Genomic DNA, 45,263 nt, shown 5'->3' with positions numbered 1-45,263 from the left:
ACCCCAACCCCTAAAATTCGCGGCTCCGCCGGAATAGCTCAGTTGGTAGAGCGGCGCATTCGTAATGCGTAGGTCGTAGGTTCGATTCCTATTTCCGGCACCAGTCGTGACAAGGCCCCGCTTCGGCGGGGCTTTGTTTTTCCGGGTCTCGCCCCCGGAGACGGCGGCCCGATACAGTAGCCGCTCGACGTCCCGACAGGTTTCCCGTGGCCAAGACCTCCGCCAAGTCCCGTACCGCCTACGTCTGCACCGAGTGCGGGGCTGACCACAGCAAATGGCAGGGCCAGTGCGCCGACTGCGGCGCCTGGAACTCCCTCAGCGAGATCGTGCTGGAGACCGCCACCGGCACCCCGGCCGCCGCCCGCCGCTCCGGCTGGGCCGGCAAGGCCGAGGCACCCAGGATCACCGCCCTGAAGGACGTGCGCCACAGCGAAGAGGCGCGGGTGACCACCGGCATCGGCGAGTTCGACCGCGTGCTGGGCGGCGGCCTGGTGGAGGGGGCCGTGGTGCTGGTGGGCGGCGACCCCGGCATCGGCAAGTCCACCCTGCTGCTGCAGGCCCTGGCCCGGATGTCGGCCAGTCTGCCGGCCCTGTACGTTACCGGCGAGGAATCGCTGGCCCAGGTCGCCGGCCGCGCCGTGCGCCTGGACCTGCCGCTGGACAACCTGCAGGCCTTGGCCGAGACCGGCATCGAGACCATCCTGCAGCATGCCTCGGTGGCGCGGCCGAAGCTGATCGTCGCCGACTCCGTGCAGACCCTCTGGACCGAATCGCTGACCGCCGCGCCCGGCTCCGTCAGCCAGGTGCGCGAAAGCGCGGCGCGGCTGGTGCGCTACGCCAAGGAGACCGGCACGGCCGTGTTCCTGGTGGGTCACGTGACCAAGGAAGGCGGTATCGCCGGCCCGCGCGTGCTCGAGCACATGGTCGATGCCGTGCTGTATTTCGAAGGCGAGAGCGGCAGCCGCTTCCGCGTGTTGCGTGCGTTCAAGAACCGCTTCGGCGCGGTCAACGAACTGGGCGTGTTCGCGATGGGCGAGAAGGGCCTGAAGGAAGTGCCCAACCCGTCGGCGATCTTCCTGTCCGGCAGCGCCCAGCAGCCCGGCAGCTGCGTGATGGTCACCCGCGAAGGCACGCGTCCGCTGCTGGTGGAAGTGCAGGCGCTGGTGGACAGCTCGCCGCTGTCGAATCCCCGCCGCGTGGCGGTAGGCCTGGAACAGAATCGCCTGGCCATGCTGCTGGCCGTGCTGCACCGGCACGGCGGCGTGGTGGTGGGCGACCAGGACGTGTTCGTCAATGTGGTAGGCGGCATCCGCGTGCAGGAAACCGCGGCCGACCTGCCGGTGCTGCTGGCGGTGCTGTCCTCGCTGCGCGATCGCCCGCTGGCCGAGAAGACCGTGGCCTTCGGCGAAGTGGGCCTGTCGGGCGAGATCCGCCCCGTGCCCAACGGCGAGGAACGCCTGCGCGAAGCCGCCACGCATGGTTTCAAGCGCGCCATCGTGCCCAAGGGCAATGCGCCGAAGTCGGGCAGCTTCAAGGGGCTGGAGGTGGTGGCGGTGGAGCGGCTGTCGCAGGCGCTGGAAGCGGCGGCGGAGTAGGGCTCACGCGGCTTTTGTAGGAGCGACGTGAGTCGCGACCGCGAGATCGATTTGTCCTTGGAAAGTCGGTGCACGCGTCAGCCGTGCGGTCGCGACTGACGTCGCTCCTACAAGGAGCAGGTCGCGACGAGCATCAGAGGCGCATGCCCAGCCAGATCATCGCCTCGGTCGACGCGCGCACGACCGGTGTCAGCATCGGCGGCCAGAAGGCGCCTGCCTGCATTGCGTCGCGGCCGCGATCGTGGTGCTCCTGTTCTTCCGCGATGATGTGCGACACGGTGTCTAAAGCGTCCGGGTCGGCGGTCTCCAGCTGCCGCCGTTGTTCCAGCAGGTGCTGCAACACCACGCTTTCAACGGCGTACGTGGTCGCCGCGATGGCTGACGCGCCCAGCAGGCCGGTCACCAGCCCCAGCGTCCAGCCTCCCACCCCGCACAACACATAGCTGTGGCAGCGGCGGACACCTCGCGCCTGGAGCTGGCCCCAGAACAGCGCGCGGTGGCCAAGCTCGTGCTCCAGGAAGTGCCGGAGTACCGGCGTCATGTGCGGTGCCGTCCAGCGTGCCACCAGGATCTGCGCGCGATAGATGTTGACGGCGCCGTGCTCGCCCGCGTGATCGACCTTCAGGATCCGATCGCCCAGGCGCGTACTCAACCCCGCCTCAGCACCATCTCGTACACGAACTTGCTGCCGAAGAACGCCAGCAGCAGCAGCGCCATCGCGGTCAGGGTCCAGTGCACCGCCTTGGCGCCGCGCCAGCCGTAGCGCCAGCGGCCCATCAGCAGGCCGCCGAAGACCAGCCACGACAGCACGCTGAGCACGGTCTTGTGGGTGAGCTTCTGGACCAGGAAGTTCTCGACGAACAGCACGCCGGTCAGCAGCGTGGCGGGCAGCAGGATGAAGCCCACCGTGATCGTGCGGAACAGCAGGTCTTCCAACTCCGTCAACGGGGGCAGGGCGCGCAGCCAGAGGTGGAATTCGCGCCGGCGCAAGGCGCGTTCCTGCGCCCACAGCATCACCGCCAGCAGTGCGGCGATGGCCAGCGCAGCGTAGGCCAGGAGCGCCAGCCAGGCATGCAGCTGCAGCCGCCAGTCCAGCCCGCTTGAGGCCTGGTGGCCATACAGGTGGTAGGAGGCCAGCAGCGCGGCCGCGAGCGGGAAGGCCACTACTCCCAGCGCCGCCATCCGGCCCTGGATGGCCACCAGCAGCGTCATCGCCGCCATGCCCAGCGACACCAGTGAAAGGGCCGCGAAGAAGTGCATGTCCGGGCCCCCCGGCGTGCGCCAGGCCACCAGCAGGTGGTAGGCCGCGTGCAACGTCACGGCGCCCAGTGCTGGCCACAGCCAGGGGCGTGAGGGCTCGCCTGAATCGCCGGCGACGGACCGGACCAGCAGGCCGGCGGCGAGCAGGTAAAGGACAACCGCGATGAGAATGACTGTCATCAGGGAAGTGTCGCACAGCAGACGGCACCGGCGCAGGCGCAGGCGGACCTCATGACGCAGGGCGGCCGGGCCGGGGCCGCTATAATCGCCGTCCGTTTTCCCTTGGCCTGCCTGCTTCCATGTTCGAATCCCTGACCCAGCGCCTCTCCGGCACCATCGAGCGCCTGCGCGGCCGTGGCCGCCTGAGCGAGGAGAACATCCGCGAGGCCACCCGCGAGGTCCGCATCGCCCTGCTGGAGGCCGACGTGGCCCTGCCGGTGGTGCAGGCACTGATCGAGCGCATCAAGGTGCGCGCCGTCGGCCAGGAAGTGCTGAAGTCGCTCACCCCGGGCCAGGCGCTGATCAAGGTGGTCCGCGACGAGCTGACCGCGGTTATGGGCTCGCAGGCCAGTGACCTGAACCTCAGCGTGCCCGCGCCCGCCGTCATCCTGATGGCCGGCCTGCAGGGGGCCGGCAAGACCACCACCGTCGGCAAGCTCGCCAAGCACCTGCGCGAGAAGCGCAAGAAGAAGGTGATGGTCGTCAGCGCCGACGTCTATCGCCCGGCCGCGATCGAGCAGCTGAAGACGCTCGCCCAGCAGGTGGACGTGCTGTTCTTCCCGTCCGACGCCGGGCAGAAGCCGGAGGACATCGTCCGCGCCGCCATCGACGATGCGCGCAAGTCCTTCGTCGACGTTCTGCTGGTCGATACCGCCGGCCGCCTGGCGATCGACGAGGCCATGATGGCCGAGATCAAGGCGCTGCACGCGGCGGTCAAGCCGGTGGAGACGCTGTTCGTGGTCGACGCGATGACCGGTCAGGACGCTGCCAACACCGCCAAGGCGTTCAGCGAGGCGCTGCCGCTGACCGGTGTGGTGCTGACCAAGACCGACGGCGATGCGCGCGGCGGCGCGGCGCTCTCGGTGCGCTACATCACCGGCAAGCCGATCAAGTTCATCGGTGTTGGCGAGAAGCCCGACGGGCTGGACGTGTTCCACCCCGAGCGCGTGGCCAACCGCATCCTCGACATGGGCGACGTGCTGTCGCTGGTGGAGCAGGTCGAGCAGAACGTCGACCGCGAGAAGGCCGAGAAGCTGGCGGCCAAGGTCATCAAGGGCAAGAAGTTCGACCTCAACGACATGCGCGACCAGTTGGAGCAGATGCAGAACATGGGCGGCATCGGCGGCCTGATGGACAAGCTGCCGGGCATGGGCCAGATCCCCGAGCACGTGAAGCAGCAGGTGCAGCAGGGCAAGGAAGTGCCGCGCATGATCGCCATCATCAATTCGATGACGAAGAAGGAGCGTCGCAATCCGGCGCTGCTGAACGGTTCGCGCCGCGCCCGCATCGCCAAGGGCGCGGGCCTGACCCCGGCCGACGTCAACAAGCTGATGAAGCAGTACCAGCAGATGGAAAAGATGATGGGCAAGCTGGCCGGCGGCGGCATGAAGGGCCTGATGCGCAACATGAAGGGCATGATGGGCGGCCGCGGCGGCATGCCGTTCCGCTGAGATGTTGCCTCCTGTAGGAGCGACGTGAGTCGCGACCGCGCGCCAACAGGTTTCAGGGCGATTCCGTTTCCACGGTCGCGACTCACGTCGCTCCTACAACGAGATCAGGAGTCGCCCGCATGACCTCCGCCTTCCTCAACGGCAAACCGGCAACCGCCGAGAATTTGCGCGCGCTGGCACTGGCCAACTACGGCCACTTCACCTCGATGCAGGTGCGCAATGGCGCCGTGCAGGGGCGCGAGTTGCACGTCAAACGACTGGAAGATGCGACGCAGGCGCTGTTCGGCACCTCGCTCGATGGCGCGTCGGCACTGCAGCAGGCGGCGCATGCGCTGGCGTCGGCCGGCCTGCGTGATGCGTCTGTGCGCGTCACCGTGTTCTCCACGCAGTTCGACTACCGCGACCCGGCGCGTGCCGTGGCGCCGGATGTCCTGATCACGCTGTCGCCGCCCTCCGCGGCGGGGAAGCCGGCGCTGCGGGTGAAGACGTACCCGTTCGTGCGCCCGCTGCCGCAGTTCACGCACGTGGGCACGTTTCCGCGGTTCCACTATCGACGGCAGGCGTTGGCGGACGGGTTCGACGACGCGCTGTTCGTCGATACGACCGGGCAGGTGGTGGAGGGTTCGATCTGGAATCTGGGCCTGTGGGACGGCGACGCCGTCACCTGGCCAGAGGGGCCGGCCCTGCGGGGAACGGCCGAACGCTTGCTGCAGACTGCCTTGACCCGGGCCGGCGTGCCCCAGCGGTCGACGCCGGTCCTTCGGCATGATCTGGGGCGGTTCCGGGCTGCTTTTGCCTGCAACGCCAGTGGGGTACAGCCGGTGGTGGGCATCGATGACGTCGCATGGGGCGTTGATACGGCCCTGATGGCGCGGCTGGTGGGGGTGTTTGAGGCGGTGTCGTGGGAGCCGCTGGCCTGACCACGGGGACGGGAGAGCCCGGGTGGGGTTTCCTGAGCGGTTCAATGGCTTAGAATAGCGGGCTTACCTCGCCATTCTGGCGACTGGGCAACACTGGAAAACACCATGGTCAAGATCCGTCTCACCCGCGGCGGCGCGAAGAAGCGCCCCTTCTACCACATCATCGTCACCGACTCGCGCAGCGCGCGTGACGGCCGCAACATCGAGCGCGTGGGTTACTACAACCCGGTCGCCGCCGGCAACGAAAAGCGCGTCGAGCTCGACACCGCGCGCGTCGACCATTGGGTCGGCAACGGCGCGCAGCTGACCGAAAAGGTCCGCAACCTGTACAAGGAAGTCGCCAAGTCCGCTCCGGCGGCCTGAGCGACCCGGCCGCGCACGCCGCGCGGCCTTCCGTCCGCATGAACACCGAGCGCCCACCGACTCCGCACAAGATGATTCTGCTGGGAAGGCTACTGGGCGCTTTTGGTGTGCGCGGCCAGATCAAGATCGAATCCTGGACCGAGCCGCGCGAGGCCATCTTCCGCTACCAGCCGTGGACGCTGCGCGATGCCGCCGGCGTCGAGCGCGAGCTCAGTGGCGCGCGTGGCAAGGCGTCCGGCAAGCACCTGGTGGCGACGTTGCCGGGGGTGGAGGATCGCGACCAGGTAGAAGCGATGCGCGGGCAGGAGATCTTCGTCCCGCGCTCCGCGTTGCCGCCGCCGAGCGCCGGTGAGTTCTACTGGGTCGATCTGGAAGGCCTGCGCGTGGTCAATGTGGACGGCACCGACTTCGGCACCGTCTCGCACCTGTTCTCGACCGGTGCCAACGAAGTGCTGGTGGCGCGTGGCGACCGCGAGCGCCTGATCCCGTTCGTCGATCCCGACTACATCCGCTCGGTGGATTTCGAGGCGGGGGTGGTCACCGTGGACTGGGATCCGGAGTTCTAGTCACGTCGCCAGCGACCGCCATGGCGGTTACCCTGCGTCCTCATCGAGTTGTAGCCGATCGCCATGCGCATCGACGTCATGACCCTGTTCCCCGAGTTCATCGCCCAGGCCGCAGCCGTGGGCGTGGTGGGACGTGCGCAGGAGCGCGGACTGCTGTCGCTGCATGGCTGGAATCCGCGCGATTACGCCACCGGCGGCTACCGCCGGGTGGACGACCGGCCGTTCGGTGGCGGCCCGGGCATGGTGATGCTGCTCGAGCCCCTGCGGGCTTGTCTTGAAGCGGTCCGGGCGGCGGATCCGGTTCCGGCGCCGGTGATCTACATGAGCCCGCAGGGCGCGCCGCTCACCCAGAAGAAAGCGCGCGAACTGGCGGCGCTGCCGAGGATGATCCTGTTGTGCGGCCGCTACGAGGGCGTGGACGAGCGCTTCCTTGAGGCCGAAGTCGACGAGGAATTGTCGATCGGGGACTACGTCCTGTCCGGCGGCGAACTGGCGGCGGCCGTGGTCATCGACGCGGTCGGGCGCCTGCAGGAAGGTGCTCTGAACGATGCGGAGTCGGCCATCCAGGACAGTTTCGAGGGAGACGGCCTACTGGACTGCCCGCACTACACCCAGCCTTCGAGCCATCCGCTGGGCGACGTGCCGGCCGTCCTGCGCTCCGGCGACCACGCGGCCATCGCGCGCTGGCGCCGCCAGCAGGCGCTGGGCCGGACCTGGCTCCGTCGCCCGGACCTGCTGGACGAGGCCGGCCTGTCCAAGGCCGACCGGATCCTGCTGGACGCCTTCCGGGCCGATCTGGCGGGCCGGGACGGGGCAGGGTAGCCAGCCGCGCCGGGAATCCGGTAGAATGCGCGACCCTTGGGCGGTTCACGTCCCCGGATCCCATAAGAATATCGTGCAGCGCAATCCGGCGACTGCATCAGTTTCCGCTGTCGCAAGACACGATCACGCATACAAGCATTGGTGCCAACATGAGCAAGCTCCTCCAGGAATTCGAAGCCTCCCAGATCACGCGCGAGCTGCCCGCGTTCGGCCCCGGTGACACGGTCGTCGTCAACGTGAAGGTCAAGGAAGGCAACCGCGAGCGCGTGAGGCGTACGAAGGCGTCGTCATCGCCAAGAAGAACGCCGGCCTGAACTCCGCTTTCACCGTGCGCAAGATCTCGCACGGCTACGGCGTCGAGCGCGTGTTCCAGACCCACAGCGCCTCGATCGACTCGGTCGAAGTGAAGCGCCGCGGCAAGGTCCGCGCCGGCAAGCTGTACTACCTGCGCGACCTGGAAGGCAAGGCTGCCCGCATCAAGGAAGACCTGGCCGCCAACGCCGCCGCCAAGGCCGCGCGCCAGGCCGCTGCCGCTGCTGCCGAGTAAACGCGCGCCCCTTACCGGATGCGCAACGAAGCCCCGGCCTGTGCCGGGGCTTTTTGTTTAATGTCGCCCTCCTGCACGATGAGTCCTGATGCACGCGGATGAGGCGGTGCGCGATTGCGATCTGCATGATGGCTGCCCTGGCATGGCCGGCTGTTCTGGTCGCCGGCCAGGGGCGTCAGGACGACGTTCGCCTGGATGCGCCTTCTCCGCTCGCGGGCGCGCGTGAGATCGCGCGCCGCACGCAGACGCCCACCACCTTCGATCGCATGCAGCGGTATGTGTCCGGCTCAGGGCGCCAACTGGCCGAGCAGACGGTGGATATCGCGCAGGCCCGCTTCGACGTCTTCGTCCCGCGGAAACCGCCGCCCCCACGCGGCTATGCGCTGCTCGTCTGGATTCCACCCCAGGACGCGTACCGTGCGCCCATGGACTGGATGCCGACCCTCGAAGCGCACGGCATGATCTATGTGTCGCCCCGCGAAGCGGGAAACGAAGCGATCGTGTTCGATCGCCGCATGCCGTTGGCGCTGCATGCGGCGCACGGCATCGCCGCGCGGTATCCGGTGGACCCCGAGCGCGTGTTCGTCGGCGGGTTCTCGGGAGGTTCTCGGACGGCGTTGAGGGTCGCGCTGGCCTATCCCGACGTGTTCCGTGGTGCGCTTCTGAATGCGGGGAGCGACGCCATCGGGAGCACGCGTTTGACCGCGCCGCCCGCCGATCTGATGCGACTGTTCCAGACGACGGTGCGCCTGGCCTACGTTACCGGCGCGCACGACCTGCCCAATCGTCGTGCGGACGCGGCCAGTCAGCGCTCCATGCAGGAATTCTGCGTGCAACAGGTGCATCGCCACTCGATGGGATTGCGCGGCCACGCCACGCCGGACAGGCGGGCCTTCCAGAAGGTGCTGGCATGGTTGGATGCGCCCTTGCCGCCGTCCGACCACGCCGCCCTGGAAACATGCAGGAAAAGGCTGAGCGAGCGTGTTCACGCCGACCTGGCGCAGGTGCGGGGGCTGCTCGCGGCGGCGATCTGGTGGCGGCCGGCATGGCACTGGGCGACGCGGACCAGCGTTGGGGCGGGCTGGCGGCACCGGAGAGCGTCGAACTGGCGCGCAGGATCGCCACAGGACTGGCGGAGACCCGGTAGGGTAGGCATCAAGCTGATGCGTGAGGACGTGATGAATTTGGGATCGGATGAGCAGGGCATGGCGACCCTGAGGCTGGACATCTGGCTCTGGGTCGCCCGCTTCTACAAGACCCGCAGCCTGGCCAAGCAGGCCATCGTGACCGGCAAGGTCGACGTGGGCGGACAACGGGCCAAGTCCTCGCGCGCCGTGCGCGTGGGCGATGTCCTGGCGATCACGCGCGGTGACGACACCTACGAGATCGAAGTGCGCGGGCTCAGCGATCAGCGTGGGCCTGCCCCCGCAGCGCAGGCGCTGTATGTCGAATCCGAAGCTTCGCGTGCGCGGCGCGAAGCGGCCCTGGCGCAGCGGCGGGCCGAGCGCGCCGGCTACCAGGCGCCACAGTCCAGACCCGACAAGCGTGCGCGGCGCCTGATCCGCGCGCTGGGCGACATCGACGCGATGTAAAAAGAAGAGCGCCGAGGCGCCCTTCGTCTTGCATGATGCGGGCCGCTCAGCGTCCGCCGCCGAACATGCCGCTGCCTATCTTGAGGATGTCCCCCAGGCCCAGCTGGCCGTCGCCGTCCTGGTCGAGCACCGCACCGAGCAGTCCGCCGCCCAGGCCGCCCTGCTGCTGCACCTGGCGCTGCTCCTGGCCCAGTACTTCGGCCAGTCCCAGCGGGTTGTTCTGCGCGCCGCCCTGGCTCATGCGCTGGGCGATGAAGGCCAGCACGATGGGCGCCAGGATCTTCAGCAACTGGCCCGCGCGCTCACCCCCCAGGCCGGTGGCCTGGCCCAGGCCCAGTTCGGCCCGGTTCTGCTGGCCGCCGAAGATGTGGCCGAGGATGCCGGCGCCATTGGCCTGCGGCGACGAAGCGCCGCCCAGCACCGCGCCCAGCACGCTGCCAAGGTCGAGACCGGCGTGGTTGCGCTGCAGGGCGCCGAACAGGGCTTCCGCGCCTTGCGGCTGCGCCGTGTTGCGACCCAGCGCGCCCAATAGCAGCGGAAGCGCGGCACTTACCGCGCTGGAGGCCTGCATCTGCCCGATGCCGAGTTGTTGGGAGACCTGCTGCAGCGGGGCGCCCTGCAACTGGGCGAAGAGATCTTCGGCGAGGGATGCGTTGCTCATCGTAAGGTCGTCCTCCTGGACGGGGATGGAGAGTCGCGGATGATGCTAGCGCCAATCTGACCGGCCACCGACTCACAATTCCTGTGGACCGACCGGCGGACACGACAACGCCGCATGCCGGATCCGGCCATGCGGCGTTGCGAAGGCCTGCGGTGGAAGATCAGTGCAGGTCGAAACGGTCCAGTTCCATCACCTTCGTCCAGGCCGCTACGAAGTCCTTCACGAACTTTTCCCTGCCATCCGCGCTGGCATAGACCTCGGCCAGTGCGCGCAGCACCGAGTTCGAGCCGAACACCAGGTCGACCCGGCTCCCGGTCCACTTGTTCGCCCCCGTCTTGCGGTCATGTCCCGCGTAGCGGTTGTCGCCGGTGGCCTTCCACTCCGTGCCCATGTCGAGCCGGTTGACGAAGAAGTCGTTGCTCAGCGTGCCTGGCCTGTCGGTGAGCACGCCCGTGTCGCTGCCGTCCGCATTGGCGCCCAGTACGCGCAGGCCGCCGACCAGCACCGTCATTTCCGGTGCCGTGAGGGTCAGCAATTGCGCCTTGTCGACCAGCAGGTGTTCGGCGGGCACGACCGAGCGTCCCTTGAGGTAATTGCGGAACCCATCGGCGAAGGGCTCCAGCACGGCGAACGACGCGACATCGGTCTGGTCCTGGCGTGCATCGGTGCGGCCGGGACGGAACGGCACCGTGACGTCGACGCCGCCCGCCTTCGCTGCCTGCTCCACGCCCACACCGCCTGCCAGCACGATGAGATCTGCCAGCGACACTTTCTTGCCGCCGCTGGCCTCCAGGTTGAATTCCATCTGGATGTGTTCGAGTGCCTTCAGCACCTTCGCCAGCTGATCGGGTCGGTTGACCGCCCAGTCCTTCTGCGGCGCCAGGCGGATACGCGCGCCGTTCGCACCGCCGCGCTTGTCGCCGCCGCGGAACGTCGACGCCGACGCCCACGCCGTGGCGACCAGCTCGGACACGGACAGTCCCGAGGCCGCCACCTTGCCCTTCAACGTATCGATGTCGGCCGCATCGATGGGTGCGTAGTCGGCATTGGGCAGCGGGTCCTGCCAGATCAGTTCTTCCTTGGGCACTTCCGGACCCAGGTAGCGCGCGCGCGGGCCCATGTCGCGATGGGTCAGCTTGAACCACGCCCGCGCGAACGCATCGGCGAACGCCTGCGGATTCTCCAGAAAGCGCTTGGAGATCGGCCCGTAGATCGGATCGAAGCGCAGCGACAGGTCGGTGGTCAGCATCTTGGGGCGCTGCTTGCGGGTGGGGTCGTGCGCGAGCGGCACGTCCTCCGGCGCGTTCTTGGCGACCCATTGGTGGGCGCCGGCAGGCGACTTCTCCAGCTCCCATTCGAACCCGAACAGGTTCTCGAAGAACTTGTTGCTCCACAGCGTGGGCGTCTGCGTCCAGGTGACCTCGATGCCCGAGGTGATGGTGTCGCCGCCCTTGCCGCTGCCGAACCTGTTGTGCCAGCCCAGGCCCTGCTGTTCCAGTTCGCCCGCTTCCGGTTCGGCCCCCACGTTGTCGGCGGGGCCGGCACCATGCGTCTTGCCGAAGGTATGGCCTCCGGCGATGAGGGCGACGGTTTCCTCGTCGTCCATCGCCATGCGGGCGAAGGTGTCGCGGATGTCCTTCGCCGCGAGCAGGGGATCGGGATTGCCGTCGGGGCCTTCCGGGTTCACATAGATCAGGCCCATCTGCACGGCCGCCAGCGGGTTCTCCAGCCGGCGCGATTGCACGTTGCCGTCCGCCGTGTCGTCCGAGACGAGCACACCTTCGTCGTCGGGCTTCTCCACGCCCTCGGAGCCGTGCGCATAGCGGATGTCGCCGCCCAGCCACGTGGTCTCGCGGCCCCAGTACACGTCCTGGTCCGGTTCCCAGGTGTCCTCACGCCCACCGCCGAAGCCGAAAGTGCGGAAGCCCATCGTTTCCAGCGCGACGTTGCCGGTCAGGATCATCAGGTCGGCCCACGAGATGGCCTGCCCGTACTTCTGCTTGATCGGCCACAGCAGGCGGCGCGCCTTGTCCAGGCTGACGTTGTCGGGCCAGCTGTTGAGCGGCGCGAAGCGCTGCTGTCCGCGGCCGCCGCCGCCGCGCCCGTCGCCGATGCGGTAGGTGCCTGCGCTATGCCAGGCCATGCGGACGAAAAGGCCGCCGTAGTGGCCGAAATCGGCCGGCCACCAGTCCTGCGAATCGGTCATCAGGTCGCGCAGGTCCTTCTTCAGCGCGTGGTAGTCGACCTTCTTGAACGCCTCGGCATAGTCGAAGCCGGGGTCGAGCGGGTTGGAGCGCGACGAGTGCTGGTTCAGCAGGTCCAGGCGCAACTGGTTGGGCCACCAGTCGCGATTGCCGGTACCGCCACCCGCAGTCGGATGGAACGGGCACTTGGATTCAGTGGTCATGGCGGGGCTTCCTAGGGCAGTGGGGTGTTTCAGGAGGGGGCGGGAATGCGTCGGTGCAGAAAGGAAAAAGCGACGCGCGATGCGACGTGCGCTTCGTTGCGAGCGGGGGAGGAGGGTGCAGGGAGGACGGCAGGGCGGGTGTGCACACGGCTGACGTCCTCGAGGGCGTGGGCGGATGGCGACCAGACTAGGCAGTGCAGACGATCAAGGAAAATCGTTTTTTGCGAAGAGTCCGATAGCGGCATTCAATGGTGCGTTGCGCCATCTGTCGGCATCCCCCCGGCACGCGCCCACGATACTCCGCAGGCGTTACGCGGGTGTTGTAGGCGCGTGCGCGGTCGTGCCCCGCTGCGATGGTCGGGCGGGCGTGGGAGGAATGCGCAGGCATCCCGCGCCTACAGGATCAGAGCAGCGCCTTGAGACGGTACAGCGCTTCGAGCGCCTGTTTGGGCGAGAGTTCGTCGGGATCGATCGCCGCCAGCGCTTCCTGTGCGGCCGAGGGCGCCGCGGCGAACAGGCCGAACTGTTGCGGCGCATCGAGCGCCTGCGGCGCCATGTCCGATGCATGGGTTTCCCGGCCACGCTGTTCCAGCTCGGCCAGCCGACGGCGTGCCTGCTGCAGCGTGGTCCTGGGCAGGCCGGCCCGCGCGGCCACCTGCAGGCCGAAGCTCCGGTCCGCCGCCCCCTCCTTCACCGCATGCATGAAGACCAGCGTATCGCCGTGCTCCACAGCGTCCAGATGCACGTTGGCGATGCCGCTGCCGGGTTCTCCTGCGAGCGCCGTCAATTCGAAATAATGGGTGGCGAACAGCGTGTAGCAGCGGTTGGTGCCGGCCAGGTGGCGCGCCACCGCGTCCGCCAGCGCCAGGCCATCGTAGGTCGAGGTGCCGCGGCCGATCTCGTCCATCAGCACCAGCGACTGTGCAGTGGCGTGATGCAGGATGTAGCTGGTCTCCGCCATCTCCACCATGAAGGTGGACTGGCCGCGCGCCAGGTCGTCGCCGGCGCCGATGCGGGTGAGGATACGGTCGATAGGCCCGATCACCGCACGCGATGCCGGGACGAAACTGCCGATGTGGGCCAGCAGCACGATCAGCGCGTTCTGCCGCATGTAGGTCGACTTGCCGCCCATGTTCGGGCCGGTGATCACCAGCATGCGCCTGCCTTCGTCCAGCACCAGATCGTTGGGCTCGAACGGTTCCTTGCGCACCGCCTCGACCACCGGGTGCCGTCCGCGCTCGATGCGCAGGCCGGGCGCTTCGCCCAGTTCCGGTTGCGCCCAGTCCAGTTCCTGTGCACGTTCGGAGAAGGCGGCGAGCACGTCCAGTTCGCTCAGCGCGGCAGCGCAGCGCTTGAGCGGCTCAAGGCGCGCATTGAGCGTATCCAGCAGTGCGTCGTACAGCAGCTTCTCGCGGGACAGCGAACGCTCGCGTGCCGACAGCACCTTGTCCTCGAACTGCTTGAGCTCCTCTGTGATGTAGCGCTCGGCGCCGGTCAGTGTCTGCCGGCGCGTGTAGTGCACCGGCGCCTTGTCGGCCTGGCCCTTGCTGATCTCGATGTAATAGCCATGCACGCGGTTGTAGCCCACCTTGAGCGTGGCGATGCCGCTGCTCGCGCGTTCGCGGGCCTCCAGGTCGACCAGGAACTGGTCCGCGTTGGTGCTCAGCCGGCGCAGCTCGTCGAGTTCGGCATCGTAGCCGTCGGCCAGCACGCCGCCGTCGCTGAGCTTCAAGGGCGGTTGTGCGGCGATGGCAGCGATGAGCAGCGCCGCGGTGTCCGCGTGCTCGCCTAGCTCCGCCGCCAGCGCCCGAAGGCGCGGCGAATCCAGCGGTGCCAGATGCCCCTGCACCTCCGGCAGCAGCGCCAGGCCATCGCGCAGCGTGGACAGGTCGCGCGGGCGCGCCGAGCGCAGCGCCACGCGGGTGAGGATGCGTTCCAGGTCGCCCAGCCCGCGGAAGCCGGTGCGCAGATCGCGCGCGGTGTGTTCCATCAACGTGGCGACGGCATGGTGGCGCTCGCCCAGCAGGCGGCGGTCGCGCAGTGGCCGGTGCAGCCAACGCCGCAACAGACGCCCGCCCATCGGCGTGACGGTGGTGTCCAGCACGCCCAGCAAGGTGTGCCGCGTGTCGCCATCGACGCGGGTATCCAGTTCCAGGTGGCGGCGCGTGGCGGCGTTCATCGCGATCGCGTCGCTGGCCGACTCCACCGCGATCGCGGTGAGGTGCGGCAGTCGCTGCTTCTGGGTCTCTTCCACATAACCCAGCAGGGCGCCCGCGGCGGCCGTGGCCAATGCCTTGTCGTCGATGCCGAACCCCGTGAGGTCATGCACGCCGAAGAATCCCAGCAGCTGGCGGCGCCCGCTGTCGGGGTCGAACAGCCACGGCGCACGCCGGCGCGTTCCCGTGCGCTGCTGCAGGAATGCCGGCCAGCCTTCCTCATCCGGCAGCAGCAGTTCGGCCGGCTCAAGCCGCGCGAGTTCGGCCTCCAGCGCGTCGTCGTTCTCGACCTCGTTGACCAGGAAGCGGCCACCGGCCAGGTCCGCCCAGGCCAACCCGTAACCCGAGCGCCCGCGCGCGACCGCCATGAGCAGCGTGTCGCGGCGTTCGTTGAGCAGGGCCTCGTCGGTCACCGTGCCCGGCGTCACCACGCGCACCACCTTGCGTTCCACCAGGCCCTTGGCCAGGGCGGGGTCGCCGATCTGTTCGCAGATCGCCACCGACTCGCCCAGCGCCACAAGTCGGGCCAGGTAGCCCTCGCAGGCATGCACCGGCACCCCGGCCATCGGGATTGGCGCGCCCCCGGAACTGCCGCGCTGGGTCAGCGTGATGTCGAGCAACCGCGCGGCCTTGCGTGCGTCGTCGTAGAACAGTTCGTAGAAGTCCCCCATCCGGAAGAACAGCAGCAGGTCCGGGTACTCCGCCTTGGCGGCGAAGAACTGCTTCATCAGGGGCGTGTGTTCCGACTTGTCTTTGCTCACGAGGCCAGTGGGGATGAGGGGGCAAAAGGGCGTTGATTGTAGCCGCTGGCCGCGCCGCGCCCCGATGTCGACGTGCGCCCGTGCCTGCCTGCCATGACGCGGGAGGGAGGCGTTGCGGCGCGCGCGAAGCTGGTGGGCGTAACCGGAGTTCCGCACGATCGTTCGTAAAATCAGTGGCTTATCCATGCCAAAGTGATGGCCTGCGTATCGACGCAGTGCAGAATGCCGCGCTGTGAAGCCGGTGTTAATTTCGCGTTGACGCAAGGGGAGTTGCGTTCGCTTTCGGCGGTAATGCCGCCCGTACCACTACGGATTTTCTTGCACGACATCGCCAGAACATGGCCCTTGGGAGGGGACAACATGGTCACTGCATCGCACAGGCGCAAAGCGCTTTCGCTCGCCGTCTTCACAGCGCTCTGCGCAACCTCGCACGCATACGCGCAGCAGGCGGCTGCGCCGGCCGAAGAAGAGGAACCCACCACGCTGGCCACCATGACGGTGACCGCGCAGAAGCGTGAGGAGGCCATGCAGGATGTGCCGATCGCGGTCACTGCGATCTCCGAACAACTCCTGCAGGACACCGGCGTGCGCGACATCAAGGACCTGCAGGTCCTGGTGCCCGGCATGACCGTGACCAGCACGCAGAGCGAGGCCATCACCACCGCGCGCATCCGCGGCATCGGCACCGTCGGGGACAACGTGGGTCTGGAGTCTTCGGTCGGCGTGGTGATCGATGGTGTGTACCGGCCACGCAACAGCGTCGGCTTCGGCGACCTGGGCCAGCTCGAACGCATTGAAGTGCTGAAGGGCCCGCAGGGCACGGTGTTCGGCAAGAACACCTCCGCCGGCGTCATCAACGTGGTGACCCGTCGCCCCAGCTACACGCAGAGCGCCGAAGGCGAGGTCACCGTGGGCAATCATGGCGCCCTGGGCGCGTCCGGCAGTTACAACGACGCGCTGGGCGAGGTGGGCGCGTTCAACCTGTATGCCGCCAAGCGCAAGCGCGACGGCTGGATGGACGTGCGCACCGGCAATGGTCCGCGCAAGGAAACCGACGACTACGACCAGAATTTCCACACGGTGCGCGGCAAGCTGCTGCTGGAGCCCAGCGACAACCTGGACATCCTGGTGGCCGGCGACTTCACCAGCCGGGAAGAGAACTGCTGCACCGCGGTGGAGACCACGGTGGGCGCCACCGCCGCCATCCTCAATGCGCTCGTTGGCGGTCAGGCCGTCGCCGCGCCGGGCGACGATCCGTTCGACCGCGTCGCCTACAGCAACCGGCCGACCACGCAGGACATCAAGGACAGCGGCGTGTCGGTGGAGGTCAACTGGGATTCGCCGTGGTTCGGCGACGCCACGCTGACCTCCATCACCGCCCAGCGCAAGTGGGAGGCCATCAATGGCCTGGACTACGACTTCAGCACGGCGGACATCCTGTACCGCAATGCGGACGAGGACGAGTCCTTCACCGGCTTCGACACCTTCAGCCAGGAGTTCCGCCTGACCGGGGCCACCGAACGCGTGGACTGGATGGTGGGTGCGTTCTATTCGGATGAGGATCTGGACCGCACCGAGACCTACCGCGTGGGCGCGCACTACGAGCCGTATCTGTCGGTGGCGCTGCTGTCCATCATCAATCCTGCCCTGGGCCAGTCGCCGACCGCGCCGCTGTTCCTGTCGCAGGCCAGCGGACGTCCGTTCGGCACGGTCTTCGCCGGTCTCGGCGCGCTGGACACCTACAAGCAGAACGCCAAGAGCACCGCGCTGTTCACCAACAACACCTGGCACGCCACCGACGCCCTGGATATCACCGTGGGCCTGCGCTACACCCGGGAAAAGAAGAGCCTGGTCTCCAACTACAGCAACCCCAACGGTGGCGCCGGCTGCGGTGCGATGCTGGCCAATCCCGCGCAGGTCGTCGCGGCCCTGGTGGCTCGTGGCTTGACCGTGGCGCAGGCGTCGGCGGCGGCGCCCACGGTGGTCGGCTACGGCTGCCTGCCCTGGGCCAACCCGCTGCACAACGCACCCACGCGCGACACGGTGCAGCAGCGCGAAGAGAAGGAATGGTCGGGCACGCTGAAGGCGGCCTATCGCTGGAACGACAACGTGATGACCTACGGTTCGTTCGCCCGCGGCTACAAGGGCGGCGGTTTCAACCTGGATCGCGTGCAGTCGTCGAACGGACTGAGCAGCGGCAGTGCGAACGGCATCCAGCCGGTCCTCGACACCTCGTTCGGCGGCGAGTTCGTGGACAGCTACGAGCTGGGCGCCAAGACCACCTGGCTGGACGGCAACCTGCTGCTGAACGCCACCCTGTTCCACCAGAAGTACGAGGACTTCCAGCTCAACAGCTTCCTGGGCACCAGCTTCGTGGTGCGCTCGATTCCGGAAGTCACCTCGCAGGGCCTGGATGCCGAACTGATGTGGCAGCCGAAGTCGATCCGCGGTCTGATGCTGCAGAGCGGCCTGATGTATGCCGACACGAAGTACGGCGACAATATCCCGGGTTGCGATTTCGTCGGGCCGGGACAGACCTCCGCCGCATGCCCCTCGGTCGGAGCGTTGTACAAGCTGCAGGGTGCGCAGATGAGCTTCGCGCCGAAGTGGTCCGGATCGGCGGCGATCACCTACGAGTGGGACATCGGCAACCTGATGGCGCGTTTCAACATCGGCGCCAAGTACGTGTCCAAGTACAACACCGGCTCCGACCTCGACCCGGAAAAGATGCAGGACGCGTACACCGTGGCGAACGCGCGCTTCGGCATCGGTGCGCAGGACCAGCGGTGGATGCTGGAGTTCTGGGGCACCAACATCACCGATGAGGACTACGTGCAGGTCGGCTTCGACGGCCCGCTGCAGAACGTCTCGCCGGCCCCGAACAACCCGTTCAACACGTTCAACGCCTTCCTGGGTGCACCCCGGATGTACGGTGTGACGCTGCGCGTCCGCTACTGATCCCCTTCGCACGATGTGGCGAGCGGCCCGCCTTCCCCGGCGGGCCGTTTTCTTTTGTGGCCCGGCAGGGCGACAGCGCCCGGCAAATCGGCTACAACACGCACGCCCCCCTTGTCGGAACCCAGAGATGTCCGTACCCACCGATGAAGCCTTGCGCGTGCTGGCCCACCATGTCGGCGAGCGCCTGCGGCAGGGCCGCGACCATCTGGTCACGGCGGAAAGCTGTACCGGTGGCTGGATCGCCAAGTGCGTGACCGATATCGCCGGCTCCTCCGACTGGTTCGACTGCGGGATGGCGGCCTACAGCTATGAGGCCAAGCAAGCGTTGCTGGGCGTGCGGCCGCAGACCCTGGAGGTCCACGGCGCGGTCAGCCGCGAGACCGTCATCGAGATGGTGTCCGGCGCCCTGGTCAACTCCGGTGCCAGCGTCGCCGTGGCGGTGACCGGCATCGCCGGGCCCGGCGGCGGCAGTCCCGACAAGCCGGTGGGCACGGTGTGGATCGGCTGGAAGCGGCGTGGCGGCTACGCGCGCGCGGAGCTGTTCCAGTTCGCCGGCGATCGCGAAGCGGTACGGCGGCAGACGGTGGAAGCCGCACTGAAAGGGCTGGAGTCGCTGTGAGCGGCGCGCCACGGCGGGGAGCGGACGCATGATGTGGGAGACGCTGGGCACCGTGCGCGATCTGGGTCGGCTGCAGGACATCGCCTCCGTCCTGATCCGGTGGGGCTTCGGCGACGTGGTCAAGCGCATGGGCATGGCCGGGGTGCTGGAGAAGGCCGGCCGGCTGCTGCACTGGCAGGCGGTGGAGGAAGGGCGCCTGCGCATGGACGTGCCGACGCGTCTGCGTTGCACCCTGCAGGATCTGGGGCCGACGTTCGTCAAGCTCGGCCAGGTGCTTGCCACCCGCGTGGACCTGCTTCCGCCAGCCTGGATCGACGAGCTCGGCAAGCTGCAGAACGCCGTGCCCGCGCTGCCCTGGGACACGGTGCTTCCCCAACTGCGCGAGGATCTGGGAGCCGAACCCGAAGCGGTATTCGCGCGCGTCGAACATAAGCCGCTGGCGGCCGCCTCACTGGCGCAGGCCCATCGCGCCTGGCTGGCCGATGGCAGCGCCGTCGTCCTGAAGATCCGCCGCCCCGGCATCCGCGACACGGTCGAAGCCGACCTGCGGCTGCTGAAGCACTTGGCGGTGATCGTCGAGAAGAACCTGCCGGAACTGCGCCGCTACCATCCGCAGCGCATCGTCCAGCAGTTCAGCGCGTCGCTGCGCCGCGAACTCGACTTCGCCGCCGAGTGCCGCAATGCCGAGCGGATCGCGCACAACTTCGCTGGCCGCGACGATATCGTCATCCCGCGGGTGTACTGGCAATGGACCTGCGAGCGGCTCAACGTGCAGGAGTGCCTGGAGGGCGTGCCCGGGCGCGACCTCGCCGCTGTCGATGCGATGGGGCTGGACCGTGTGCGGCTGGCGCGCACGGGCGCGGGCCTGGTGCTGAAGATGGTGCTTGAGGACGGCTTCTTCCATGCCGACCCGCACCCGGGCAACATTTTCTACATGCCGGATGGCGCGATCGGCGTGATCGATTTCGGCATGGTGGGACGGGTCACCGAGCAGCGGCGGTTCCAGATCGTGCGCCTGCTGCATGGGCTGGTGGTCCACGACTCGGCCGCCGTCGCCGAGGTGCTGGCGGACTGGACCGAGGAAAACAACGATATCGATGAAGTGCGGTTGCAGGAATCGGCCGACGTCTTCGTCGATCAGTACCGCGGGGTCCCGCTCAAGGACCTGCGCATGGGAGCGATGCTCGGCGACGTCACGGCGATGCTGCGCGAGCACGGCCTCAGCCTGCCGGCCGACCTGGCGCTGATGATCAAGGCATTCCTCACCCTGGAGGGCATGGGGCGGCAGCTGGATCCGGATTTCGACATGGCCAGCGAGGCGCGACCCTACCTGGAGCGCGCGATGCTGGAGCGCTTCGCCCCGGATGTACTGGTCCGGCGCGGGCGCCGCACGCTCTCCGGCCTGGTCGACCTGCTGCGCGACATGCCGCGCGACGTCCACCGCCTGCTGCAGTCGGCCCGGCGCGGCAAGCTGCAGATGCACATCGAGGTCGATACGCTCAGGGCCTTCGGGGAACAGGTGGACCGCGCCGCCAACCGGTTGACGATGGGCATCATCACGGCGTCGCTGGTGATCGGTTCCTCGATCGTAATGAACAGCGTGGGCGGTGGGGTCTCCAACCGCTGGCTGATGTCCCTGGGGGTGCTGGGCTTCGTCGGGGCCGCGCTCTGCGGGGTCTGGATCCTGTTCTCCATCTGGCGCAGCGGGCGGCGCTAGCTGCGACCCTTGCCAGGGCGGGGCGTTAGTAGTATTACTACTAACCATGGACCTGACCGATACCCAGCTCGCCATCCTTGCCCGGATCGCCGAACGGCTGGAGGCCGAGGGCATGCCGCCTTCGCAGGCCGAAATCGCCAAGGCCTTCGGTTTCAAGGGCGTGCGGGCTGCCCAGTACCACCTCGAGGCGCTGGAACAGGCGGGCGCCATCGAACGCGTGCCCGGCCGCGCCCGCGGCATCCGCCTGCTCAAGGCCCCACCTTCGCCCCAGCCGGATCTGGCATTCCCGGCCGCGAACGAGGAGGGCCTGCGTGTGCCCGTGCTGGGACAGGTGGCGGCCGGCGCGCCGATCGGTGCGGATGCCGATCACCACGATTACGTGCTGCTGGATCGGGCCTTCTTCGCCCCGGCGCCGGATTACCTGTTGAAGGTGAGGGGCGATTCGATGCGCGACGAAGGCATCTTCGACGGCGACCTGATCGGCGTGCACCGTACCCGCGATGCCCGCTCCGGCCAGATCGTGGTGGCGCGCATCGACGACGCCATCACGGTGAAGCTGCTGAAGATCGGCAAGGACCGCATCCGGCTGCTGCCGCGCAACCCCGACTATGCGCCCATCGAGGTCGCGCCGGACCAGGATTTCGCCATCGAAGGCCTGTACTGCGGCCTGGTGAGGCCCAACCGGTGAATCCGCGCAGGGCCGCTTCCGATGCTGCCATGCGGGGTTTTCCGACACGGCCGCACGGCCTGGACCGGTCCCGCAGCGCCGCGCCGCATTTTATTTTCTCCCATGCCCGCTCCGTCGCAGCCTGTGCGATGGGCGCTCCCCACACTCACCTCACCGCATACGACCACATTGACTAGGACCACGACGATGGACGAGAACAAGAAGCGCGCCCTTTCCGCCGCCCTGACCCAGATCGAGCGCCAGTTCGGCAAGGGCTCGGTGATGCGCATGGGCGATCGGGTCATCGAACCCGTGGAAATCATCCCCACCGGCTCGCTGATGCTGGATATCGCCCTGGGCATCGGCGGCCTGCCGCGCGGCCGGGTTGTGGAAATCTATGGTCCGGAATCCTCGGGCAAGACCACGCTGACCCTGCAGGCCATCGCCCAGTGCCAGAAGCAGGGCGGCACCGCGGCCTTCATCGATGCCGAGCACGCACTCGACCCGATCTACGCCGCCAAGCTGGGCGTGAACGTGGATGACCTGCTGCTGTCCCAGCCGGACACCGGCGAGCAGGCGCTCGAAATCGCCGACATGCTGGTGCGTTCCGGTTCCATCGACATCGTGGTCATCGACTCCGTGGCGGCGCTGACGCCGAAGGCGGAAATCGAGGGCGAGATGGGCGACCAGCTGCCGGGCTTGCAGGCGCGCCTGATGAGCCAGGCCCTGCGCAAGCTCACCGGCAACATCAAGCGCTCCAATACCACCGTCATCTTCATCAACCAGTTGCGCATGAAGATCGGCGTGATGATGCCCGGCCAGAGCCCCGAAACCACCACCGGCGGCAACGCATTGAAGTTCTACGCTTCGGTCCGCCTGGACATCCGCCGCATCGGTGCCATCAAGAAGGGCGACGAGATCATCGGCAACCAGACCAAGATCAAGGTGGTCAAGAACAAGCTGGCGCCTCCGTTCAAGCAGGTGGTAACGGAGATCCTGTACGGCGAGGGCATCAGCCGCGAAGGCGAGCTGATCGACATGGGTGTGGAGGCCAAGCTGGTGGAGAAGGCTGGCGCCTGGTACAGCTATGGCAGCGAGCGCATCGGCCAGGGCAAGGACAACTCCCGCACGTTCCTGCGCGAGAACCCGGCCATTGCGGCGAAGCTGGAGGCCGAGCTGCGCGAGAAGTTCCAGCCGGCCGAAGCCCCGCGTGGCGAAGGCGCGGAAGACGACGCCGAGTAAGGGCGGGCGTGAGCGGGAACGGGAAGGGCGCGCGCGATGGCGGATGAGGACGCACGCAACGTCCGCCGTCGCAAGCCGGCCGAGCAGACGCCGCTGCAGCGTGCCCTCGGCCTGTTGACCCGGCGGGAGCATTCCCGCCGGGAACTGTCCCGGAAATTGACGTCCCGCGGTGTGGAAGCGGCCGATGTGCGATCGGCCGTGGACCGGCTGGAGGCGGAGGGCTGGCAGAGCGACACGCGCTTTGCCGAGGCGCTCGTCCGCAGCCGGGCCTCGGGTGGTTATGGTCCGCTGAGGATCAGGGCCGAGCTGTCCACCCACGGGCTGGACCGTGAGGCGATCACGGCGGCCATGGCCACCTTCGATGGCGACTGGAGCGAAACGGCGTGCGACCTCGTCCGCCGGCGTTTCGGTCCAGCCCGCCAGATCGACCCGGCTCAACGGCGCAAGATCGCGGATTTCCTGATCCGGCGGGGTTTCGATGCCGAAGCCGTGCGCGCTGCCAGCCGGCTGGAGCTGGAGGACTCGGGCGGGGCAGCCTGATAATCTAGGGCATTGGGTTGCTTCCACCCGGCCGTGCCCGCATTACGCGGACAGCGCGGCGCAAGGAAGCGCCTTCCAGCCAATGCCTGCCAGATGACCACTCCCAAGACCTTCAGCACCCGCCAGATCCGCCAGGATTTCCTCGATTTCTTCGCCGGCAAGGGCCATACCATCGTGCCGTCCGCCTCCCTGGTGCCCGGCAACGATCCCACCCTGCTGTTCACCAACTCCGGCATGGTGCAGTTCAAGGACGTGTTCCTGGGGGCGGAGAAGCGCAGCTACGTGCGTGCGGCCGATGTCCAGCGCTGCCTGCGGGCCGGCGGCAAGCACAACGACCTGGATTCGGTGGGGTATACCGCCCGCCACCACACGTTCTTCGAGATGCTGGGCAACTGGTCCTTCGGCGACTACTTCAAGAAGGAGGCCATCGCCTGGGCGTGGGAGTTGCTGACCGAGGTCTGGAAGCTTCCCAAGGAGCGCCTGCTGGTCACGGTCTACCACACTGACGACGAGGCCTACGACCTCTGGCACGACATGATCGGCCTGCCGCCGGAGCGCATCGTGCGCATCGGCGACAACAAGGGCGCGCCCTATGCATCGGACAATTTCTGGCAGATGGCCGATACCGGCCCCTGCGGTCCGTGCACCGAGATCTTCTACGACCACGGCGAGCACATCGCCGGCGGTCCCCCGGGCTCCCCGGACGAGGATGGGGACCGCTACATCGAGATCTGGAACAACGTCTTCATGCAGTTCGATCGCCAGCCGGACGGCACGCTCGTCCCGCTGCCGGCGCCGTGCGTGGACACCGGCATGGGTCTGGAACGCCTGGCCGCGGTGCTCCAGCATGTCCATACGAACTACGAGATCGATCTGTTCCAGGGCCTGATCCGCAAGGCCGCCGAGCTGACCGGTACGACCGATCTCGAGAACAAGTCGCTGCGCGTCATCGCCGACCATATCCGCGCGTGCAGTTTCCTGATCGTGGACGGTGTGCTGCCCTCCAATGAGGGGCGTGGTTACGTGTTGCGCCGGATCATCCGCCGCGCACTGCGTCACGGCTGGATGCTGGGCGTTCGCCAGCCTTTCTTCCACAAGATGGTCGGCACGCTGTCCGAGTTGATGGGCGATGCCTATCCGGAACTGCCGGCGGCGCGTGAACTGGTCGAAAAGGCCTTGAAGGCCGAGGAGGAGCGGTTCGCCGAAACGCTGGACTCGGGCATGCGCATCTTCGACGACGTCGCCTCGCGCGTGGTCGATGGCGTGATTCCCGGCGCCGACGCGTTCCGCCTATATGACACCTATGGCTTCCCCGTGGACCTGACCGCCGATATCGCGCGCGAGCGCGGTCTCTCGGTGGATATGGCGGGGTTCGAGGCGGCGGTGGAGCAGCAGCGCGAAACCGCGCGCGCGGCAGGCAAGTTCACCTCCACCACCGGCCTGCCGGCCGACCTGGTGGCGCAGCTGTCGCCCACGGTGTTCCTGGGCTATGACAAGCTCGACGCAGGCGGCCTGCAGGTGGTCGCCTTGCTGAAGGATGGCCGCCCGGTACCGGCGGTGCAGGCCGGCGACGCCGCCGTGGTCATTCTGGACAGTAGCCCGTTCTATGCGGAGTCCGGCGGCCAGGTCGGCGATACCGGCGTGCTGGCGGAGCAGGGCGTCCAATTCGATGTCGCCGATACGCTGAAGTTCGCGGGCCAGTTCCACGGCCATGTAGGTCGCGTCGCCAAGGGCGGCCTGAAGGTCGGCGACCACGTGGTGGCGTCCGTCGATGCCGCGCGTCGCGCCAGTACCATCCTCAACCACTCGGCCACCCACCTGTTGCATGCGGCCTTGCGCGAGGTGCTGGGCACGCATGTCCAGCAGAAGGGCTCGCTGGTGGCGCCGGATCGCCTGCGCTTCGACTTCTCGCACTTCCAGCCGATGACGCAGGCCGAACAGGCCGAAGTCGAGCGTCGGGTGAACGCCCAGATCCGCGCCAACAGTGCGGCCGAGGTCCACCACATGGGCATGCAGGAGGCCCTGGATTTCGGAGCGATGGCGCTGTTCGGCGAAAAGTACGGCGAGCAGGTGCGCGTCCTGAAGATGGGCGACTACTCCACCGAACTTTGTGGCGGCACCCACGTGGGCCGCACGGGCGACATCGGCCTGTTCAAGCTGGTCGGCGAAAGCGGCGTATCCGCGGGCGTGCGCCGCATCGAAGCGGTCACGGGGCAGGGTGCGCTGGATTACGTGGCGGCCGAGGAGCGCCGGTTGGCCGAAGCGGCCGACCTGCTGGGCGGCAACGCTGGCGAAGTCGTCGACAAGATCCGCGCCCTGACCGATCGGCAGAAGAAGCTGGAGCGCGAACTGGAGACCCTGAAGGCCCGTGCCGCCTCCAGTGCGACCTCCGACCTGGGCGGCGCGGCGATCGACGTGGGCGGGATTCGCGTGCTGGCTCCGCGCCTGGAGGGTTTCGATGCCAAGGCGCTGCGCGATGCGATGGACCGTCTGAAGCAGCAGTTGGGCGACGCGGTGATCGTCCTGGCCGGGACCGCCGACGGCAAGGCGGCCCTGGTAGCCGGGGTGAACGGCGCCGCAACCGGGCGGGTCAAGGCGGGGGAACTCCTGTCACATGTAGCCGGTCAGATCGGGGGCAAGGGCGGTGGCCGCCCGGATCTCGCCCAGGGTGGTGGTGAGGACGGGCCCGCCCTTGCCACGGCGCTGCAAGGGGTTCCAGAGTGGGTCCGGGAGCGGATTCGCTGACCCCTTATTGGACTAAACGGTGCTTGCGGCCCGGCCCGTCCGGCCGCTAACATGCTTTAAGTTCATGAATGTACCAGGAAGCCCCCGGCCCTTTTCACGGGCCCGGCGCGCCCCCGGCACTATCCTTTGCCGGATTACGGAGAAGAAACATGTTGATCTTGACCCGCCGTGTCGGCGAAACCCTGATGATCGGCGACTCGGTCACGGTGACCGTGCTTGGCGTCAAAGGCAACCAGGTGCGTATCGGTATCACCGCGCCCAAGGACGTGGCCGTGCATCGCGAAGAAATCTACCAGCGCATCCAGCGCGGCGAAGAGATCGGTTCGCCTGCTGCGTCGGAAAACATCACGTCCGAGTGATTTTGTTTGCCGCCTGAGCGGTGAGCCGCTATCCTAGGCGGCCGTCGCGGCTTGCCTGCGGCGTGCGACAGACCCGGAGTGATGCCCGAGTGGCCGAAGGGGCTCCCCTGCTAAGGGAGTATAGGGTCAAAAGCCTTATCGAGGGTTCGAATCCCTCTCACTCCGCCAGACATAAAAAAGCCCCGCTCTGCGGGGTTTTTTTATGTCTCGTCGCAGGTGCGTGCGTCCCGGTCACAGGCTTTCGTCGGGACGAAAAAAAACAGGCAGACCATCAGTCTGCCTGTTTCGATAATGGCGCGCCCGGAGAGATTCGAACTCCCGACCGCCTGGTTCGTAGCCAGGTACTCTATCCAGCTGAGCTACGGGCGCGTTTCGTTAGACGCGGAATTCTGCACGAACGCTTTTCACCCGTCAATAACTTGAGCGAAAGATTTTCGCGACGGCGATCTTCGCGGCCGCTGCGCCCCGTTCCCCGCGTATCACCGTCAAGGCGGATATCCGAACTGGGGCGACCGTCTCATCCGCAGTGCCCATCCGGTGCGCGGATTAGCAGGGCATTCACGCCGATGCCATGAAAATGGCAGGACAGGGGATACAACGGAACGCGAGCACTCGCGGGAGTCAATTGATGCATCTTTCCAAACCCTTGCTCGGGCTGGGGCTGCTGGCCGCCGTGCCGCTGAGCGCGGCCGCCGCCACCTACAACGTCGGCCCCGGTAGGCAGTACACCCAGCTCACCACGTTCTTCAACAGCGTCAACCTGGCGCCCGGCGACATTGTCGAGGTCGACGGCAACGCCACCTATGCCGGCAACATCGTGATGGGCGACGACGACAGCGGAACCCAGGCCAGTCCGGTGACGATCCGCTGGCGCCGCGTGGCCGGGGCGACGCGGCCGCTGCTGTCCGGCGGCACGCATACGATCAAGTTCCAGCAATCGAACCACATCGTGTTCGAGGGCTTCGAGGTCACCGGCGGCTCCAGTTCGTGCATCTTCAGCGAGGCGCACAACGCCACCGTGCGGGACGTCTACGTGCACGACTGCCCGTCGCACGGCATCCTGGGTGCGGACCAGAACTCGGGATCGTTCACGCTGGAGTACAGCGAGATCGCGCGCTCCGGCCAGGGCGATCGCCGCCATGCGATCTACATGCAGTCGGACGAAGTGGCGTATCCCGACACGGTTTTCAGGATGCGCTACAACTACGTGCACAGCGCCACCGGCGGCGTGCTGGTGCGCGTGCGCCACCAGCGCGCCGAGATCCACTACAACTGGATCGAGGGCTCGGACCTGCACGAGGTCGAACTGATCGGCCCTGATTGCGAAACCCAGAAGGCGGGCTGGACGGCGGACCTGCGTCGCGAGGATGCCGAACTGGTCGGCAACGTCATCATCCACCGTTCGACCAGCCGTTCGGGGAATGCGCTGCGCATCGGTGGCGACCTGAACGGCCGCAACCAGGGACGCACGCGGCTGGTGAACAACACCATCCTGATGGACCGTTCCGGCACGGCGAACGCGGTGCTGGTCCAGCTGGGCCAGGGGTCGCTGGAGATGCACAACAACGTCATCTACCAGCCGGCGTCCGGCAGCGCGCCGAACATCGTGCGCGAGAATCCCGCGAGCAACGTCGACACGCCTTACTGCGGGCCGCAGAGCCGGGAGCCCTGGTCCGATGGACGCAAGGTGGCCGGTTCCAACAACTGGGTGCAGGCCAGTGCCGCGCTGGTACCGGCGGAATGGACCGGCACCCTGCGCGGCAGCGACCCGATGTTCACCGACCTGGCGCAGCTGAATTTCCGTCCACGAGCTGGCAGTCCGCTGTTGAATGCGGGCAACAACGCTCCGGCCACGCCGTCGGCGTTTCCGTTCCCGACGCCCCAGGTGTTGCCGGCCTTCGATCCACCGCGCCGGACCAAACTCGCGGTGGGTGATGCCCATGCGCGCCTGATGCTGGAAGGCCGCATCGACATCGGCGCGTTCGAGCAGTTCGACATCGACCAGGTGTCCGATCCGATCCGCGTCAACGGATCGCAGCCCCTGATCCCGCCGCGACCGGTCGGAACGGCGGCTCAGCCCGTGACCGCATCGCAGCCTGCGCTGGTTGCGCCTGGCCCGAGTGCACTTCCGGCCGTCCGCGAGCGCCCGCGCTGGCGGACCGCCCCCGCCGCACGTTACCGACGGGGTGTGGTCAGGCCCTGACGCCAGGCCCACGCGCAGATGCATCGAGCCGCCCTCCGGGGCGGCTTTTTTTCGGCCACGTGTCCGGCATGGGGAGCAAGTCGCGTTGGGAGATATGTGTCGGATACGCCAGACGTGCCGGTACGTGGCGATCGTCACCCCCGGTATGGGTGGAGGCGTGGCGCGGCGATGAAGGGGCGAGCTCCGGGTCGGAATCCGGATCGCCGCAACAGCAAGGGGGCTTCGATGAAGGCAGCGCGCAAGAGCCGCAAGGACCGGGTCATCCGTTTCCTGTGGCTGGCGGAAGTGGTGGTCCTGTTCGCGGCCGTGATGGCCGCGGCGTGGCTGCGTTTCCACACCGAGCCGGAGTACCAGATCCGGTTCCTGGAGCAGACGCCATGGCGCGCCTTGCTCGTGGCGCTGGCGATCACGGGCGCGATGACCGCCTTCGGCCTGTACCAGACGCATGTCCGCCATACGCGGACGGATTTCCTTCTGCGGCTGGTGCTGTCGTTCGCCCTCGGGGGTATTGCGCTGGTGGGGGTCTACTACCTGGTGCCTCCGTCCTACCTGGGCCGCGGCGTGCTGGCGATCTCGCTGGCGATCGGCGCGGGCGGCATCCTCGTGGTGCGGCTGGCCTGGGTGCGGCTGTTCCATTCCGACGTGCTGAAGCAGCGGGTGTTGATCCTGGGCGCCGGACGCAACGCCGACCTGATCAATTCCTGCATGCGCCGTCGTTCCGACCGCCGCACCTTCACCGTGGTGGGGTTCGTGCCGGTGCCCGGCCAGCCCGTGCGGGTGCGCGAAGACCTGCTGGTGCCTGTGGGCGAGGAGGGCCTGCATGAACTCACCGACCGCCTGCAGATCGACGAACTGGTGATCGCACCGGATGAGCGGCGGGGCGGGCTTCCGATGGAGCAGATGCTGCAGTGCGTGCAGCAGGGCATCTCGGTGGTCGACCTGTCCAGCTTCTTCGAGCGCGAAGCCGGCATGGTACAGCTCAACGCGGTGGATCCGTCGTGGCTGGTGTTTTCCGGCGGTTTCGATTACTCCACGCCGCGTCGGCTGAGCAAGCGGTTCTTCGACCTGCTTGCCGCCGGTGCGCTGCTGCTGGTCAGTTGGCCGTTGATGATCGTGGTGGGCATCGCCGTGTGGATGGAGTCCGGTGGCCCGGTCTTCTACAGCCAGACGCGCGTGGGCGAGCGCGGTCGCCACTTCACCCTGACGAAGTTCCGCAGCATGCGGGTGGATGCGGAGAAGGGCGGCGTGGCGGTGTGGGCCAGCAAGGACGACGACCGCAGTACCCGGGTGGGGCGCTTCATCCGCAAGACGCGGCTGGACGAGCTGCCCCAGCTGATCGCGGTGCTGCGTGGCGACATGAGTTTCGTCGGCCCGCGCCCCGAACGCCCGCAGTTCGTCGACATGCTCAACGACGAGGTGCGCTACTACGGCGTTCGACACAGCGTGAAGCCGGGCCTCACCGGCTGGGCGCAGCTCCGCTATCCGTACGGCGCGTCGGTGCGCGATGCGGAAGAGAAGCTCAAGTTCGACCTGTTCTACGTGAAGAACCACGGCCTGGTGTTCGATCTGATGATCCTGCTGCAGACCGTCGAAGTCGTGCTGTTCGGCCGTGGCGCGCGCTGAGCGGCGCCGCACGTGACGATCGCCGGGCTAGCCGGGCATCAGGCCGCGCAGGAAGCGCTTCACGCCGAACGGAAGCAAGCCCGCGATCTCGCGGCGCTGCGCGGGGTCGCGCGACAGGCCCCAGGCGCGGCGCGCCAGCGCGGTGCCTGCGGCCCAGCGGCGGCGTATCAGCATGCCGCGCGCATTGCGCAGGTAGGTGCCGGCCAGGGCGGCGTCCAGCTCGCCGTCGTCCAGCGTGCCGCGCGCGTCGGCGACCGCCTTCTCGACCACGCGGACGTAATCGTCGTACGTGCTGCTGGTCGCCGACAGGCCTTCGTGTCCGCGCATCGCGCGTACCAGCGGCTGTTCGACCACGCCGATCGGCCAGTGGCGTGCGATGCGGAGGTGGAATTCGAGGTCCTCGGCGGTGCGCAGGGCCTCGTCGAATCCGCCCAGCTGCTCCACCACCTGCCGACGCAGCATCACCGATGCGGGAATCAGGGCCGGATTGTGCAGCAGCCAGCGCAGGGCCCATCCGTCCTCGCGGACGACGTCGCGGCGACGGAACACGTCGATGTGCCGGTAGTCGCCGTCGATGCGTTCGACGTCGCAGACCACCATGCCGAACTCCGGCCGGGCATCGAGGAAGGCGACCTGCAGCGCGGTCTTCTCCGGCATCCATTCGTCGTCGCTGTCGAGCAGGGCCAGGTAGCGCCCGCGCGCGAGCCGCATGCCGTGGTTGCGCGCCGCGGATACGCCCGCGTTGGACTGCCATACGTGACGCACGCGGTCGCCGTAGCGTTCGCGCAGCATGTCGCCGGTGTCGTCGGTAGAGCCGTCGTCGACCACGATGATCTCCTCCACGGCGCGCGTCTGCGCCAGGACGGAGTCGATGGCGCGCGGCAACAGGGTCCGGCGGTTGTACGTCGGTATAATCACTGAAACTTCGATGTCGCACGCCATGTTGAAGGACGTCTCCAGGAAGCTGCTGTACACGAGCGGATTGCTCGGTCTCTATCATCGGCTGCGCAATGCCGACAGCCTGACGGTGGTGATGTTCCATCGTACCCTGAGTCCGGACGATCCGCGCTGGGCGTCCTGCGATCCGGACTACACCTTGTCCACCGAACGGCTGGAACAGTCGCTCGCCTTCTTCCGGCGCCATTACAACGTGGTGTCGCTGGAGCAGGTGCTGGCTTCGAGGCGCACCGGTGCGGCCCTGCCGCCACGCGCATTGCTGATCACGTTCGACGATGGCTGGGCCGACAACGCGGACTACGCGCTGCCCGCGCTGCGGCGCGCCGGACTGCCCGCGCTGCTGTTCGTCGTGGCCGATGCGGTGGGTACGCGCCAGCCCTTTTTCCAGGAACGCCTCATCGCCGCGTGGCGGCGTGGCGCGTTGAGTGTGGACGAACTGGTGGCGGCGCTGCCGGAAGATCAGTTGCCGGCCGCCGGCCTCGACGAATCGATCGCGTCGCTGCGCAAGGTGATCGCGCGTCTGGAAGCGCTGGATGCCGGCACGCGCGCCCGCGTGCTGGAACCGCTCATGGCCCGCCTCGACGACGGGCATCGCCACATGGTCACCGTGGAGGAACTGCAGCGGCTGCAGGACGGCGGCGTCGCGCTCGGGCTGCATGGCAAGACCCACACGCCGATGCGGCTGGCCGAGGACCTGGATGCCGAACTGGGCGGTGCCCGCGAGGCGCTGGCCAGGCAGCTGGGTCAGCCGCGCGCACGCGCCGAATCGATGTCGTTCCCGCATGGCTCGTTCGATGCGGCGATCGCGCAGCGCGCGCGCGAGGCGGGTTACGAACTGGTGTTCACCAGCGTGCCGGTACTCAATCCGACCGGGCACGGGGTGGGTTGGCTGCTGGGACGCACCGGCTTCGAGACCGACACCGTCGTCGACGGCAACGGCAACTTCCGCGAGGACTGGCTGGCGCTGTACCTGTTCCGCCGGCAGGCGCGCCGCCTGGCGTGATGGCGGCGGGGCCTGCCCGGCGCCAGGCCGCTGGCGTTACTCGTCTTCGTCGGCGGAGGTGAGGAACAGCGGCGCCGACGCGGCGGCGTCCTGCGGCGAACTCCAGCGCAGGAACACGGGGCGGCGGCTGCGTTCGACGAAGTGCAGCGCATGCCATCCGCGCCGCTGCGCGTCCGACGCGCACATCTCCACCGATACCGCGCTGTAGCCCGCCTTCCGCGCGGCATGCACCAGTTCGCCCACGTGCATCGCCGCCATGCCGTCGGTGCCGTCGACCGACCAGAAGTCGCGCACATGCAGCGTGCCGTCGATCCGCTGCACGGCGAACCAGGCCTGCAGGGCGCGGTCATGCGCCCGCTTGACCAGCAGGTAGCGGGTTGTCGCCAACGGCGATTCGTCGAAGCGCCAGCGCAGGTGGCCGACATCGCGGATCGCGATCACGTCATCGCCCTTGGGCGAACCGGACCAGACCGCATCGATGCGCGCATCGGCCTGGTCGGCCCAGGCCGAACGCAGGTGGGGGCTGCGCAGGCGCGTCCATGCGTCGCGACAGGCGACCGCGCGGTCCGCCAGCCAGCCCGCCGCCGGCGCAAGCCAGCGCGGCACGCGTTCGCGCAAGTAGCCGGCATGGCGCAGGACGCGCGCATACCGCACCAGCTGTGCGGGTTGCGCGTAGCCGAGGCGCTTGAACACCGGCGCCGCCTTCGGATTGGGAAACCCGTACAGTACGTCCAGCGCTTCCCCCGCGGCCGCGATCAGGCCCTGTTGCAGCATCAGCGCCGGACCCAGCGAGCGGTGCTGCGGCAGTACGGCCAGGTCCACCAACACGCCGGCACGCAGTTCGCGCCCGCGCCACTCCAGCCGCCTGCGGCCTGCCGATGCGGTGCCGACGTGGGCCTGGCCGGGGACGTCGAGCAGCAACTGCATCAGCGGTTCTCCATGCGGGCAGCGCAGGTAGAACCACTCGTACTTGGCGGTCATCCGGGCATCCTGGCCCAGGTTGCCGCGCCACAGCCCCAGCACCGTTTCGCGGTCGCGCGCCGGCAGGCCGGCTTCCACGAGGTACTGCGGCGCGGTGGGCATGGCGTTCATCGCTCAGTCCAGTTCGGGAACGTCGCCGGCCAGAACCGGCGCCATGTGCAGGTATTTCGTGGTCCTGCGTTTGTTGCGGATGTCGTCGTAGACCGCCTGTGCGTGCTCCGGGGTGATGCCCAGGGCGATCGCCAGTTCGCTCGCCGGACGGCCATGGTTGAGCGCCCACAGCGCCAGGTCCATCTGCTGGTAGGGCAGGGCGAAGTAGAACTCGTCTTGGCCCTGGCTCAGGCTGTAGGTGTCCGTGGTCGGCACCGCTGCGCAGACGCGCTCTGGCAGGCCCAGGTGGCGTGCCATGCCGTACACCTGCGACTTGTAGAGATGCGCGATCGGCTTGACGTCTGCAGAGCCGTCGCCGTTCTTGACGAAGAACCCCTGGTCGTACTCGACGCGGTTCGGCGTACCGACCACGCCGTAGTTGAGGCGGTCGGCATGGAAGTACTCCAGCGTCTTGCGGATGCGCTGCTTGAAGTTGGTCGCGGCCACGATGGTGAGGTAATCGGCCAGGGCCAGGTCGCGCTCGTGCATCATGCCGTCGGGAGACTGCGCCACCAGGCGGAACCGGTTGATGCGGCCTTCGGTGCCGCCATCGATGACGATCTTGAACTTCCAGCCTTCGCCGTATTCGGGCAGCGTGTTGCGCACCGCCTCGTCGCGCGCGCGATAGCAGCCGATCGCCGCCAGCGCGGGCGCGATGTCCACGGTCTCGGCGCGCACCCCCAGGTGCTCGGCCAGGATGCGCGCGCGCGCAGCGCTGTCGTCGGAGGAGTCCTGTTCGGGCAGGATCAGCGTGAAGACGCGTTCGGGCCCCAGGGCGCGCACGGCCAGCGCGCAGCTGACGGAACTGTCGATGCCGCCGGAGATCGCGACCACCAGGCCACGGCGGTGCAGCTGGCGCGCGGTGATCTCGCGCAGGCGAGTGCAGATGCGGTCGGCTTCGCTCTGGTAGTCGATGTCGAGGACGTGGTGATCGAGCTGGCTCATGGGCTTGCGGTCTGCTCCGTCAGTTGGATGCGTCGGACCTTGCCGGACGCGGTGCGCGGCAGGGTGTCGACGAAGGTGATGTGGCGGGGAATCTTGTAGGCGGCCAGGCGTGCGCGGCAGTGCGCCTTGATGCGGTCTTCGGCACGCGGGACCGGTTCGTCGGCCACCACGAACGCCTTGATGACCTGTCCGAGCGTGGCGTCGTCGATGCCGACCACCGCGACTTCGCGGATGCCGGGAAGTTCGGCGATGACTTCCTCGACATCGGTGGGGTGCACGCGGTGCGCACCGGTCTTGATCATGTCGCTGCGGCGGCCCTGCAGGAACAGGAAGCCCTCCGCATCGAGCTGGCCCACGTCGCCGGTGCGCAGCCAGCCGTCGCGCAGCGCCTTGGCCGTGGCGTCCGCGTTGCGCCAGTAGCCCAGCATGATGCCGGGGCCGCGCACGCAGACTTCGCCGCTCTCGCCGGGGCCGGCGGAACTGCCGTCATCGCGGGCGATGTGCCATTGCGTGTCCTGTACCGGGATGCCGACCGAACCGCGTTTTTCGTCCAGGAGTTCGGGCGGCAGCCAGCTGATGCGCGAGGTCGCTTCGGTCTGTCCGTACATCAGGAACAGGCGCGCGGCCGGCAGCGCCTGGCGGACGCGGTCGGCCACGGCGGGCGGCATGGAGCCGCCGGCCTGGGTCAGGTAGCGCAGCGACGACAGGTCGTGGCCGCCGCGCTCCAGCAGGTCCAGCAGCAGGATGTAGGTCGAGGGCACGCCGGAGAAACCGGTGGCGCGGTGGCGCTGCAGCGCCTCCAGCACCTGGACCGGAAACACCAGACCCGGGCCGAGCACGACGCAGGCGCCGGTCGCCAGGTGCGTATGCAGGACCGAGGCGCCGTAGGCGTAGTAGAACGGCAGCACGCTGACGATCAGGTCGTCCTGCACCAGGCCCAGGTAGGCCACGACGGCGCGCGTGTTGGCGGCCAGGTTCGCGTGGCTGAGCATCACGCCCTTGGGGTCGCCTGTCGTGCCCGAGGTGTACAGCAGCTGCGCCAGGGTGTCGTCGGCATCGGCTTCGGGCCAGGCATCCCCGCCGTCCGCCACCGGAAGCACCCCAGCAGGTTCCAGTGCGATGGCGCAGGGCAGCGGTATGCCCGTTCCGTCCCATTGCGCGAACACCTGCTCGACATCGCGGTGTCCGCTTTCGTGCAGGACGAAGCGCGCCTCGCAGTGGCGCAGCCAGGGCAGGAAATCGCGCGCGCGTGCCTGTGCATTCAGCGGCACCGCCACGCCGCCCGCCAGCCAGATGCCGTACACCGCGACTGCGGCCTCGATCCGGTTGGGCAGGACCAGCGCCACGCGCTCACCGGCATGCAGGCCGGCCTGGCGCAGGTGGTGGGCGAAGCCGGAGGCCATCTGCCAGAAGCTGCCGTAGTCGATGCTGCGCTCGCCATCGACCATCGCGATGCAGCGGGGCGCATCACGGGCGATCCGGGCGAGCTGGGTGGTCAGGCGCTCCATGGCGTGCGCGGCGGCGGCTCAGCCGGCCAGCTTGCGCGAGACGAAGGCGTCGACGGTCTCGATGGTGTCGAAGTTGGCGGGTGTCATTTCCTCGGCCGCGATCTGCAGCTTGAACGCATCCTCCAGGAAGAAGACGAGTTCGTGGATGCCCGTGGAATCGATGATGCCACCCTGGATCAGCGAGTCCTGGTCGCCCACGGCGGCCGGGTCGTCCGAGAACAGGAAATTCTGCAGGATGAACGTCTTGATCTGTTGCTTCTGCGGCATGGTGGTCCCCTGATGTTCGCCGTTCCGTTGCTGTCTACATGAACGCGGGACCGGCCCTTCACCGGCCATCTCACATGCCGCGGACACCGGCCTGCCCGGTGCTACCATCGCGCCGGCTATCCGCACCCCGACAGGAGTCCGCCATGCGCTATTCGCTGTGCCTGCTGGTCATCGCACTGGCCGCGTGCCGCCCGTCCGAACCCGTCGCCGCACCCGCCGAGCCGCCGCGTTCGGTGCAGGATCCCGCGCCGGTGGCGTACGCATCGGAAAAGCAGGCGTTCGTGGTGGCCGAGCAGGTGGTCGGGCTGGACCATCCCTGGTCGTTCGCCTTCCTGCCCGATGGGGGCGTACTGATCACCGAGCGACCCGGACGACTGCGCCGGGTCGCGCCTGATGGAGCCGTGTCGGCGCCGATCACGGGCCTGCCCGACATCTTCGTGGACGGACAGGCCGGCCTGCTGGATGTGGCGCTGTCGCCCGATTACACGCAGGATGGCTGGGTCTACCTGGCGTTCGCCGAGCCGAACTTCCGCGGCAACAAGGCGGGCACGGCGGTGGTGCGCGGCAAGCTGCGCGGCGATGCGCTGGGCGAGTCGAGCGTGGTGGACACGCAGGAGCCCAAGCTCTCGCACGGCACGCATGTCGGGGCGCGCCTGGTATTCGACGACCAGGGCCACCTGTTCGTCACCCAGGGCGACAACCGCGTGGGCGCGGCCACCGCGCAGGAACTGGACAAGCTGTCGGGCAAGATCGTGCGCATCGACGCCGACGGCAAGGTGCCGGCAGACAATCCGTTCGGGTCGCGGGCGGGTGCGCGCGGCGAAATCTGGTCGTACGGCCACCGCAACGTGCAGGGTGCGGCCCTGCATCCGGTGACGCGCCAGCTGTGGGCGACCGAGCACGGGCCCATGGGCGGTGATGAACTGAACATCCCGAAGGCCGGTCTCAACTACGGCTGGCCGGTCATCACGCACGGCATCGACTACAGCGGTCGCCCGGTGCCGGGATCGCAGGGTACGGCGGCGCCCGGCATGGAGCAGCCGCACCACGTGTGGGCGAAATCGCCGGGCCTCAGCGGCATGGCCTTCTACACCGGCGATGCGCTGCCGGGCTGGAAGGGCAACCTGTTCCTGGGCGCGCTGGCGGCGAAGGCGTTGATAAGGCTGGAACTGGACGGCGACCGCGTGGTGCATGAAGAGCGCCTGCTGACGGACCGCAACCAGCGCATCCGCGACGTACGGCAAGGACCGGACGGTGCGCTCTATGTACTGGTCGATGCGCCTGCGCCGGACGGCAAGCTGCTGCGCATCGCGCCCGCACCGGTGCCCGAAGCGGCGCCGGCACCATCCGCACCGGCGGCCGGCGCTCCGTAGCGCACGGTCTTCAACCGGCGGTCGTCGGAGCTGGCTTGCGTGCGATGAAGTCCACGCTGGTGATGCACAGCTGTTCGGCAGGCACGTCCGCGAACTGGGGATGCACCGGCATGGTGGCCAGCTGCTTCATCCGCTCTTCGCGGGTGGTGCGGGTGTCGAGATCGATGTCGAACCCGTGCCGCCGCGCACCATCGACGAACCAGTGCGCGCGCAGGCGGTTCTGGTAGAGGAAGGCGTTGTTCCAGCGCTGCCATTCCTCGTCGGAGTAGCGCAGGTAGTTCAGCTGGTGGACGTTGCGGTCCACGTAGGCGTAGTGGTCGCCGCAGTTCACCGAATGGAACATCACCCCGCGCGGCGACAGTACGCGCATCGATTCGGCATACATCGCATCGATGACCTCCGGCGGCACGTGTTCCAGCACGCTGTTGGAGAACACCACGTCGACATCGCCGTCCGGCAGCATGCTGCGGGGGGCGTCGGCTGGGGCGCGGTAGGCGATCCCTCCGCCGGTGGCCATGCCCAGGTCGGCGCCGGTGCGCAGGCGTTCGACCGGGGCGCGGTGGCGCTTCTCGACCTCCGCCAACGGCACGCCTGCCGCGGTGGCGATGCGCGGCAGGAAACCGCCGAGGATGTCCGCGCACTGCAGGGTCAGGTCCATCCGCAGATGGGGGTTCAGGTCGTACGTGGTCACACGCGCCGCACCGGCCAGATAACAGGCGAACGGGAACGTCGGATACCAGCCCGTGCCGATCTCGAAGGCGCGTACGCCGGGCAGCACGATGCCGGCATCGCGCAGGTGGCCGACCATGATTTCCCAGTCGTCCATCTTGCTGGCCAGTTCGCCGTCGAAATCGCGCAGGCCGCCGAAGCGCCGCTGCAGGTGAAAATGCAGCGCATCCCCGCCGGGCAACGCGCCGAGAACCTTCTGGATGATGCCCTTGACCCGCCAATCCATGCCTTGATCCCTCGAAGTGCGACGCGGGCGTGCCTATGCGACCACGCCGGCCGGTTGCGCCGCCGGTGCCAGGCGCGCTTCCACCGTCTGCCGGTGCACCAGCATCGTCGACAGCACGCCCATGAAGGCCTGGTTGTCGCCGAAGCCGGTCGCGCGCCCCTGCCGGCATTTCTCCACCAGGCGCCCCACCGCAGCGGCGTCGAAGTAGCCGGCCTCGCGGATCGCGTCCGGCGACAGGAGGTCGGCCACGTAGTCCAGCGGCTTGCCGTCGAAGAAGAAACTCTGGCTGTCCGGCGCGCGATAGGGCTGCTTGGTCCGCTGCACGATGTCCGTGGGCAGCAGGCCGGCCAGCGCGCGCCGCAGCAGGTACTTCTCGGTCATGCCGCGGATCTTGAAGCTGGGCGGCAGGCGGTTGGCGAATTCGATGACGCGGTGATCCAGGTACGGGAAGCGGCCCTCGATCGAATTGGCCATCGCCACTCGGTCGCCCTGCGACGACAGCAGGTAGCCGGCCAGCAGAGACTTCGCTTCCACGTACTGGTCGCGCGCCAGGTCGCTCCAGCGCGCCATGTCCGGCGGCAGCGTCTGTTCGTAGGCATCCAGTGCATCCCAGCGGGTGGCGGTCGCACGCAGCTCCGGCGACAGGAAGGCGAGCGCGCGCTGCGACGTGGTCCAGCGCGGCACGTGCGCGAAGATCGGCCGGTGCAGGTGTTCCATGCCCTGGCCAAAGAAGGATTGGGCGAACGCCGGGTTGCTGACGGGCGAGTTCTGCAGGTAGCCGTACAGCTTTTCCAACAGGCGCGGTCGCATCCGCGAGTCCGGCTGACGCGACCAGAAGCGGCGGATCTTCGCTTCCTTGAACAGGTCGTAGCCGCCGAACACTTCGTCGGCGCCTTCGCCGGTCAGCACCACCTTGTAGCCATGCCGGCGCACGCTGCCGGCCAGCAGCATCAGCGGGATCGGACCGGTGCGCAGGACCGGCGTCTCGGTATGGCGGATCAGCCGCGGCAGCGCTTCGCCAATGTCGCGGCGCGTGCAGGTCAGCGTGGTGTGCTCGGTACCGAGGTGCCGCACCATCGCCTGCTGGTGCTCGCTCTCGTCGAATTCGCCGTCCTCGAACGCCACCGAGAACGTGCGCACCGGCGTATCGGTGAAGCCGCGGATCAGCGCGACGATGCCCGATGAGTCCAGGCCGCCGCTGAGGTAGGCGCCCACCGGCACGTCCGCGCGCAGTTGCAGGCGCACGGCATCGACCAGCAGCTCGCGCAGCGTGTCCGTGGCCTGTTCCAGTGTCTGCGGGTACCGCGCGGGCGAGGTGTCCGCCGCATCCGGAAAGGTCCAGTCCCAGTAGCGGCGCAGGTGCTGGCGGCCGTCGCGTTCCACCGACAGCACATGCCCGGGCGGCAGGCTCTGCACGCCCTGGTACAGCGTGTCCGGGTCGACCGGGGCCCAGTAGGTCAGCGTCTGCATCAGCGCCTGCGGTTCCAGGTGGGCGCACTCGGGCAGCACGGCCAGCAGCGATTTCACCTCGGAGGCGAACCACAGGCGGCCACGCTGGCGCGTGTAGTACAGCGGACGGATGCCGGCACGGTCGCGCGCCAGTACCAGGCGCTGGCGCTCGCTGTCCCACAGGGCGATGGCGAACTGGCCGTTGAGGTGCTGGACGAAATCCTCGCCGTAGCGGTCGTACAGGTGCACGATCACTTCGGTATCGGACTGCGTGTAGAACTGATGGCCCTTGGCCTCCAGCATCTGCCGCAGTTCGACGAAGTTGAAGATCTCGCCGTTGAAGACGGTCCACACCGTGCGGCGCGGGTTGTGGATGGGCTGGTCGCCGGTGGACAGGTCGATGATCGACAGTCGCGCATGCGCCAGGCCGATGCTGGGTGCGGCATGGAAGCCGAAGCCGTCCGGCCCGCGGTGCGCCAGCGGATGGATCATCCGCTCCAGCCAGGGCCGTGCCTCGGTGGAGACCACATCCGGCCCCATGAAACCCGCGATTCCGCACATGTATCGCTTCCCCTGTCCTTAGTAAGAATCGTCAGGCCGAGTCGGCCGCATACGCGGCGCGCGCCGGACCCGAGCTTTCGGCGAGGGCTTCTTCGCAGGCCCGCAGCGTGTCGCGTGCCACCTGCTCCCAGTCGCGCGAGAAGCGGCGCGCGAGTGCGGCCTCGTCCCAGTCCTTCGCCAGGGCTTTCGCCAGCGCGTCCGCCAGTGCGTCCGCGTCGCGCGGCGGGACCAGCAGGCCGCTGGCCGCATCGACCACCTCGGGGATGCCGCCGACCGGCGTGGCCACCACGGGCCGGCCGCAGGCCAGCGCTTCCACCAGCACGTTGGGATGGCCTTCGGAATAGCTGGGCAGCGTGACCAGGTCGGAGGCGACCATCCACCGCGCGACCTCGGCCGGTGCCTGGCTGCCCGCCAGCTGCAACGGCAGCGCGGGTTCGGCGGCCAGGGTCGCGGCGAGTTCGGTGTACAGGGGGCCGTCGCCGACGAACACCACCCGCGCCTGCGGCCGGGCGGCGGCCAGGCGACGCGTGGCGTGCAGCAGTTCGCGCAAGCCCTTCTCGGGCACCAGCCGGCCCACGTAGAGCACCACCTCGGCGTCCTCCGGCAGGCCCAGCGCCGCGCGCGCGGCCTGGCGGTCGCCGGGGTGGAACAGGGCGGCATCGCAGCCGTTGGGAATGGCGCGGATGCGTTCCGGGTCGGCGCCGTAGCGGTCGACAGCGACGCGTCCCAGATCCTCGCTGACCACCAGCAGGCGACGCGCGGCCTGCACCACCGGACGGGTCAGGCGACGGCTGACGGCATCGCGCACGCGCAGGTCGGAACCGCGCGCGCCGGCGACGAACGGCACGCCCGCCTCGCGCGCGGCGCGCAGGGCGCCATAGCCGTCGGGATACAGCCAGTACGCCAGCACCACGTCGGGTGCGAATGCGCGGACGGGCCTGGACAGGGCGCGCGCACACATGTGGCCATTGAAGGGACGGCTGACTGCCGGCAACGCAGGGTAGGTGACGTAGTCCGCGTCGCACCCCGGCGCCACGGCGTCCTGTTCCGCGGGCTGGTACAGATAGCTGCGTGGCCGCGCCCAGCCCGGATAGGTCGCGATGGGGCTGAGCACCTTCACGTCCGCCAAGCGCGACAGTTCGCGCACCGTCTGGTAGACCGGGCGTCCGCGATGGGGCTCCCCGGCGATCGGGAACTGGGAGGTGACGATCAGGATGCGCATGCGGGAGGAAGGGGAATGGACGGGGCGCGGGACTGTCCGCCGCGTGGCGCGGTTGGCGTTGTAAGAGCCGAAGCATGCCGAGTCAGGGGGACAGGATGGGTCACGAAACGTCTACGCCCTCGCGGATGGTGGAACTGGATGCCCTGCGCGGCATCGCCGCCGTCGCCGTGCTGGGCTACCACTTCACAACGCGGTATCAGGAACAGATCGGCCACGTGGGCGGCATGCCGGTCGACCTGCTGGCGGGGAAATACGGTGTCTATCTTTTCTTCCTGATCAGCGGGTTCGTGATCTTCATGACGCTGGAGCGCACGCGTACGGCGGCGGATTTCGTGGTGTCCCGGTTTTCCCGTCTGTTCCCGGCGTACTGGGCGGCCTTCCTGCTGACGGCGACGGTGGTGTACACGGTTGGCCTGCCGCTGCAGCAGTTGCCTGCCAGCCAGGCGTTGCTCAATCTCACGATGGTGCAGGAGATCCTGGGCGCAGAGCATCTCGATGGCTCCTACTGGACCCTGCAGATCGAATTGTTCTTCTATGTGCAGATGCTGTTCTGGTACATGCTGGGACAGCTGCGGCGCATCCACTGGATCATCGGCGGCTGGCTGGTGCTGGCGACGGTGGAGGGCCTGTGCGAGAAGTACCACTGGCATTTTTCATACTGGGTGCGGGAGCTGATGATCCTGCGCTTCATCCCGTTCTTCGCGATCGGCATCCTGTTCTACCGCCTGCACCGCTACCCCGCCGAGTGGAGACTGAACCTGACGATGCTGCTGTGCGCCCTGCTGGCCATCGCCGTCGGCGAACGCCCCATCTTCCTGCCGGTGGCGCTGGTGTGCTGTGCGATCTTCGCATTGTTCGTGCGCGGGCACCTGAGGTTCCTCGACTCGCGCTTGTTCGTGTTCCTGGGGTCGATCTCCTACGCGTTGTACCTTGTGCACCAAGCGATCGGCTTCGTGGTGATCCACTATCTGGAGCGGCACGGCGTCCCGGCGTGGCTGGCATGCGGGACCGCTGCGCTGGCCACGCTGGCGCTGGCCACGCTGCTGCACACGACGATCGAGCGGCCCGCGATGCAGCGGATACGGGATGCATGGAGGGCGTCGCGGATGCAGGCGCTGTCCCCGCGATGACATCCGTCAGCGACCCTCTCCGCCGGCACCCCCCACGGCCGGGACCCGTACAGACCGGCGCGCCCGCGTCCGCGGCGTTCGACCCGCCCACCCGTGTTTTCGTATGCGGATTCGCCACCTCATGCGGCGCGAGCGGAGCCGGCACGGCATGACGGTGGCCGGGCAGGAGGGCTCAGGCGGGCTGGGCAGGATCGTTTCTTCGGCGGCGTACGGGATCGTGGGCGGGCTGCTGGGGCGTGCCGTGGGCCTGGTCGGCACGCTGCTGATCGCCCGCCACCTGACGCCGGACATCGTGGCGGAAGTCACCGCCGCCACGGTGGTGGCATTGACGGGCAACTGGATCGCAGCGTGGGGGTGCGGGCAGTACGTCGTGGTCCGTGGCGGGGAGGGACGGGATGCGGTCTTCGCCGCGACCGTGGTCTACCTGCTGGCGGGCGTGGCGATGATCGCGCTGCTGTGGTGGGCCAGTCCCTGGCTCGCGTTGTGGATGCGGGCGCCGCGGGTCGCCGACTACTTGCCCGGTGCCCTGCTCGGCATCGGCATCCGGCGCCTGGGGGCGATCCCCGACAAGCTGCTGGCCCGCGACATGCGCTTTGGCCGGATCGCGCTGGGCACCGCGCTGGGAGATGTCGTCTACGCCGTGGTGGCGGTATCGCTGGTCAGCACCACGTCGCTGGGAGGGCAGGCGATGATCATCGCCTTCATCGCGCAATCCTGCGTGATCGCGGCATCGACCATCACGGCGGTACCCTGGCGCGCCTGGTTGTGGCCGGGGCGCGTGACGAAGGCACGACTGCGCGCCCTGTTGCGTTTCGGCGCCCCGGTGACCGGCGAGATCGTGCTGAGCGAGGGCGCCCGCTACTGGGACAAGCCGTTGATGCTGAGGCTGCTGGGCGCGCACGATGCGGGCAGCTACGGCAGGGCCTTCAATTTGGCGCAGTTGCCCGCGGTGTACGTGGGGGGGCATGTCGGCGCGGTGATGATGCCCGCCGTGGTCCGTGCGCGGCCGGACGAGCGACCGGTCCTGATGGTGCGCGCGCTGGCGTTCGCCGCGCTGTTCCTGTTCCCGATGGCCGCCGGACTCGCCGTCGGCGCGCCGACCCTGGTGGCGACCCTGTTGCCGGCCACGTGGAGTCGGGTGGCTCCGCTGTTGAGCGTGCTGGCCATCGCCTCGCTGCCGGCGGCGGGCAGCTTCATACTGTCCTCTTGCCTGGCAGCGCACGCGCGCAACCATCGCCTGATGTGGATCGAAGCGGCGACGGTGGCCTGCCTGGCGGTGATGCTGTGGGCGCTGTCGGGTGCGGGCGTGGTGATCGCTTCGGTAGCGGTGGGCGTGGCGGCGCTGCTGCAATGGGGACTGACCGTGCAGGCCTGTCGCCAGGACGGCCTGCGCCTGAAGGGGCTGGTGCGACCGCTCGTGCGCGTGGCGTCGGGATGCGGCGTGATGGTGCTCGCCGTGCTGGCGTGGCGGTACGCGATGGGCGACGGGCTCCATGCCGGTCTGCGGCTGCCCGCGGAGGTCGCGGTGGGTGTGGTTGTGTATGGTGGCGTCCTGTGGGCGGGCGCGCGCGATCTGGTCGTCGATGCGTTCGACGCCTTGGGGCTGTCGCGCTTCCTGCCGCAGCGCGCGATCAGGGAAGGGGAATGACGTGATCGGATTCGATGCCATTGCACTGTTGCGCAGGCCCGCGGCGACCGAGCGCACGCGGGTGCTGGACGAGGGCCAGCAGTTCATCGAACTGCGCAGCACCGATCTGGACCGCCTGGTGGCGGCCTACCGGGCCAACGGGATGTCGGGCCGACCGGAACGCCTGCAGCGCCGCTTCGACCATGGCATGCGGTGTTTCGGCATCGACGAGCGCGGCGAGCTGATCGCATGGTTCTGGGCGCTGCATGGCGTGCCGCGCTACTTCGACGAACTGGCCTGGCAGATCCCCTTGTCGGCCACGCAGGTCTGGCTGCGCGATGCGTTCGTCGTGCCCCGGCGGCGCGGCCGTCGTCTGCTGATCGCGATGATGGGCGCGGGCATCGATGTGGAGGCCACGCCGGCGGAATACTTCTCCGACGTCAGCGTGTCCAATCTGCCCTCGCTGCGCGCGCACCGGTCGCTGGGATTCGAGCGCTTCGCCACGGTCAGGTGCCTGCGCGTCGGCGCGCGCGGGTTCTGGCGGAGCGCACCGCCCGCGGGGCTGCCCCCGCCGACGGGGCTCCGCGCGGAGGCGAAGCGGCTCGTGCTGTCGCCGGAGGAACTGGCCTGGCATCGCGCGCAGATGGCGTAGGCGCGCGGCGTCAGTCGTCGTGGCCCAGCCGGTAGGCGAGGGGGCGCAGCGGGCGGGCGGCGAGGATCGCCGCGCCATGGAGCGCGCCCGCATGCAGGATGCCTGACACCATCGGCTGCCGATCCGGCAGCAGCTCCGCCAGGTAGGACGAGGCCTGCGCCTGGCTGTCGAACATGAGCAGTGCCGGCCAGTGGGTGTCGAGCGCCTGCAGCAGGTGCCATTCGTTGAGCTTGCCGGGACTGCAGGCGGCGAATGCGGGATCCCAGCCGGTCTTGAACCCCCCCAGCACACGACCGCACAGCAGGTTGCTGCTGCTGGCCACGACCTGGTCGCCGCACAGCGTTTCCACGAAGACCAGATGGCCGCCGGCGGCAAGGCGCGCCGTCGCCTCCAGGGCGCAGCCGCGTTCGGCGGCGGCGGCCTTGATCGA

At 68.2% G+C, this 45,263-nt stretch carries 37 protein-coding genes, 3 tRNA genes and 1 pseudogene; 25 read left to right on the top strand and 16 right to left on the bottom strand.

Features of this window, described 5'->3' with window-relative positions:
• Positions 1-27 precede the first annotated feature (27 nt).
• A tRNA-Thr gene (locus CSC76_RS12330) sits at positions 28-103 on the top strand.
• Positions 104-206: 103 nt separating this feature from the next.
• The gene (gene radA, locus CSC76_RS12325; protein ID WP_162110306.1) at positions 207-1,595 is read left to right on the top strand and encodes a DNA repair protein RadA; all 1,389 of its coding nucleotides are present in this window, start codon (positions 207-209) and stop codon (positions 1,593-1,595) included.
• Positions 1,596-1,728: 133 nt separating this feature from the next.
• On the opposite strand, the gene CSC76_RS12320 is transcribed toward radA, so the two are convergent.
• The gene (locus CSC76_RS12320) at positions 1,729-2,247 is read right to left on the bottom strand and encodes a demethoxyubiquinone hydroxylase family protein (protein WP_202923526.1); all 519 of its coding nucleotides are present in this window, start codon (positions 2,245-2,247) and stop codon (positions 1,729-1,731) included.
• On the bottom strand, positions 2,244-3,035 hold the full coding sequence (locus tag CSC76_RS12315) for a cytochrome C assembly family protein (RefSeq protein ID WP_162110305.1): 792 nt from the start codon (positions 3,033-3,035) through the stop codon (positions 2,244-2,246). Before CSC76_RS12315 ends, CSC76_RS12320 begins: the two co-directional genes overlap by 4 nt.
• Positions 3,036-3,154: 119 nt before the next feature.
• On the opposite strand from CSC76_RS12315, the gene ffh reads away from it, so the two are divergent.
• From ffh to CSC76_RS19075, 7 genes and pseudogenes are all read left to right on the top strand, one after another.
• Positions 3,155-4,525: a signal recognition particle protein gene (gene ffh / locus CSC76_RS12310; protein ID WP_162110304.1), complete on the top strand. Its 1,371-nt coding sequence runs from the start codon at positions 3,155-3,157 to the stop codon at positions 4,523-4,525.
• A gap of 119 nt (positions 4,526-4,644) precedes the next feature.
• Positions 4,645-5,445, top strand: a complete 801-nt coding sequence (locus CSC76_RS12305; RefSeq protein ID WP_162110303.1) for an aminotransferase class IV family protein — start codon at positions 4,645-4,647, stop codon at positions 5,443-5,445.
• Between the two features lie 105 nt (positions 5,446-5,550).
• Entirely contained in the window at positions 5,551-5,808 is a 258-nt protein-coding gene (gene rpsP / locus CSC76_RS12300) for a 30S ribosomal protein S16 (protein ID WP_162110302.1), read from the top strand.
• A gap of 38 nt (positions 5,809-5,846) precedes the next feature.
• Positions 5,847-6,374 carry a ribosome maturation factor RimM gene (rimM, locus tag CSC76_RS12295; protein WP_162110301.1) on the top strand — a complete coding sequence of 176 codons (528 nt, stop codon included), beginning with the start codon at positions 5,847-5,849 and terminating at the stop codon, positions 6,372-6,374.
• Positions 6,375-6,437: 63 nt separating this feature from the next.
• Entirely contained in the window at positions 6,438-7,196 is a 759-nt protein-coding gene (gene trmD / locus CSC76_RS12290) for a tRNA (guanosine(37)-N1)-methyltransferase TrmD (RefSeq protein WP_162110300.1), read from the top strand.
• 149 nt (positions 7,197-7,345) lie between these two features.
• Positions 7,346-7,743 (top strand): annotated as a pseudogene (gene rplS, locus CSC76_RS12285) (50S ribosomal protein L19).
• A 1,205-nt stretch (positions 7,744-8,948) separates the two neighbouring features.
• Positions 8,949-9,335, top strand: a complete 387-nt coding sequence (locus CSC76_RS19075; RefSeq protein WP_238394962.1) for an RNA-binding S4 domain-containing protein — start codon at positions 8,949-8,951, stop codon at positions 9,333-9,335.
• 46 nt (positions 9,336-9,381) lie between these two features.
• On the opposite strand, the gene CSC76_RS12275 is transcribed toward CSC76_RS19075, so the two are convergent.
• The 4 genes from CSC76_RS12275 to CSC76_RS19070 all read right to left on the bottom strand — a co-directional run bounded on the left by CSC76_RS12275 (position 9,382) and on the right by CSC76_RS19070 (position 15,931).
• Complete coding sequence (locus CSC76_RS12275) at positions 9,382-9,996, bottom strand: DUF937 domain-containing protein (protein ID WP_162110298.1); 615 nt, start codon at positions 9,994-9,996, stop codon at positions 9,382-9,384.
• A gap of 160 nt (positions 9,997-10,156) precedes the next feature.
• A complete protein-coding gene (gene katG, locus CSC76_RS12270) occupies positions 10,157-12,403 on the bottom strand; it encodes a catalase/peroxidase HPI (RefSeq protein ID WP_162110297.1) in 2,247 nt (748 codons plus the stop codon).
• Between the two features lie 403 nt (positions 12,404-12,806).
• Entirely contained in the window at positions 12,807-15,347 is a 2,541-nt protein-coding gene (gene mutS, locus CSC76_RS12265; protein WP_162110296.1) for a DNA mismatch repair protein MutS, read from the bottom strand.
• Between the two features lie 203 nt (positions 15,348-15,550).
• On the bottom strand, positions 15,551-15,931 hold the full coding sequence (locus CSC76_RS19070; protein ID WP_238394961.1) for a hypothetical protein: 381 nt from the start codon (positions 15,929-15,931) through the stop codon (positions 15,551-15,553).
• Here CSC76_RS19070 and CSC76_RS12255 point away from each other — a divergent pair.
• The 9 genes from CSC76_RS12255 to CSC76_RS12215 all read left to right on the top strand — a co-directional run bounded on the left by CSC76_RS12255 (position 15,906) and on the right by CSC76_RS12215 (position 26,395).
• The gene (locus CSC76_RS12255) at positions 15,906-18,338 is read left to right on the top strand and encodes a TonB-dependent receptor (RefSeq protein ID WP_238394960.1); all 2,433 of its coding nucleotides are present in this window, start codon (positions 15,906-15,908) and stop codon (positions 18,336-18,338) included. The genes CSC76_RS19070 and CSC76_RS12255 overlap by 26 nt on opposite strands.
• A gap of 127 nt (positions 18,339-18,465) precedes the next feature.
• Complete coding sequence (locus tag CSC76_RS12250) at positions 18,466-18,957, top strand: CinA family protein (protein WP_162110293.1); 492 nt, start codon at positions 18,466-18,468, stop codon at positions 18,955-18,957.
• Positions 18,958-18,988: 31 nt separating this feature from the next.
• Positions 18,989-20,674 (top strand): ABC1 kinase family protein, encoded by a 1,686-nt coding sequence (locus CSC76_RS12245; protein WP_162110307.1) that lies wholly within the window; start codon positions 18,989-18,991, stop codon positions 20,672-20,674.
• Between the two features lie 46 nt (positions 20,675-20,720).
• Positions 20,721-21,362: a transcriptional repressor LexA gene (lexA, locus tag CSC76_RS12240; protein ID WP_162110292.1), complete on the top strand. Its 642-nt coding sequence runs from the start codon at positions 20,721-20,723 to the stop codon at positions 21,360-21,362.
• A gap of 186 nt (positions 21,363-21,548) precedes the next feature.
• The gene (recA, locus tag CSC76_RS12235) at positions 21,549-22,583 is read left to right on the top strand and encodes a recombinase RecA (RefSeq protein WP_162110291.1); all 1,035 of its coding nucleotides are present in this window, start codon (positions 21,549-21,551) and stop codon (positions 22,581-22,583) included.
• A gap of 36 nt (positions 22,584-22,619) precedes the next feature.
• Positions 22,620-23,123: a recombination regulator RecX gene (gene recX / locus CSC76_RS12230; protein ID WP_162110290.1), complete on the top strand. Its 504-nt coding sequence runs from the start codon at positions 22,620-22,622 to the stop codon at positions 23,121-23,123.
• 93 nt (positions 23,124-23,216) lie between these two features.
• Positions 23,217-25,868 carry an alanine--tRNA ligase gene (alaS, locus tag CSC76_RS12225; RefSeq protein WP_162110289.1) on the top strand — a complete coding sequence of 884 codons (2,652 nt, stop codon included), beginning with the start codon at positions 23,217-23,219 and terminating at the stop codon, positions 25,866-25,868.
• Between the two features lie 149 nt (positions 25,869-26,017).
• Positions 26,018-26,227, top strand: a complete 210-nt coding sequence (gene csrA, locus CSC76_RS12220) for a carbon storage regulator CsrA (protein WP_162110288.1) — start codon at positions 26,018-26,020, stop codon at positions 26,225-26,227.
• A 75-nt stretch (positions 26,228-26,302) separates the two neighbouring features.
• Positions 26,303-26,395: transfer RNA gene (locus CSC76_RS12215), tRNA-Ser, on the top strand.
• A 124-nt stretch (positions 26,396-26,519) separates the two neighbouring features.
• Here CSC76_RS12215 and CSC76_RS12210 read toward each other — a convergent pair.
• Positions 26,520-26,596, bottom strand: a tRNA-Arg gene (locus tag CSC76_RS12210).
• A 259-nt stretch (positions 26,597-26,855) separates the two neighbouring features.
• On the opposite strand from CSC76_RS12210, the gene CSC76_RS12205 reads away from it, so the two are divergent.
• Complete coding sequence (locus tag CSC76_RS12205) at positions 26,856-28,430, top strand: right-handed parallel beta-helix repeat-containing protein (protein WP_162110287.1); 1,575 nt, start codon at positions 26,856-26,858, stop codon at positions 28,428-28,430.
• 225 nt (positions 28,431-28,655) lie between these two features.
• Positions 28,656-30,053 carry a TIGR03013 family XrtA/PEP-CTERM system glycosyltransferase gene (locus CSC76_RS12200; RefSeq protein WP_162110286.1) on the top strand — a complete coding sequence of 466 codons (1,398 nt, stop codon included), beginning with the start codon at positions 28,656-28,658 and terminating at the stop codon, positions 30,051-30,053.
• A 27-nt stretch (positions 30,054-30,080) separates the two neighbouring features.
• Here CSC76_RS12200 and CSC76_RS12195 read toward each other — a convergent pair whose 3' ends face one another.
• Positions 30,081-30,995, bottom strand: coding sequence for a glycosyltransferase (locus tag CSC76_RS12195; RefSeq protein WP_162110285.1), 915 nt, complete (start codon positions 30,993-30,995; stop codon positions 30,081-30,083).
• Here CSC76_RS12195 and CSC76_RS12190 point away from each other — a divergent pair.
• Positions 30,982-32,013, top strand: coding sequence for a polysaccharide deacetylase family protein (locus CSC76_RS12190; RefSeq protein ID WP_162110284.1), 1,032 nt, complete (start codon positions 30,982-30,984; stop codon positions 32,011-32,013). The genes CSC76_RS12195 and CSC76_RS12190 overlap by 14 nt on opposite strands.
• Before the next feature lie 36 nt (positions 32,014-32,049).
• Here the strand turns inward: CSC76_RS12190 and CSC76_RS12185 are convergent, their stop codons facing one another.
• Genes CSC76_RS12185 through CSC76_RS12170 form a run of 4 tightly spaced genes read right to left on the bottom strand, consistent with a single transcriptional unit; the run spans position 32,050 to position 35,864 of the window.
• A complete protein-coding gene (locus CSC76_RS12185) occupies positions 32,050-33,105 on the bottom strand; it encodes a GNAT family N-acetyltransferase (protein ID WP_162110283.1) in 1,056 nt (351 codons plus the stop codon).
• A gap of 3 nt (positions 33,106-33,108) precedes the next feature.
• A complete protein-coding gene (gene nadE, locus CSC76_RS12180; RefSeq protein WP_162110282.1) occupies positions 33,109-34,089 on the bottom strand; it encodes an NAD(+) synthase in 981 nt (326 codons plus the stop codon).
• Positions 34,086-35,597: a class I adenylate-forming enzyme family protein gene (locus CSC76_RS12175; protein ID WP_162110281.1), complete on the bottom strand. Its 1,512-nt coding sequence runs from the start codon at positions 35,595-35,597 to the stop codon at positions 34,086-34,088. The genes nadE and CSC76_RS12175 overlap by 4 nt, the downstream gene beginning before the upstream one ends.
• Positions 35,598-35,615: 18 nt before the next feature.
• Entirely contained in the window at positions 35,616-35,864 is a 249-nt protein-coding gene (locus CSC76_RS12170) for an acyl carrier protein (RefSeq protein ID WP_162110280.1), read from the bottom strand.
• 143 nt (positions 35,865-36,007) lie between these two features.
• Here CSC76_RS12170 and CSC76_RS12165 point away from each other — a divergent pair, with 143 nt between their 5' ends.
• Positions 36,008-37,237, top strand: coding sequence for a PQQ-dependent sugar dehydrogenase (locus CSC76_RS12165; protein ID WP_162110279.1), 1,230 nt, complete (start codon positions 36,008-36,010; stop codon positions 37,235-37,237).
• 10 nt (positions 37,238-37,247) lie between these two features.
• On the opposite strand, the gene CSC76_RS12160 is transcribed toward CSC76_RS12165, so the two are convergent.
• The 3 genes from CSC76_RS12160 to CSC76_RS12150 are packed head-to-tail and all read right to left on the bottom strand — an operon-like array spanning position 37,248 to position 41,424.
• Entirely contained in the window at positions 37,248-38,192 is a 945-nt protein-coding gene (locus CSC76_RS12160) for a class I SAM-dependent methyltransferase (protein ID WP_162110278.1), read from the bottom strand.
• Positions 38,193-38,225: 33 nt separating this feature from the next.
• The gene (gene asnB / locus CSC76_RS12155) at positions 38,226-40,202 is read right to left on the bottom strand and encodes an asparagine synthase (glutamine-hydrolyzing) (protein WP_162110277.1); all 1,977 of its coding nucleotides are present in this window, start codon (positions 40,200-40,202) and stop codon (positions 38,226-38,228) included.
• Positions 40,203-40,233: 31 nt separating this feature from the next.
• The gene (locus CSC76_RS12150) at positions 40,234-41,424 is read right to left on the bottom strand and encodes a glycosyltransferase (protein WP_162110276.1); all 1,191 of its coding nucleotides are present in this window, start codon (positions 41,422-41,424) and stop codon (positions 40,234-40,236) included.
• Positions 41,425-41,519: 95 nt separating this feature from the next.
• Here CSC76_RS12150 and CSC76_RS12145 point away from each other — a divergent pair, with 95 nt between their 5' ends.
• From CSC76_RS12145 to CSC76_RS12135, 3 genes are all read left to right on the top strand, one after another.
• Positions 41,520-42,554 (top strand): acyltransferase family protein, encoded by a 1,035-nt coding sequence (locus CSC76_RS12145; protein ID WP_162110275.1) that lies wholly within the window; start codon positions 41,520-41,522, stop codon positions 42,552-42,554.
• 121 nt (positions 42,555-42,675) lie between these two features.
• Positions 42,676-44,202: an oligosaccharide flippase family protein gene (locus CSC76_RS12140; protein WP_162110274.1), complete on the top strand. Its 1,527-nt coding sequence runs from the start codon at positions 42,676-42,678 to the stop codon at positions 44,200-44,202.
• 1 nt (position 44,203) lies between these two features.
• Complete coding sequence (locus CSC76_RS12135; RefSeq protein ID WP_162110273.1) at positions 44,204-44,833, top strand: GNAT family N-acetyltransferase; 630 nt, start codon at positions 44,204-44,206, stop codon at positions 44,831-44,833.
• Positions 44,834-44,843: 10 nt separating this feature from the next.
• Here the strand turns inward: CSC76_RS12135 and CSC76_RS12130 are convergent.
• A partial coding sequence (locus CSC76_RS12130; RefSeq protein WP_162110272.1) for a GNAT family N-acetyltransferase occupies positions 44,844-45,263 on the bottom strand: 420 nt, incomplete at its 5' end.

The organism is Pseudoxanthomonas mexicana (assembly GCF_010093385.1).
Classification (GTDB): Bacteria; Pseudomonadota; Gammaproteobacteria; order Xanthomonadales; family Xanthomonadaceae; genus Pseudoxanthomonas_A; species Pseudoxanthomonas_A mexicana.
This window is presented reverse-complemented; position numbering and strand designations above follow the sequence as displayed.

Coding starts and splice junctions, on each gene's coding strand:
- CSC76_RS12315 (WP_162110305.1), bottom strand. CDS start 3,035: ATGACAGTCATTCTCATCGCGGTTGTCCTTTACCTGCTCGCCGCCGGC.
- ffh (WP_162110304.1), top strand. CDS start 3,155: ATGTTCGAATCCCTGACCCAGCGCCTCTCCGGCACCATCGAGCGCCTG.
- CSC76_RS12305 (WP_162110303.1), top strand. CDS start 4,645: ATGACCTCCGCCTTCCTCAACGGCAAACCGGCAACCGCCGAGAATTTG.
- rpsP (WP_162110302.1), top strand. CDS start 5,551: ATGGTCAAGATCCGTCTCACCCGCGGCGGCGCGAAGAAGCGCCCCTTC.
- rimM (WP_162110301.1), top strand. CDS start 5,847: ATGAACACCGAGCGCCCACCGACTCCGCACAAGATGATTCTGCTGGGA.
- trmD (WP_162110300.1), top strand. CDS start 6,438: ATGCGCATCGACGTCATGACCCTGTTCCCCGAGTTCATCGCCCAGGCC.
- CSC76_RS19075 (WP_238394962.1), top strand. CDS start 8,949: ATGGCGACCCTGAGGCTGGACATCTGGCTCTGGGTCGCCCGCTTCTAC.
- CSC76_RS12275 (WP_162110298.1), bottom strand. CDS start 9,996: ATGAGCAACGCATCCCTCGCCGAAGATCTCTTCGCCCAGTTGCAGGGC.
- katG (WP_162110297.1), bottom strand. CDS start 12,403: ATGACCACTGAATCCAAGTGCCCGTTCCATCCGACTGCGGGTGGCGGT.
- mutS (WP_162110296.1), bottom strand. CDS start 15,347: ATGAAGCAGTTCTTCGCCGCCAAGGCGGAGTACCCGGACCTGCTGCTG.
- CSC76_RS12255 (WP_238394960.1), top strand. CDS start 15,906: ATGCAGGATGTGCCGATCGCGGTCACTGCGATCTCCGAACAACTCCTG.
- CSC76_RS12250 (WP_162110293.1), top strand. CDS start 18,466: ATGTCCGTACCCACCGATGAAGCCTTGCGCGTGCTGGCCCACCATGTC.
- CSC76_RS12245 (WP_162110307.1), top strand. CDS start 18,989: ATGTGGGAGACGCTGGGCACCGTGCGCGATCTGGGTCGGCTGCAGGAC.
- lexA (WP_162110292.1), top strand. CDS start 20,721: ATGGACCTGACCGATACCCAGCTCGCCATCCTTGCCCGGATCGCCGAA.
- recA (WP_162110291.1), top strand. CDS start 21,549: ATGGACGAGAACAAGAAGCGCGCCCTTTCCGCCGCCCTGACCCAGATC.
- recX (WP_162110290.1), top strand. CDS start 22,620: ATGGCGGATGAGGACGCACGCAACGTCCGCCGTCGCAAGCCGGCCGAG.
- alaS (WP_162110289.1), top strand. CDS start 23,217: ATGACCACTCCCAAGACCTTCAGCACCCGCCAGATCCGCCAGGATTTC.
- csrA (WP_162110288.1), top strand. CDS start 26,018: ATGTTGATCTTGACCCGCCGTGTCGGCGAAACCCTGATGATCGGCGAC.
- CSC76_RS12205 (WP_162110287.1), top strand. CDS start 26,856: ATGCATCTTTCCAAACCCTTGCTCGGGCTGGGGCTGCTGGCCGCCGTG.
- CSC76_RS12200 (WP_162110286.1), top strand. CDS start 28,656: ATGAAGGCAGCGCGCAAGAGCCGCAAGGACCGGGTCATCCGTTTCCTG.
- CSC76_RS12190 (WP_162110284.1), top strand. CDS start 30,982: ATGTCGCACGCCATGTTGAAGGACGTCTCCAGGAAGCTGCTGTACACG.
- CSC76_RS12195 (WP_162110285.1), bottom strand. CDS start 30,995: ATGGCGTGCGACATCGAAGTTTCAGTGATTATACCGACGTACAACCGC.
- CSC76_RS12185 (WP_162110283.1), bottom strand. CDS start 33,105: ATGAACGCCATGCCCACCGCGCCGCAGTACCTCGTGGAAGCCGGCCTG.
- nadE (WP_162110282.1), bottom strand. CDS start 34,089: ATGAGCCAGCTCGATCACCACGTCCTCGACATCGACTACCAGAGCGAA.
- CSC76_RS12175 (WP_162110281.1), bottom strand. CDS start 35,597: ATGGAGCGCCTGACCACCCAGCTCGCCCGGATCGCCCGTGATGCGCCC.
- CSC76_RS12170 (WP_162110280.1), bottom strand. CDS start 35,864: ATGCCGCAGAAGCAACAGATCAAGACGTTCATCCTGCAGAATTTCCTG.
- CSC76_RS12165 (WP_162110279.1), top strand. CDS start 36,008: ATGCGCTATTCGCTGTGCCTGCTGGTCATCGCACTGGCCGCGTGCCGC.
- CSC76_RS12160 (WP_162110278.1), bottom strand. CDS start 38,192: ATGGATTGGCGGGTCAAGGGCATCATCCAGAAGGTTCTCGGCGCGTTG.
- asnB (WP_162110277.1), bottom strand. CDS start 40,202: ATGTGCGGAATCGCGGGTTTCATGGGGCCGGATGTGGTCTCCACCGAG.
- CSC76_RS12150 (WP_162110276.1), bottom strand. CDS start 41,424: ATGCGCATCCTGATCGTCACCTCCCAGTTCCCGATCGCCGGGGAGCCC.
- CSC76_RS12145 (WP_162110275.1), top strand. CDS start 41,520: ATGGGTCACGAAACGTCTACGCCCTCGCGGATGGTGGAACTGGATGCC.
- CSC76_RS12140 (WP_162110274.1), top strand. CDS start 42,676: ATGCGGCGCGAGCGGAGCCGGCACGGCATGACGGTGGCCGGGCAGGAG.